Genomic DNA, 55,570 nt, shown 5'->3' on the forward strand with positions numbered 1-55,570 from the left:
CATGCGGCGACCGTGTGTCGACCGCGCAGACAACCCTGCTCCCGGCGCTGGACAGCTTTGAAGACAACATCGCCCAAACATTCGAATCCCCCTCGCTACGCCGTCCCCAAAAGCGGCGTCGATGCCTGATGACAAAACAGCCTTGACTAAGGCAATGCGATTAGACAACCGCTGCACACTTTTGCGCGACATGCTTTAATGCGAGGTCGCCTCGCTCGCCACAACCGGCTCCTCGCGTTTCCGGCCATGGCCGACCGGGATCAGCCAGGTGGTGAAGAAGGTCAGCACGGCGACGACGACCACGCCCCAGAAGCACCAGTGCAGGGCGGCGTCGAAGACCGCGCGGGTCGCCGGATCGGCGGCAAGTTCGGAGAGCCCGGTCGGCTGGTTCAGCGCCTCATGCAGGCCGGCCGCCGCTTCTCCGGTCGTATAATGGCTGATGCCGGCGTTCAGGATCGCGCCGAGCACGGTGGCGCCGAGCGTATTGCCGAGGCTGCGGGCGAAGATGATCGAGGCGGTGGCGCTGCCGCGCATCGACCATTCCACACTGTCCTGCACCAGCACGATGCTGGTGAGGCTGATGAGGCCCATGCCGAAGCCCATGAAGAAGGAGCCGGCGCCGGCAAGAACAGGAGAGCTTTCCGGCGTCAGGAACAGCAGGAAACAGGCGCCGAAGGGAAACAGCAGGCTGCCGGCGCGCAAGGTGCGGCGAATGCCGAATGCCCTGTAGAAGCGGCTGGAGAGCATCACCGCCATCGGCCAGCCGACGACGAGCATGGTGAGCGTGAAGCCCGCGACGAGCGGCGAGCGGCCAAGCACGCCCTGCACATAGAGCGGCAGAATTGTCGAAAGCCCGATCAGCGCCATGCCGGCCAGCAGCGTCATCACATTGCTGGTGGCGATCAGCCGGCGGCTCCAGAGCGCGATCGAAATGATCGGCTCCGGCGCCCGCTTCTCCTGGCCGAGAAACAGAAGCCCCGCGACCACGAAGACGGCGAAAAGCGAGAGCAGGATCCAGGCGCTCGCATCCGTTTCGGTCAGCATGATGAGCAGCGCGACGATCGAGATCGAAAACAGCACGGCGCCGAGATAATCGATCTCAGCCTGCTTGTGCGCCACGTCCTCCTTCAGGAACACCATGAAGGCGAAGATGGAGACGATGCCGATCGGCAGGTTGATCCAGAAGATCCAGGCCCAGGAGATGTTGTCGACGATGATGCCGCCGGCGAGCGGCCCGACGACGGCCGAGGTCGCCCAGACGGTTGCCATGAAGCCCTGCACCCGCCCGCGCTCTTCGAGCGTGAAGAGATCGCCGATAATGGTCATCGTCACCGGCTGGATCGCGCCGGCGCCGAGCCCCTGCAGCAGCCGGAAAAGCACCAGCGACATCATCGACCAGGCAAAGCCGCAAAGAGCCGAGCCGACGAGGAAGATCAGGATGCCGCCGATCAGCACCGGCTTGCGTCCGAAAATATCGGAAAGCTTGCCGTAGATGACGGTCGTCGTCGACTGCGCCAGCAGGAAGGCGGAAAACACCCAGCTGTAATAGGAAAAACCGCCGAGCTGCCCGACGATGCGCGGCATGGCGGTCGCCACGATCGTCGCCTCGATGGCCACCATGAAGGTCGCCAGCATGATGGTGGCGACGACAAGCACGCGGTTGGAGCGATGCGCTGCATTCGACATGACGATCCTCTTCGGGTGCTCCGCAGGGCCGGAAAATATCGGCAGGCTGGCTGGATGGGCGGCGATGCGCCGTTTGCGGAGGGGTGCTGTTCTTTTACGGCCTGGGCGCCGGTCGGTAAAGCAGTTCTCGCGGCAGTCGTTGATTTTGGCCGGGATGGCCGCCGAAGCAAAGGCCCGGCGCCATTCTGCTCCGGGCCTTCATTCGGCCAGAAGACGGGCCGTCGCCCATCCTCACTGCTGGCATGCCTCGCTGAGCGAACCAGTCCCCGCGGTGCAGCCCGGCACCTGCTGGAGATCCGGATTGACCCCGCCGGGATTGATGGTGCTGCGGCCGCTGTCGAGATTGACGCCGCCATTGCCGGTCGTGCTGCCGGTGGTGCCGGGATCGGTGCCGATGGACCCGGTGCCTGACGCCCCCGTACCGCCCGCGCCGACTGAACCTGAGCCAGAAGTCCCCGAGCCGCCAATAACAGGCGCCACCGAAAGCCGCCCGCTGGAATTCGCACCACCCGACGTCTGCGCCAGCGCCGGGCCGGCAAGGCCGATGGAAAAGAGGGAAATAACGATGAGTTTACAGGACATGATGTTCTCCACGCTTGTTGTCTCAAGGGGAGAACCTGTTCGGCGGCGGCATTGTTCCTGTTGTGGACGTGGTTTTCACAGGTTTGGTCGAGCCAAAAGCTGGGCTCAGGCTAGAAGCGCGACGATCGTTTTCCGTTCGGCAACCGCCTCGACCTTCAAATGCTGAACGCCCATCATTGTCACGTCTCTTGAGGAGTTCCTGTTACAGGAGTGGGGATAGATCGCTAGATCGAAAAAGTGAAGTAACCGGATGCACCGTAATCATAGATCTCGGCCTCTGATCCGTTAACCGTACACTCAAAATGCGAACCGGTGCCGTAGTCATAGCCTTCATATCGACCTGATCGGACCCGTCTCATTTCGATGTGTGCGCTTTCACCATAATGGTACAAGTCGGGGAAATTGCCTTCAATAGCCCCGCCTTTCGAATAATCCCACGCCTTGATCTGGTTTCCGTAGGTTTCAGCTTCAATATTGACGTGTCCCTCGCCAGAATAAGAGTAAACGCCGGAAACTTTTCGACCATGGCTATCTGCCAGGGCAATGGCCGCTATCGATGCGCGAACATGGGTTTTCAAGTTTTTCTCTCCCCAACCGTTTAGACTATATAAGTGCAAGATTTCCGGCTGCAAGGCTAGATTGAATGGATGGGGCTGTGCCATGAGTAGCAAGCATTAATACAATTATATGAAAGTATGCTTGCTATTTTTTGCAAGCATGTTCATATGTGCTCAGCAAGCAAGGAGATTCGCTATGGACGAAATAGACAATGAATCCCCGCAGAGTCTGGGCGGGAAAAAGCGTGCTGAGAATCTTTCCGCCGGCCAACGTCATGAGATAGCAAGTCGAGCTGCAAAGGTGCGCTGGGCAGAAGCCTCGACCCTTCCCAAGGCGACTCACATCGGGAGTTTAAAGATTGGGAATTCTGATATTCCATGTGCGGTTTTATCCGACGGCACGCGGCTTCTCACGCAGGCTGGGTTTCTGGGAGCCCTTGGACGGTCGACAAAACCCAAAGGCAAATCCCAAGTCGCCACCGACGGTTTGCCGCCTTTCTTGGCAACGAAGAGCATTATCCCACTGATAACGCGTGAGATTTTCGATGCGACAGTTCCCATTTCTTTTGTAACATCAAGCGGAGGCAAAGCGCATGGCTACCGCGCCGACTTGCTGCCGATGGTATGCGATCTTTTTCTTGAGGCACGTTCGCAGGGATTGTTAACTGCGCAGCAAGCTCAGATCGCGGAAAAGAGTGAGGTGCTCATGCGAGCGCTCGCAAAGGTCGGCATCGTTGCCTTGGTTGACGAAGCGACTGGCTTTCAGCAAGAGCGTGATCGGGATGAATTGCATCGTTTGCTTTCGGTGTACCTGTCGGAAGAGCGGCTGGCATGGGCAAAGCGCTTTCCTGATGAATTCTACAAGCAAATTTACCGGTTGAAAGGCTGGGCGTGGCCGGTTGGGAAAGGGAAAACGCCATTACTCGGACACATCACCAACGACGTCGTATATGAGCGGCTTCCAACTGGCGTGATAGAGAAGCTCCGAGAACTGAATCCCACCGTTGAGGAAACAAAGCGTCGTAAACACAAGCACCATCAGTTTTTGTCAGCAGAAGTTGGTCAGCCTGATCTTCGTGACCATATTCTGCAGATCATTCCGATAATGAAGATTTCCAAGGACTGGAATGCATTCAAACGTCACCTCGACGTCGCGTTTCCGAAGGTAGGAACGCAGTTTGACATGTTGCCAGAACAATAGGCGTCTTAGGCGGCGCGCGTACTGCGACCATTCCGTTGGCTCTATTGCCCGAGATTGGAGTACGCCACCGTATTGGCTGGAACTTCCGCGAAATGTTTGAAAAAATGGTGCCGCTTACGTGACTCGAACACGTGACCCCATCATTACGAATGATGTGCTCTACCGACTGAGCTAAAGCGGCATTTGGCGGCCGAAGCGTGCGGCCTGCGATTTGCATGGCGCTGATACAGGCATTGTTTGAAGATTTCAAGCACCCTGTCATGCCTTTGGCAAAAAAGAGGGAAGGGCGGTCCGTCTCAGAGCGACAGCCGCGCGCGGGCGGCCTTGTATTCGGCCTCCAGCCGGTCGACGAGGTTTGCGACCGGTTCGACGGCCTTGATGGCGCCGATGCCCTGGCCGCTGCCCCAGATATCCTTCCAGGCCTTGGCGCCGCCGGTCGCCTGTTCGAAATCCATCTTGGAGGGATCGGCCGCGGGCAGGTTGTCGGGGTCCATGCCGGCGGCCACGATAGAGGGCTTGAGATAGTTGCCGTGCACGCCGGTGAAATAGTTGGAATAGACGATGTCGGCGGCGGCTCCCTCGACGATCGCCTGCTTGTAGGCCTCGCTGGCGCGCGCCTCTTCGGTGGCGATGAAGGGCGTGCCGATATAGGCCATGTCGGCGCCCATCGCCTGTGCGGCGAGGATCGCGCCGCCGGTGGAGATCGCCCCGGCAAGCAGCAGCGGACCGTCGAACCATTCGCGGATTTCCTGGATCAGCGCGAAGGGCGAAAGCGTGCCGGCATGGCCGCCGGCGCCGGCCGCCACCGCAATCAGCCCGTCCGCGCCCTTGCGGATCGCCGAATGGGCGTGGCGGTTGTTGATAATGTCGTGGAGCACGATGCCGCCATAGGAATGCACGGCGGCGTTGACCTCCGGCACGGCGCCGAGCGAGGAGATGACGATCGGCACCTTGTATTTGACGCAGAGCGAGAGGTCGTGCTCCAGCCGCTTGTTCGACATGTGCACGATCTGGTTGACGGCAAAGGGCGCGGCCGGCCGATCCGGATGAGCAGCGTCGTGGCGGGCAAGCTCTTCGGTGATCTCGGCCAGCCATTCGTCCAGCTGGCTCTCCGGTCGGGCGTTCAGCGCCGGGAAGGCGCCGACGACGCCCGCCTTGCATTGCGCCAGCGTCAGCGCGGGGTGCGAGACGATGAAGAGCGGTGAGCCGATGACCGGCAGTCTCAGTTTGTCCTTGAGAATTGGGGGCAGGGTCATGGTTCACCGCTTGATTGACGTTTACGAAAACGTCAATCTCATAACAGAGATGAAAAGGCGATTAAAGAGCGGCTGCCACGCCTTCGTCGATTTCAGCCCGAATATATATTTGCGAGACGACGAAGAAAGCGAGGCCCGCAAGCCGTGAAAGCTGTCCATTATCCCGGCCGATCGATCGCGGCCCAGCCTGCAAGGCTTGCGGTTTGCCGCACTTGCCGTTACCGAATTTTGACAGGCAAAGGCAGAGATTACAGTCGGATGCCGGCTTCAAGGTGAAGGACTTGATGTGAGCGGATTAGAAACGGCCATCAGAACGGCGCTCGAGAACTCCGAGCGCGACAATCCGGAGGTTCGAGCGCGGATCTATCAGTCCGCCCGCCAGGCGCTCGAAGCCGGCCTGCGCAAGCAGGACATTACCGATGCCGAGGTCGTCGCCCATCACCGTCATCGCCTGGAAAGCACCATCCACGCCATCGAAAGCGAGGAGCGCGACCGCCTTCACCCCCGGCAGAGACCGCCTGAGGTGCCGGTGCCGCCGGTCGTGGAAATGCCGGCGCCTCCGGTTCACAGAGGTGATGTGGCCGATATCGACAGCCTCATCGACAGTCCTGTGGCCGCGGGCGAGGTGCGCGCCCCCGAGGTCGTCATGCGCCGCGCCGACGAAGCGAGCCTCGACGGCGTGCATGCCGGCAATGCCGATCATCTCTCCGCCGCCCCCGCCGCAGAGGAGCGCCTTGGCCGCGGCGAGCGCGCCACCGAGATGGATTTCCGGCCGGAACGGGCCGCGGGCCGGCGCAAGCCGCGCAAGTTCTTTTCGAGGCTCCTCGTCTGGTGCGTGCTGCTGGCCTTCATCGGCATCGGCGCCTGGTGGGCCTATACGTCAGGCCTGCTGTTGACGGCGGCCGAGCGCGACACCAGCGTCGCCAATCCGCCGGCAAGCACCCAGCCCGAGGATTTCACCGGCAATGACGAGAGCGCGGGGAACGGCATGGCCTCCCACACGGATCAGCCGGTGACCATCGATCCGCAGAACAGTTTTTCGGCGGATTGGATCGAGGTGTTCAAGCCCGCCGATGCTGACAAGATCCAAAGCGGCTCCCGGGCACGCACGGAAAACATCACCGAGAACGATGGTCCCGCCATCCGCCTGATTTCCGAAAGCGGTGCCGCCGACGGCAATGTCACGATCAGCGTGCCTGCCTCCGTGCTGCAGCAGCTTGCCGGCAAATCCTCGACGATCGCCCTGACGCTGCAATCCACCACCGACGAGCCGACCCAGGTCAGCGTCGAGTGCAATTTCCAGACGCTCGGCAATTGCGCCCGCCACCGCTTCACCGTCACCCGGGAAAAATCGGATGCGCTGCTGCAGGTGCGGTTCGACCGCTCGCTCGCGCCGAATTCACCGGGAACGCTTGTTATCAACAGCGATCTCGACGGCAAGGCGCGCGGCATCAATCTCTTCGCCATCCGCATCCTGCCGGGGCAGTGATGCGATCCCCGGCAGGGCGCCGGCCTATTTCGGAAAGCCCTATTTCAGAAATCCGTGCCCGGAGCCGATGATCTCCTTGTCGACCTCGCCGAGCGCTTTTTTGTCCTTGCCGTCGTAGTCCATCCTGTTCAGCATGTGGCGGATCAGCTCCAGGCGCGCCCGCCGCTTGTCATTGGCGCGGATCACCGTCCAGGGCGCGAAATCCGTATGGGTTTCCTTCAGCATGCGGTCGCGCTTCTCGCTGTAGTCGTCCCATTTCGTCAGCGCCGCGATATCCATCGAAGACAGTTTCCAGACCTTCAGCGGATCGTGGCGGCGGTCGTGGAAGCGGTTGAGCTGCATCTCGCGGCCGATGTCGAGATAGAATTTGAAGAAGAAGATGCCCTCATGGGCAATGATCTTTTCGAGCTGCGGCGCCTGCTTAAGGAAATCCTCATATTGCTGCGGCGTGCAGAAGCCCATGACCGGTTCGACGCCGGCGCGGTTGTACCAGGAGCGGTCGAAGAGCACGAATTCGCCCGCTGTCGGAAACTGCGCGACATAGCGCTGGAAATACCACTGTCCCTGTTCGCGCTCCGTCGGCTTGGTCAGCGCCACGACCCGCGCAAGGCGTGGGTTCATATTCTCCGAGGAAGCCGAGATCGCCCCGCCCTTGCCGGCCGCGTCGCGTCCCTCGAAAAGCGCCATCACCCGCTTGCCGGTCGCCTGCAGCCAGAATTGCACCTTGACGAGTTCCACCTGCAGCTTTTCCAGCTGCTCCACATAGTCCTCTTCTTTGAGCTTCTTCTTGTAGGGAAAGTCGCCTGATTCAAGCGCGTGTTCCTCAACCCAGTCCGGCAGAGCGGGATCGTCGACATCGAAGATGCGTTTCGTTCCCCGGATATTCAGCTCCACGGCCCTGTTTTCGACGTCCTCGTCCATTTGTTCCTCCTGCGCCTGATCGTTTCCCTTGCTGCAGGCGAACATATTTGCCGTTGGAAATCAAATCTTTCGCCGCGGACGTCATTTCCCGCGGTTTTCGGCTGCGGTCTTGGCATCGGAGAGGCCGGTTGAAAATTTCTGTCATGATTTGCCGCTATCAGGCAGAGTTCAATATAAAGACAACGAATCGACGCCGCGAGGGCCCTTGCAAGACGAAACATCGTGGACAACGAGCCTGTTGGCGCGCATCCGGCGCGAACGGCCGGTGCTGCTTGCGGCAATCCTCAGCGCTCTCGTCGCCATCGCCGCCGGCATGAACAAATGGGCCGTGCTCGTCCTGCTTCTCGCCATGATCCTGACCGCGCTCTTCAACGAGGCGCCGGTGATCAAGGCCGAGCCCGTCGAGCCTTTGGAAATCGAGCCGGAAGCGCCGGCGAGCCATTTGCCTGATGTTTCCGCCACGCTCGCCAGCCTCGATATCCCTGTCATGGTGCTGTCGGGCGACGCCTCGGTGCTCTTCCAGAACCGCGCCGCCGAAAAGGCTTTCGGCGAGGTGGCGCTCGGCGCTCATATATCGGCCCGCCTGCGCTCGCCCGGCGTGCTCGACATGGTGCGCGAAACCATCGCCACCAATGCGCCGAACCAGATAGAGCATTCCGAGCGGCTGCCTTCCGAGCGTGTCTATATCGTGCGCAGCGCCCCCGTCGAATTCGGGGCCGAGGAGGAGACGCGCGAGCGCTATTTCATCCTGTCTTTTCGCGATATTTCAGAAGTCCGCCGCATCGACCGCATGCGGTCGGATTTCGTCGCCAATGCCAGCCACGAGCTGCGCACGCCGCTCGCTTCGCTGCGCGGCTTCATCGAGACCATCCAGGGACCGGCGAAGAACGATCAGAAGGCGCAGGCGCGCTTCCTCAACATCATGCTCGATCAGGCGACGCGGATGAGCCGGCTGGTCGACGACCTGCTGTCGCTCTCCCGCCTGGAGCTGAAATCGCACATCGCGCCTGACGAGAAGGTCGATCTGGTGCCGCTCCTCGGCCATGTCAGGGATTCGCTGGTGCCGCTCGCAAGGGAGGTCGGCGTCGAGATTAACCTGCACCTGCCCGATGGCAAGGTCGAGGTGCTGGGTGATCGCGACGAGCTCGTCCAGGTCTTCGAGAACCTGATGGAGAATGCCTGCAAATACGGCCAGGAGGGCGAAATCGTCGATGTCTGGCTGAAGAACGGCGCCGGCCAGCCGGTGGAGGTCAGCATCGTCGACAAAGGGCCGGGTATTCCGGCCGAGCATGTGCCGCGCCTGACGGAACGCTTCTATCGCGTCAGCATCGAGGACAGCCGATCGAAGAAAGGCACCGGCCTCGGCCTCGCCATCGTCAAGCATATCCTCACCCGCCACCGCGCCCGGCTGATCGTCAAGTCGGAGGTGGGCAAGGGCACGGATTTTACGGTGCGGTTCTGATATGGCCTATGAGAGGTCTGCGAGGAACGGAGAGGCTGCCGCATAGTCCCTTCTCCCCAGCGGGGGTCCGAAGGACGGGTCGAGAGGTCGCGGCATGTCTCTTTGCCCCGTTCGCGAGCGTCCGGCAACCTGAGGACTGTTTATATCCAATTTGCAATGCCAGGTCGAGAGGCGATCCAAATGTTGCGGTTCGCAGACATGTTTAAGCGGATCCCGTAAAATTTATCATTAAAAAACAAATATTTAACATGTCACAAATGTTTCACCGATCTGACATAAAAGGACAGTGCTTACAGCGCTAGGAGAGTCTCGCCGATGAACAAAGGCACTGCGAGGGCCTCTCTAAAGGCCGCACTCACACAAGCCCAATGCGGGAGATTTCTAATGAACACCTTCAAGCTCACCGTTGCCGCGCTCGCTGCAACCGCCGCTTTCGCTGGCGCTGCCGTCGCCCGCGACCAGATTCAGGTTGCTGGTTCGTCCACCGTCCTGCCTTACGCAAAGATCGTAGCCGAGTCCTTTGGCGAGACCTTCACCAACTTCAAGACGCCGGTCGTCGAATCCGGCGGCACGGGCGCTGGTCTGAAGGAATTCTGCAAGGGCGTTGGCGAAGACACCATCGACATTGCAAACGCTTCGCGTCCGATCAACAAGAATGAAGCCGAAGCCTGCAAGGCAGCCGGCGTAACGGACATCCAGGAAGTCAAGATCGGTTATGACGGCATCGTCTTCGCAACCGACTCTTCCAACCCCGACGTCGCTTACGTCCCGGCTGACATCTACAAGGCGCTGGCTGCTCAGGTCGTCGTCGACGGCAAGCTCGTTGCCAACCCCTACAAGAAGTGGTCGGAAGTCAACCCGAAGCTCCCGGCTGTTGATATCGCTGCCTACATCCCGGGCGAAAAGCACGGCACCCGCGAAGTCTTCGAACAGAACGTCCTGGCTGCCGGCTGCAAGGCTTCAGGCGCCGTCGACGTGATCGCCAAGGAAATCTCCGACAAGGCCGCCCAGGGCAAGGCTTGCGTCGCAGTCCGCAAGGACGGCGCTGCAGTCGACATCGACGGCGACTATCCGGAAACGCTGGCTCGCATCGCCGCCAACAAGACCGGCGTCGGCGTATTCGGCCTTTCCTTCTATGAAAACAACGCCGACAAGCTCAAGGTCGCAACCGTGAACGGCATCGTTCCGTCCACCGAGACGATCTCCAACGGCACCTACCCGGTTTCCCGCCCGCTGTTCTTCTACGTCAAGAAGGCACATCTCGGCGCCGTTCCGGGCCTGAAGGAATATGTCAACTTCTTCGTATCCGACCAGATGATCGGCCCCGAGGGTCCGCTCGCCGAATACGGCCTGGTTGCCGCTCCGGATGCCGAGCGCGAAGCGATCCGCAAGGACGTCGAAGCCGGTAAGGCCATGTAATGACTTTGCCGGCGCGGTGCTTCAAGCCCGCGCCGGCATTGCCTTGCGCCCCGGAGTGCCGGGAGGCGCAAGTTGGAATTCCTTCTCCAATGATTGGAAGCCGAAGGCAGGCTGATGTAGCCGCCGGGCTTTTTTGGGGGCTTTGGGCCTGGGGACGTAAAGAATGAGCACATCCGTCATACTTTTGTGCCTTGTGGTGATCGGTGCCGCCGCCTATCTGGTCGCGCGCAGCCGTGCCACGGCGCTTGCCGGAGGCAGGTCCTCCGCATTGCATTCACGGCCGGCCTATTACGGCGCCTATGCCGCGATCTGGGCCGTTCTTCCCGCCCTCATCGTTCTCTGCGTCTGGCTCTCCGTCAGCCCCGGCATCATCCAGTCCTCGGTTCGCGGCGCTTTCCCTGATGACGTCAAGGCGCAAGCCTCGGTCGAACAGGATCTGAGCTATTCGATGGTGGCGACGGTCGCACGCGGCCTGACGATGCTGACCTCCGATGAGGTCGCGGCAACCGCCAGCGATCCGGCCGCCCTGCAGGCCAAGCTCAGCGAAAAGGGCGTGCCGCTCGCCGGTCAGCCGCAGCCTTACATGGTCGAAGCCGCCAAGACGCTCAATTCCATGAGCGCGACGAGCCGCATCGCCATGACCGCGGTGGTCTTCGTTCTCGCCGTTGCCGGCGCGTTTTACGCTCTCCGCGCCATCGCGCCCCGCTTCCGCGCCCGCAACCGGGTCGAGCGCGTCATGTTGTGGGGCCTGTTGCTCGCCTCCTCGATCGCCATCCTGACGACGATCGGCATCGTATTGTCCATGCTCTCCGAAGCAGCGCGCTTCTTTGCGGTCATTCCCGCCGGCGAATTCTTCTTCGGCACCGTCTGGGATCCGCGCTTTGCCGGCGCCGGCAGCTCGTCCTTCGGCCAGTTCGGCCTCATCCCGCTGCTGCTCGGCACGCTCTATATCGGCCTGGTGGCCATGCTCGTCGCCGTGCCGGTCGGCCTTTTCGCCGCCATCTACATGGCCGAATACGCCTCGCCGAAGCTGCGCGGGGTCGCCAAGCCGCTTCTCGAAGTGCTCGCCGGCATTCCGACGATCGTCTACGGTTTCTTCGCGCTCGTCACTGTCGGCCCATTCCTGCGCGATTTCTCCGCGCAGATCAGCGGCCTGCTCTCCGGCAACTACACCAACTTCATCCAGGCGCAGAGCGTTCTGACGGCCGGCATCGTCATGGGCATCATGCTGATCCCCTACGTGTCCTCGCTGTCGGACGACATCATCACCGCCGTGCCGCGGGCGCTGCGTGACGGTTCGCTCGGTCTTGGTGCCACACGCTCCGAAACCATCAAGAAGGTGGTGCTGCCGGCTGCTCTTCCCGGCATCGTCGGCGCGCTGCTGATGACCGCCTCGCGCGCCATCGGCGAAACCATGATCGTCGTCTTGGCCGCCGGTGTCGCCGCCCGCATCCAGATCAATCCCTTCGAGCCGATGACGACCGTGACCGTCAAGATCGTCAATCAGCTGACTGGCGACCTCGAGTTCACCTCGCCGCAGACACTGGTTGCCTTCGCCCTCGGCATCACGCTGTTCTGCATCACGCTTTGCCTCAACATCTATGCGCTCTACATCGTGCGCAAATACCGGGAGCAGTACGAATGACGAATATTGTTTCTCCCGTCGCAGGAACCGTCTCCAGGGCTACCGCCCGCCGCGATATCGGCATCAAGCGCCGCTACGCCGCCGAGCGCCGGTTCCAGGCCTATGGCATCGCCGCCATCGCTTTCGGTCTGATCTTCCTCTTCATCCTGCTCTGGACGGTGATCGGCAAAGGCTACACTGCCTTCCAGCAGACGGCGATCACCCTGCCGATCGAATTCGCCGAGAAGACGATCGACCCGAACAACAAGCGTGCGACCGACCCGTCGGTGCTGGTCGCCGCCAACTATCCGGTTCTTCTGCGCGACGCGATCGTCAAGCAGCTGAACATCAACGCATCGAGCCGCCCCGACGTGCGCGATGCAACGGCCATGCTCTCCAAGGGCGCGCCGATCCAGCTGCGCGACATGGTCGTCGCCGATCCGTCGATCATCGGCAAAACGGTCAATGTCACCGTGCTCGCCGACGCCAATGTCGACAGCGCCAACAAGGGCCAGATCGATCTTTCGGTCGACGAGAAGAACCGCAAGGTCAACGACAAGCAGGTCGGCTGGATGAACGAGCTGAAGGCGAGCGGGGCTCTGTCCAAGCAGTTCAACACCGGCCTCTTCGTCAACGGCAATTCCAGCCGTCCGGAGGCCGCAGGCCTTGGCGTCGCCCTCATCGGCTCGCTCTACCTGATGCTGATCGTCCTGGTGCTCTCCCTGCCGATCGGCGTTGCCGCCTCGATCTATCTCGAGGAGTTCGCGCCGAAGAACAAGCTGACGGACCTGATCGAGGTCAACATCAATAACCTCGCCGCCGTTCCCTCGATCGTCTACGGTCTGCTCGGTCTTTCCGTCTTCATCAACTTCATCGGCCTGCCGCGCTCGGCCTCTCTGGTCGGCGGCCTGGTTCTGACGCTGATGACCCTGCCGACGATCATCATCGCGACGCGCGCAGCACTCCGCGCCGTGCCGCCGTCGATCCGCGCCGCAGCCCTCGGCCTCGGCGCCTCGAAGATGCAGATGGTGTTCCACCATGTCCTGCCGCTCGCCATGCCCGGCATCCTCACGGGCACGATCATCGGCCTGGCGCACGCGCTCGGCGAAACCGCGCCGCTGCTGCTCATCGGCATGGTCGCCTTCGTCGCCAATGCGCCTGCCACACCGCTCGATCCCTCGACGGCCCTGCCCGTGCAGGTCTATATGTGGGCGAACGAGGCGGAACGCGCCTTCGTGGAGCGTACTTCGGGTGCCATCATCGTCCTGCTCCTGTTCCTGATCGTCATGAACATGGGCGCCATCCTCTTGCGTCGTCGCTTCGAGCGCCGCTGGTAAACGGAGTTAAACATCATGAACATGTTGACGGAAGCTGCAGTTGAAAAGGCGCTGGATCAGAAGATGAGCAACGTCCCGTATAAGATGATCGGACAGGATGTTTCGGTTTACTACGGCGAGAAGCGCGCGCTTTTCGATGTGAACCTGAACATTCGCGAAAACACCGTAACAGCCCTGATCGGCCCCTCCGGCTGCGGCAAGTCGACCTTCCTGCGGAGCCTCAACCGCATGAACGATACGATCGACGGCTGCCGCGTCACCGGCAAGATCACGCTCGACAGCGACGATATCTATGATCCCGATATCGACGTCGTCGAACTTCGCGCCCGCGTCGGCATGGTTTTCCAGAAGCCGAACCCGTTCCCGAAGTCGATCTATGAAAACGTCTCCTACGGCCCGCGCATCCACGGTCTTGCCAAGTCGAAGGCCGATCTCGACCAGATCGTCGAAACCAGCCTGCAGCGTGCCGGCCTCTGGAACGAGGTCAAGGACCGCGTGCATGAATCCGGCACCGGCCTTTCCGGCGGTCAGCAGCAGCGTCTTTGCATCGCCCGCGCCGTCGCCGTCAGCCCCGAAGTCATCCTGATGGACGAGCCCTGCTCGGCGCTCGACCCGATCGCCACCGCCAAGGTCGAGGAGCTGATCCACGAGCTGCGCGAGAACTACACGATCGTCATCGTCACCCACTCCATGCAGCAGGCCGCTCGCGTTTCGCAGCGCACCGCCATGTTCCACCTCGGCAACCTCGTCGAGGAGAACGATACCGACAAGATGTTCACCAATCCGGACGATCCGCGCACCCAGGACTACATCATGGGCCGTTTCGGCTGATTCTGGCGACATCGCGTCTTCCCGTTATTCGAGGATAAAGCCCATGGCATCGACACATATTTTTTCTGCCTATGATGATGATCTGAAGTTCCTGTCCAGGCGGATTTCCGAAATGGGCGGGCTGGCCGAGCAGATGGTCAGCGAATCCGTTCGCGCGCTCGTCAACGGCGATACCGCGCTCGCGCAGAAGGTCATCTCGGACGACGTGATCCTCGATCACATGGAACGCGAGATCGGTGACAAGGCGATCGTCACCATCGCCCGCCGTCAGCCGATGGCCTCGGACCTGCGCGAGATCATGGGTTCGATCCGGATCGCCGGCGATCTCGAACGCGTCGGTGACCTCGGCAAGAACACCGCCAAGCGCGTCATCGCCGTCCAGGCGACGGGCGTTCCCCGCAAGCTCGCCCGCGGCCTCGAGCATCTGTCGGAACTCGCGCTCGTCCAGCTCAAGGAAGTGCTCGACGTCTACACGACGCGCGCTGCCGACAAGGCGAAGTCGATCCGCGAACGCGACAACGAGATCGACGCCATGTACACCTCGCTGTTCCGCGAACTCCTGACCTACATGATGGAAGACCCGCGCAACATCACCAGCTGCACGCATCTTCTCTTCTGCGCCAAGAACATCGAGCGTATCGGCGACCACGCCACGAACATCGCCGAGACGATCTACTACATGGCGACAGGCGCACAGCCGGAAGGCGACCGTCCGAAGGACGACAGCGCCAACACCGTCGGCGCGGTGACGGAATAACCGTCCCGGACCGCCATTTGCGCGCCCGCAGGGGCGCGCAAAGAGGTCGCAGCCACATCTGAATTTGCGCAGGATCCTGCTTAAATCGCCCCCGGTTTAAGGATCATGCGCGAGGAGACCGAGACGCATGATCCCGAGAGTTGCAGTTGTTGAAGATGAAGAAGCCCTCAGCGTGCTTCTTCGTTATAACCTCGAAGCGGAAGGTTTCGAGGTCGATACCATCCTTCGCGGTGACGAGGCCGAAATCAGGCTTCAGGAGCGCACGCCCGATCTTCTCATCCTCGACTGGATGTTGCCCGGCGTCTCCGGCATCGAGCTTTGCCGGCGCCTGCGCATGCGCCCGGAAACCGAGCGCCTGCCGATCATCATGCTGACGGCGCGCGGCGAAGAGAGCGAGCGCGTCCGCGGGCTCTCGACAGGCGCCGACGATTACGTCGTCAAGCCCTTCTCGACCCCCGAGCTCGTCGCCCGCGTCAAGGCGATGCTGCGCCGCGCCCGCCCGGAGGTTCTGTCCACGGTGCTGAAATGCGGCGATATCGAGCTTGATCGCGAAACCCATCGCGTCCATCGCAAGAGCCGCGAAGTCCGCCTCGGCCCCACCGAATTCCGCCTGCTGGAATTCCTGATGTCGTCGCCGGGCCGGGTCTTCTCCCGCTCGCAGCTTCTCGACGGCGTCTGGGGCCACGATATCTACGTCGACGAGCGCACCGTCGACGTCCATGTCGGCCGCCTGCGCAAGGCGCTGAATTTCTCCAACATGCAGGACGTCATCCGCACCGTCCGCGGCGCGGGTTATTCGATGGAAGCCTGAGCCCCGTAAGCGGGGTAAGGGGATTTCCCGGCAACAACCCGGATGCCCAAGCGCCTCAATCCAATGAATAAAAAAACGGGCCGTTCGGCCCGTTTCTCATATCTAGCAATGCCAGTCTGCTCAGCTGACCCGTGCGGTCGCCCTGCGGCGCTCGTTGATCGGCTGATAGGCGAGCTTCTGGTGATAGCTGCAATAGGGCGAATTGTCGGGGGATTCGCAACCGCAGAAGTGGAAGTCTTCCTTCAGCGGGTCGCCGACCGGCCACTTGCAGGTGCGTTCGGTCAGTTCCGTCAGGCCGAGACGGCGGGAAATCGGCACCACCACGTTGCCCTTCGGCACGTATTCCATTTCCTCGACCGCTTCGATCTCGATCTCTTCCTTCAGCATCGTCGCGCCCTGCTGGCGGGTGACGGTGCGGGTGGTGATCCGCGAGGCGTAGTTCGGGGCGCGCGGCGCCGACGTATTGCGCTTCGGCGTACGCGCCGCGGTGGCCGTGCCGCCCGCTTTGGCGCGGCCCGGAAGGCTCAGCCGATGCACCTTGCCGATGACGGCATTTCTGCTGACCCCGCCAAGCTGCGCCGCGATCTGGCTGGCGCTCAGTCCTTCGGACCATAGCTTCTTGAGTTTCTCGACCCGCTCGTCTGTCCAGTTCATGCCCTGTCTCCACCTTTTGCGTTGGTGATGGCAGAATCCCTCACCGTTGTCCCGGAAGCCTCCGAAACAAGAAACGCCTGATCAATTTTGGTGACTAGTTCCGCCGCATGCAGTCTAGTAATTGAACTTTAACCTAGTGTGAGGCTGACTCCCTGACAAGAGTCGCGGGAATCCGGATGAATCGAATTCGGAGTTTTCCCCAACTTGCTTCCCCCGCGTGTCATTTCTGCAATAATGCCTGTTGAAGGTCGAAAATGCCGCTGTACAAGCTTGCTGCATGCGCTAAGGCCGCAGTTTTGTTGACATTGCAGCGCGAAAAGGAAATAGTACCGCTCGCCGCCGAAAGGCGGCATTTTTGATTTTTCGGGCCTGGTTTTCTTAGCCGGAGTCCGAGGCTCTGTAATTGTGAACGGGAGACCCGCGCCATGGCTGAAGCCGCGCCGCTTTATGACACCTATTCTCGTGCCCCGCTGCGGTTCGAGCGAGGCGAGGGCGTGTGGCTGATCACCGAAAGCGGCGAGCGTTATCTCGATTTCGGCGCCGGCGTCGCCGTCACCTCCGTCGGCCACGGCAATCCCCATGTTGTGGGCGCGCTGAAGGAGCAGGCCGACAAAGTCTGGCACCTCTCCAACATCTATGAAATTCCGGGCCAGGAACGCCTGGCAAAACGCCTGACTGACGTAACCTTCGCGGAGAAGGTGTTCTTCACCAATTCAGGCGCGGAGGCGCTCGAATGCGCCATCAAGACGGCGCGCCGCTACCAGTTTTCCAAGGGTCATCCCGAGCGCTTCCATATCATCACCTTCGAAGGCGCCTTCCACGGCCGCACGATCGCGACGATCGCCGCCGGCGGCCAGGAGAAATATCTCGAAGGCTTCGGCCCCAAGGCGCCCGGTTTCGATCAGGTGGCTTTCGGCGATATCGAGGCGGTCCGCGCCGCCATCACCGATGCGACGGCCGCAATCCTCATCGAGCCGGTACAGGGCGAGGGCGGTGTGCGTCCGGCCACTCCTGAGTTCATGAAGGCGCTTCGCCAGATCTGCGATGAAAACGGCCTGCTGCTGATCCTCGACGAGGTCCAGACCGGCGTCGGCCGCACCGGCAGGCTCTTCGCCCATGAATGGTCCGGCGTGACGCCCGATATCATGGCCGTTGCCAAGGGCATCGGCGGCGGCTTCCCGCTCGGCGCCTGCCTTGCCACCGCCGAAGCCGCTTCCGGCATGAAGGCCGGTACGCACGGTTCGACCTATGGCGGCAACCCGCTTGCCATGGCCGTCGGCAGCGCCGTGCTCGACGTCATTCTCGCCGATGGCTTCCTCCAGCAGGTGCGCGACGTGGCGCTCGTCTTCCGCCAGGGGCTGGCTTCCCTCAAGGATCGTTATCCCGATGTGATCGAGGATATCAGAGGTGAGGGGCTTTTGCTCGGCATCAAGGCTGCCGTTCCCTCCGCCGAACTGCTGCAGGCGATCCGGGAAGCGCATCTGCTTGGCGTCCCCGCCGGCGACAACGTCATCCGCCTTATTCCTCCTCTCGTCGTCACCGCCGAGGAGGCCCGCGAGGGCCTTGCACGCATCGAGCGCGCCGCCGAAAGCGTTCGCGCTTCCAAGGTGAAGAAGACGGCTTGAAGGGATTGCCGCCTCCGGGCGCACGACAGGTAAGAACACGATATGGCTCCTAAACATTTCCTCGATCTTTCGGCGGTCACTACAGCCGATCTCAGAACCATCATGAACGATGCGCTCGCCCGCAAGCAGGCCTTCAAGGCCGGCAAGGGCGACAAGCCGCTCGCCGGCAAGATGCTGGCGATGATCTTTGAAAAGCCGTCGACCCGCACCCGCGTCTCCTTCGATGTCGGCATGCGCCAGCTCGGCGGCGAGACGCTGTTCCTCTCCGGCACCGAAATGCAGCTCGGCCGCGCCGAGACGATCGGCGATACCGCCAAGGTGCTGTCGCGTTATGTCGATGCGATCATGATCCGCACCACCGAGCATTCGCGCCTGCTGGAGCTTGCCGAACATGCGACCGTGCCTGTCATCAATGCGCTGACGGACGACACCCATCCCTGCCAGATCATGGCCGATATCATGACCTTTGAAGAGCACCGCGGGCCGATCAAGGGCAAGACCATCGCCTGGACCGGCGACGGCAACAATGTGCTGCATTCGCTGGTCGAAGGGGCCGCGCGTTTCGGCTATCGCATGAACATGGCCGTACCCCTTGGTTCGGAGCCCAAGGATCACTATCTGAACTGGGCCCGCAATGAGGGCGCCGAAATCATGCTCTGCCATGATGCCGACCGTGCGGTCGCCGGCGTCGATTGCGTGGTGACCGATACCTGGGTCTCCATGAATCAGGAACATCGGGCCCGGGGTCACAATGTCTTCCAGCCTTATCAGGTCAATGCGGCCTTGATGGCGAAGGCCGGCAATGATGCATTGTTCATGCATTGCCTGCCCGCCCATCGCGGCGAGGAAGTGACGGATGACGTGATCGACGGCCCGCAATCCGTGGTCTTCGATGAGGCGGAAAACCGTCTTCATGCACAGAAATCGATTCTTGCTTGGTGCCTGGGCGCGATCTGAACCATAATCGGATGTCGTGAGTCAAAAGCTCGCGACCGCGCGAGCGCCGGGCACTCTGGCCGTCGCTCTGAAAATAAGGAGTGAAAGCCATGGCAGAAGCTGCAGCCGTTCTTGGCCAGTTTGATTTCGCCGGCGATGATCATGTCGTCCCCTTCCAGGTCGAGGGTCTGGATGTGCGCGGCCGCGCCGTCCAGCTCGGCCCGATGCTCGATGCCATCCTCGAGCGCCATCATTATCCCGCACCCGTCGCCCGGCTGCTGGCTGAAGTCGTCGTGCTGACGGTGCTGCTCGGCACCTCGCTGAAATTCGAGGGCAAATTCACGGTGCAGACCAAGGGCGATGGCCCGGTCGATCTTCTCGTCGCCGATTTCTCGACGCCGGAAAATGTCCGCGCTTATGCCCGCTTCGATCAGGCCCTGCTCAACAAGGCGATTGCCGCGGGCGAAACCGAGCCGGAGCAGTTGCTCGGCAAGGGCGTGCTCGCTTTCACCATCGACCAGGGCAAATTCGGCCAGCCCTACCAGGGCATCGTCGCGCTCGACGGTACCTCGCTCGAGGATATCGCCGGCGTCTATTTTCGCCAGTCGGAGCAGATCCCGACGCGCGTGCGCCTTGCGGCGGCCGAGCTTTTCGATCGTGACGATGCCGGCAAGCCGCGCCATCGCTGGCGGGCAGGGGGGCTTGTCGCCCAATTCCTGCCGGAGGCCCCGGAACGCATGCGCCAGCCGGATCTCCACGGCGGCGACGGCGATCCCGGCGACCGTCCGCACGGCGAGGATGACGCCTGGGCCGAAGCCCGCTCGCTGGTCGAGACGATCGACGCCGATGAACTCACCGATCCCCAGGTCGGGACCGAGCGGCTCTTGTTCCGCCTGTTCCACGAGCGCGGCGTGCGTGTCTACGAACCCCGCGCCGTCTTCGACCGCTGCAGCTGTTCGCGCGAAAAGATCGGCGGCGTGCTGAAGGGCTTTTCGGCCGAGGAGATCGAGGCAAGCCAGGAAAACGGCGAAATCGCGGTAACCTGCGAATTCTGCTCGACCACCTATCGCTACCCTGTGGATGAGGTTGCGCCGCAGCTCGGTTAACATTGTTAAGTTGAGACGCAGAATGTGTAATAGAAGAAAGTAGCGACGATACTGCACGGTGATTCGATTTTTAGTAGTCACCGTGCGCCTATATTTCAGGTGCTGGCCTATGAAAGCGGGATGGGCATATATGAAGTTTTTATGTTTCGCACTCGTATTGGTGGCTGCGATACCGCAAATAAGCTTAGCCGATGATGACATATTTCAATGGAAGAAAGTAGGTGGCTGGAGCGTGGCCGTTGATAGGACGGTGGGCAACGGTTGCTTTGTTGTGACTAGCTTTGAGGATGGTACGGTCTTTCGCCTTGGCTTTAGTTTTACTAAGAAGGAAAATCCTTTTTACATCTTAATTGGAAATGCAAACTGGAAGTCCCTGGAGAGCGGCAAGCAATATCCTGTTGAATTTTCTTTGGATCGGTCCGAATGGACGGCTGATGCGACCGCCGTAGAGTATAAAGACTTTAAGGGGTTGTGGATCGATTTTGACGATGTCGGCTTGGTCGATGAATTCGCTCGTAAATTGAATTTTCGCGCTACTTTTAACGGTAAAGAGATCGCTGCTTTTAGGCTGAAGAATTCTGTCGCAGCTGCGGACGAGATGCTCGCCTGCCAAAAGGCGGTAAACGCTACAATTGCTAAACGGCCAGAGCCGCCAAAATCAAAAGATCCGTTTGAAGGAAAGCCAGATACTAAAGCGAAGTCGGATCCCTTTGAGCTTTAGAAATTGCTGATGGGTGATGACTTCCGGAACCCCACACGCCCCGACAGGATGCGCCAAGAATGCTATATTACTTTGGCTATGGCTCAGTTGAGGACGCGTAACAGCCCCGGCGAATCCAGCGAGAAGGCGGGTATGTCGACATCGAACACCTCGCCTTCATCCGTTTCCATCTGATAATGGCCGAACATCAGGCCTGAGGGCGTGTCGAGCGGGCAGCCGGAGGAATATTCGTAGGTGTCGCCGGGGCTGAGCCGCGGCTGCTCGCCGACGACCCCGGGACCGGTCACTTCGTCCACCTGGCCGTTCTGATCGGTGATGTTCCAGTAGCGGTTGACCAGGCGAACGGCGACGCCGGAATTGTTGCTGATGACAATCCGGTAACCCCAGACATAGCGATCGTCTTCCGGATCGGATTGCTCCTCCAGATAGAACGGTTCGACCACGACTTCGATATCTCTTGTGAGGGCGCGATACATGCCTTGCACCATAGTCAAGATATGTTACCCGTATCTTATAAGAGGCCCCTTCCGTCAAGAAACGGAACGTTGATCAGCGATGAAACAGCTATGATCGAATGGTTTTCGATCGTTAAGCCTAACTGTCGGTGTTAATTTTACTTCGCAACGTCACCGAGGGCGAACTTGTTCCCCGGCGTTGCGGCCGAACCTGGGTGAGGCCCGGCCGCGATGTCGTCGGTTAGAGCATGTCGCGCAAAAGTGTGGGGCGGTTTTGCGATAACGACATGCTTAAAAACAAAGACCGAAAGCGCAAGGAGCGAATCTGAAAGATCGCGACGCGCTTTAGCCCGAGACCTTAGAAAGCGCCCGCGCGAAATCCTCGATCAGATCGTCGGTATCCTCAATGCCGGCCGAAAGGCGGACCGTGCCCGGAGAAATGCCGAGTTCGGCACGCGCTTCCTCCGTCAGATTCTTGTGCGTCGTCGTTGCCGGATGCGTGATCAGGCTCTTGCTGTCGCCGAGATTGTTGGAGATCTTGACGATCTCAAGCGCGTTCTGCAGCGCGAAGGCCGCTTCCTTGCCGCCTTTCAGCTCGAAGCAGACGAGCGTCGAGCCGCCCGTCATCTGCTTGGCGATGATATCGGCCTGCGGATGGTCCTTGCGGCCGGGATAGATCACCTTGGCGACCTTGCCCTGCTCCGCCAGGAAGTCGGCGATCTTCGCCGCATTCTGGGTCTGCTGCTTCACGCGCAGCGGCAGCGTCTCGATGCCCTTCAGCAGTGTCCAGGCATTGAACGGCGACATGGCCGGGCCGGTATGGCGGAAATAGTCGTGCAGGTTCTCGTCGATCCATTCTTTGTCCGACAGCACGACGCCGCCGAGGCACCGGCCCTGGCCGTCGATATGTTTCGTGGCGGAATAGACGACGATATGGGCGCCGAGTTCCAACGGCTTCTGGAAGAGCGGCGTCGCGAAGACATTGTCGACGACGACCTTGGCGCCGACCTGGTTGGCGAGCTTGGCGACACCAGCGATATCGACCACCTCGAGGGTCGGGTTGGTCGGGCTTTCCAGGAAGAACACCTTGGTCTTCGCAGTGATCGCCTTTTCCCAATTTTCGAGATAACGGCCGTCGACCAGCGTGCACTCGATGCCGTATTTCGGCGCCAGAGTCTCGACCACCCAGCGGCAGGAACCGAAGAGGGCGCGCGCGGCGACGATATGATCGCCAGCCTTCAGCTGGCAGAGGATGGCGGCGGTGACGGCGGCCATGCCGGAGGCGGTGGCGCGGGCGTCTTCGGCGCCTTCCAGCGCGCACATGCGCTTTTCGAACATGTCGTTGGTGGGGCTGCCGTAGCGGGCGTAGATGAAACCGTCCGTCTCGCCCTTGAAGCGGGCTTCGGCCGCTTCCGACGTGTCATAGACGAAACCCTGCGTGAGATAGATTGCCTCGGAGGTCTCGCCATATTGCGAACGCAACGTTCCGCCGTGAACGAGTTGGGTTGCCGGGCGCCAGGTCTTGCTCATGCCATCACCTTCACATAACAAAAAAACCGGCCGCAAAAGCAGACCGGTTTCACACCCGGTCTTTTTAGCCACTTGTTTAACGTGGCTGCAAGCCGACCGGCCAAATCACCACGGGATAATTCTGCAATACTGCTGTTAGCTGCTTGCGTCAATTCCCCGAGTTTGGTTTTGTCGGCGCAAAAGATGGATGGGGCATGATGGCTCGCGAAACGGGAATTCTGGCTGACCGCGCAATTTCGGCGCTGTTCGAAACGGGGCGTCTTATCTCCGAGCGGGAGCTGGACCGCGACCAGATCCAGCCGGCAAGTCTCGATCTGCGCTTGGGCGCCAAGGCCTTTCGCGTGCGCGCCAGCTTCATGCCTGGGCCTTCGCATCTGGTCTCGGACAAGCTCGACCGGCTGAGCCTGCATGTGATCGACCTTTCCGAAGGCGCGGTGCTCGAAACCGGCTGCGTCTACATCGTGCCGCTGATGGAGAGCTTGGCGTTGCCGGCCGACATGTCGGCCTCGGCCAACCCGAAGAGCTCGACCGGCCGGCTCGATATCTTCACGCGCGTCATCACCGACTACGCCCAGGAATTCGACAAGATCCCGGCCGGCTATTCCGGCCCGCTCTATCTCGAAATCAGCCCGCGCACCTTCCCGATCGTCGTGCGCCGCGGCTCGCGCCTGTCGCAGATCCGTTTCCGCGTCGGCCATTCCCTGCTCGGCGAGCCGGAACTTTTGAAGCTCCACGAAAGCGAGACGCTGGTGGCGAGCAAGCAGCCCAACGTCTCCGGCGGCGGCATCGCGCTGTCGATCGATCTCACCGGCGACAAGGACGGCCTGATCGGCTACCGCGGCAAGCACCACACCGCCGTCGTCGACGTCGACAAGAAAGATCAGCACGATATCTTCGATTTCTGGGAACCGCTCTATAGCCGCGGCCGCAACGAGCTGATCCTCGATCCCGACGAGTTCTATATCCTCGTCTCGCGCGAGGCCGTGCATGTGCCGCCGGATTATGCCGCCGAGATGACCCCCTTCGATCCGCTGGTCGGCGAATTCCGCGTTCATTATGCCGGCTTCTTCGATCCGGGCTTCGGCCACGCGCCGGCCGGCGGGCGCGGCAGCCGGGCCGTGCTCGAAGTGCGCAGCCACGAAGTCCCCTTCATTCTCGAAGACGGCCAGATCGTCGGCCGCTTGGTCTACGAGCACATGCAGGAAAAACCGGCCAGCCTCTACGGCTCCGGCCTCGGCTCCAACTATCAGGCCCAGGGCCTCAAGCTCTCGAAGCACTTCCGCATCTGAAGCGCTTTCCCCGAGACGACTTGACAGCGGCCCCCATCTGTTGGAAATCTCGCCTCATTGCGGGTGTAGCTCAATGGTAGAGCAGCAGCTTCCCAAGCTGAATACGAGGGTTCGATTCCCTTCACCCGCTCCAGTTATTTCAATAACTTAGATATGCAGCGTGTCGGTCGCGGGCTGGCGAGCGCATCAATTGAGGCCCGACTGAGTTTTGTTGACGAGCTGATCGTTCCGGAAAGTGGCTTCCAAATTTCCTGAATAGTTATGACCGCTCCATCTATACGTCTCCGTCTTGGCGCCTGTCGTCTCGCTGCTGCTCACTTTCTCGCCCGAGCAGCCTATTATGCTGACGGCGGATCCATAGGATATTCCGCTTCCCAAGTAGCCATAGGCTTTCATGGTTGCCACGCATGAAGATCCCGCCATAGAGATGCCTGGAATGAGTGCGGAGACTGCACAGATTATCAATGCCTTGGCTATTTTCATTTCCTGCTCCCTCTTATGGTGGAATTACTTAGTTGGCACACGGCATGCCTGCAATGGGAGGGAGCAACTCTTTTTGACCTAATCGTCGAAAAGCCAGATCGGCCTGTAACGGCGATGCGCAATGATCAGGCTCTTGTCGGGCTGGATGATGTAGGTTTCCTCCACCTGCCGGCCGTATTGATCGATGAAATCATGCGGAAAGGCGGAACCGGGTGGCGATTTGGTGAGCTTGGTGCGCGGCTGGCCGTTATAGGTGATGCTGCCCGGTATGGGCTCGAGCCCGGGGCCGCTGTAGTTGGCAGCGGCGGTGTTGCACCCGGTAAGAGCCAGAGTGCCGATGAGGCCGATGATTGCGGGTTTCATATCCATCCCCCGATGCGCCGAACGATGCAATCATACTCCCTATAGCGCCTCGTGCATCAAGCAAACGGTATGTCGCTCTCAATCTTTGGTGCGTCCCGTCCCGAGCGCCTTGATCGGGAATCGGCCGGCCGCCGGTTGCGCGAAAGCGAGGGTGGCCGCAGCCGCCCCTCGGCATGCTGTTTTCGTTGGGCTCAGAATTCCGTCCAATCGGCATCCTGACTTTTCGGTGTGCTGCTGCCTGCGCCGAAGGCGTTGGCGAGATGTTGGCCGAGCGCGCGGGCGGGCGATGCCGCCGGGCGGGCGGTTCCTTCCTTGGCGATACGGATCGGTGCCTTCGAAGCCGGGCGCGCGGTCGCGCGCGGTGCTGCGGCCGGCGGCCGGGCCGCGGCGATCGGTGCCGCGGCGGCGAAGCTGCCGGTGCCCGTCAGCCGGAACTGGCCGAGCAGATTGTTGAGCGCGGCCGCTTCCGTGGCGAGGTTGTGGCTGGCGGCCGTCGACTGCTCGACCATTGCCGCATTCTGCTGGGTGCCCTGGTCCATCGTGTTGACGGCGGTGTTGATCTCCTGCAGCCCGATCGACTGTTCGCGGGAGGCTTCGGCGATCGCGTGGACGTGCTGGTTGATCTCCTGCACCTCCTGGACGATCGAATCGAGCGCCTTGCCGGTTTCGCCGACGAGCGAAACGCCGGTCTGGACATGCGTGCCGGATGTGGTGATCAACGACTTGATCTCCCTGGCGGCATTGGCCGAACGCTGTGCAAGCTCGCGCACCTCCTGGGCGACGACCGCAAAACCCTTGCCGGCTTCGCCGGCACGGGCCGCTTCGACGCCGGCGTTTAAGGCCAGCAGATTGGTCTGGAAGGCGATGTCGTCGATGACGCCGATGATGTTGCCGATCTCGACCGAGGACTTCTCGATCTGCTGCATGGCGGAAACGGCCTTGCGGACGATCTCGCCGGATTTTTCGGCGCCGAGACGGGTGCGGGCGACGAGCTGGCTCGCCTCCTCGGCACGCTTGGCGGCGTCGCGCACGGTCGTGGTGATCTCTTCGAGCGCCGCCGCCGTCTCTTCGACGGAGGCGGACTGCTGTTCCGTCCGCTTGGAAAGCTCGTCGGCGGAAGAACGGATCTCGTTGGCGCCGGCGCCGATCGCCCGGGCATTGGCGCCGACCGCCTGCATGGTCTCGTTGAGCTTCTCGACCGAATTGTTGAAGTCCTGGCGCAGCGCATCGAGGTGGGCGATGAAGGGTTGGCCGATAGACGAGGCGAGGTCGCCGGAGGCAAGGCGGCGGAGGCCGTCGCCGAGAGCTGCGACGGCACCTTCGAGTTCGGAGGCTTCGCGGGCCTTCTGTGCCTCGCGTTCGCGGCGCTCGCCATCACTGACGCTGCGGTCGGCTTCGGCGCGCGCCTCGATGTGACGACGCTCGATGGCGTTGTCGCGGAAGACGGAAACGGCCTGGGCCATCTGGCCGACTTCATCGCGGCGGTCGAGGCCGGCGATCTCGCTGTCGGTATCGCCCTCGGCAAGTCGCGTCATGCGCAGGCGCAGCTCAGCCATCGGGCCGGCAATGCCCTTCTGCGCCACGACTATGCCGAGGCCGATCGCGACGAGAGCGGCGATGCCGATCAGAACGGCGCTGAGGGCCATCCGTCCGTCGACGGAAGCCGAGAGCGCATCGCCGCCGTCGTTGAGGAGTGCCATCATCGCGTCGTTGTTGGCGATCATCTTCGGCGTCAGCGCATCGAGCTTGGCATTGATCAGGGCGACATTCGCGAGGGCACCGGCGCTGTCCTTGCCCTTGCTCTGTTCGATGATCTTGTTCGCCAGAGCTTCGATTTCATCGATGCCGGCCTGGATTTCGTCGATTGCCGCCTTGCGGCTCGGCACCAGGGCGAGCGCCTGTTTCATCCGGTCGCGCGCCTGCGGCAGCCTGCTCGGTGTGGCAAGCGCGGTCTGATATGCCGGCGTGTCGGGTTTCATCTCGGCAACAAGGGTGACCTGCAGCACCGAGGCCACGACCGAGGCGCTGGCGCGTGCACTCAGCATCGAGGCGGTCGCTTCATGATCGATGAAGGCGCTATAGGCGGCGTCGGCCCGGCGGAACTCGGAGATGACGTAGACGAGCCCCGCCATCATGATCAGCCCCAGCAGCGCTACGACCGATATGATCTTCGTGCGGATTTTCAGATGCTTCAGCATGGAAATATCACCCGATTGGCCGGGCGTTTCGCGCCCGGCGCTTTGAAATCAATTGTTGCAAACAGAGCGTTGCTGACGCGTGCATCATGCGATCGGCTGGCGGGGTCCGATGTCGTCGGTGGAAATAAACGGCGCTATTCTTTAATGCCGCCCTAACGCGGGACGCCGGACGCCCACAATTTCCAAGGTTCGGATCGTTATCCCCGGCATATTGCGAAAACTGCAATCGCCGCGACGTATCGGCGCATCGGCATTTCGTCTTTTCGCTGTGGCGGCAGATGCTCGGATGCGACGGCGAGGGGACGGAAGCCTCGCGATGTATATTCCCCGCCGGCCGTGACTCTGATACATCTCGGCGATGCCTAAAGCGCGTCGCGATCTTTCAGATTCGCTCCTTGCGCTTTGGTCTTTGTTTTTACGCATGTCGTTATCGCAAAACCGCCCCACACTTTTGCGCGACATGCTCTAGCGCTTAACCCGAGACCGGATCACGATGATGCAATCCAAGCTGACATCCCTGATTTTGAAGGGATTTTTTGCGGCCGGGCTGTTTCTCGGGGCATTGCTTTCGAGTTTTGCGGTATCCGCTCAGGAGGGCGCGCCTTCGCTGCCGCTGCTCTTCGATGCGCGCGAACGCCTGGCCAAACCGGATCTTTCCTCGCTGGTGCGCCTGCGGTTCCTGACATCGGTCGACTTTCCGCCCTTCAATTTTACCGATCAGAACGGCAAGCTTTCCGGTTTCGACGTCGATCTCGCCCGCGAAATCTGCAGCGAGCTGGAGATTTCGGACAAGTGCCAGATCCAGGCGGTTCCCTTCGCCGATCTCAAGGGGGCGCTCGCCGCCTCGCAAGGAGATGCCGTCATTGCCGGCCTTGCCGTGACCCCGGACCTGCGCCGGCAATTTCTCTTCTCACGGCCCTATCTGATGCTGCCGGCTCGTTTCGTGCGCAATCTCGCTGCACCGCTGGACGGAAAAACGGCGGCGGCACTTTCCGGCCATCCGGTCGGCGTCGTCAAAGGTACGGTGCATGAAGCCATGCTGGCCGCCTTCTTTCCGGCGATCAAGGCCCAGGCCTTCGACACCAAGGAGGCTCTGCTGGCGGCTCTTAGGGATCGCAAGGTCGATGCCGCCTTCGCGGACGCATTGCAGCTTTCCTTCTGGGTCTCGTCGCCCGCTTCGGCCAAATGCTGCGCGCTCTTCGACGGCCCCTACCTTTCCGAACATTTCCTCGGCGAGGGCATGACGATCATGCTGCGGCAAAAGGACGGCGTGCTGACATCGGCCATCGACCATGCGCTCGCGGCGCTGTCGCGCAACGGCCGCCTGCAGGAAATCTATCTGCGCTATTTTCCCTATGGGCTTTATTGAAGAAAAACGTTAGCCCTTGCGGAAGCGGGCAATCGCGCTGCGTTCGATCGCCGCGCAAGTGAGTTTGTCGAGGCCGAGCCGGTCGCGCAGCAGGCTGAGCAGCCGCAGTTCCTCCGCCTTGACCGAGAGATCGGCGGAGGCCACTTCGACGGCGAGCGCATAGGCGGTGTCATAGAGCTTTGCGGGCAGGGTATCGCGCACGGTTTCGAGAACGACGTCGAGGCCTTCCGGCCCGGCCAGAAGCGAGGCGCAGTCGCGCGCAATCGAAATCAGCTTGTCGTCATCGAAATCCTTGAAGACCGGCAGGAACCCGATCAATTGGCCGATTCTCGTCATCTCCCTGTCGTTCATCGTGCTGTCGACGGCGGATGCCATCACCATCACGTAGATCAGGGCGTCGTGGGCGGAAAGCGGCTTGTTCATCTCTGATTCCTTTTTCAATCAGCCCAGATTAGGAATTGGCGGCGGCCATTACAAGGGATCGGTCAGCTCTCGCGGCGACCGATCCTGCCGAGCTCCGCCAGTCATTTCCGGCGCGGATCGCCGCCATAGATGCCTTTCCCCGCCTGCCTGGCCTTCTCGGAGACGGCCGCAAGCGGGGAGGCCGCCGCTGCTTCAGCCCAGCCGTTTTCGGCGAGCCACGCGCCGAGATCCTGGGTGCCGAGCCGGCAGGCAGCCGTCGCCGTTCCCTGCCATTCGGCCGTGTCGAGATCGCAGGTGACGCTGCGGTTGCGCAGCAGTTGGCGCAGCGCCGTCTTCGCCATCATGCCGCAGGGCCATTGCCGGCCTGCCGGCCCGCATATCCTATCGGCGGGTGTGGGGACGATGCCGGCAAGCTGGAGTCTGCGCTCGCCGAAGAAAAGATTACCAGCATTTTCGACCATCGGCCTCGGCAGCTCCATCGCCTTCGTCGCGGCGGGACTTGCCGTTCCGCCGTCGGCCGGCGCCGCTTGCTGCGGGATATCGGCGGGTTTGGGAGCCGTGCCGTCACGCGCCGCCGGAGAGGGCGGAGCAGCCGGTTCCCCCGAGCGGGCGATCATTTCGGCACGTTCGTCGGATATCGTCGCTGCCGGTTCGGCGGCCTCGGGGGCAGCATTCGGCACTGCGGTCGCGGTCCCCTCTGCGGATGGGTTTTCTTCCCCTGCCGTGCCACCGCGAAACCTTGCTTCGCCCGCCATCAGCAGACCGGCCACCACCGCCATCCCTGTGATACCTGTGAAGACGGCAGCAGGGCGCATGGAATATCTTCCTATTGACTGGCCCAGATGATGCGGGCGATCCAATCGACATCGGAAAGATCGAGAGTGCGGTTGGGGTGCTCTGGATTGAGCGACATCAGCTCGATCGAGCGCGGGCTCTGACGCAGCAGCACCTTGGCCATCACCTCGCCCTCGCGTGTGCGCACCACGACGCGGTCGTTGCGGCGCACCTGCGCGCCCGGCTCGACGATCAGCACGTCGCCGTCGCGATAGAACGGCATCATGCTCTCGCCCTGCACTTCCAGCGCATAGACGCCGGCCTTTTGCGATGGGGCTGTCGGAAATTCCACCACGTCCCAGCCCTGGCCGGCCGGAAAACCACCATCATCGAAGAAGCCGCCGGCGCCCGCCTGCGCGAAGCCGAGCAGCGGAATGGAGCTGCCCGGAGGCTGAAACGCTGCTTCCGGCAGCCCGGAAGGGTTGGCGCTCGGCCGCATGAAGGCAAGAAACTGCTCCATGCTCGCCCCTGTCGCCTCGAGCACCTTGGCGATCGATTCCGTCGAGGGCCAGCGCAGCCGTCCGTCGGCGGAAAGCCGTTTCGATTTGTTGAAGGAGGTCGGGTCGAGCCCGGCGCGCCGAGCAAGGCCTGACGGCGTCAGGTCATGCCGTTCGGCAAGCCTGTCGATCGCTCCCCAGATTTGCTCATGTGACAGCATGTGCGCCCGATCCCGTGCGGCTCATCCAACGCCGCGCTTCAACCGAGCGGAATATTAACCGACCGTATTGTCCGAGTAAAGACAAGAAAGGAATAAAATCCTCTTGGTGCGCAGCACTCAGGCGACCATCGCCATGTTGATCTTGCCGAGCTGGATGACAGCCTGCGTCCGGCTGTCGACATCGAGTTTCAAGAGGATCGCCGAGACATGCGCCTTGATCGTCGCCTCGGAGACGCCGAGCTCATAGGCGATCTGCTTGTTCAGCAGCCCTTCGGCCAGCATGGTCAGCACCCGGCTCTGCTGCGGCGTCAACGTGTGCAGGCGGCGGATCAGGTCGGCGACGTCGGGATCCTGCTCCTGCCCGTCGCGATAGCTCTCGGGCGTCGCAATGTCGCCGGCAAGCACCGTCTGGATGCTGCGGCGAATGTCCTCGATGCCGGAGGACTTGGAGATGAAGCCGGAAGCGCCGAGTTCCAGCGCCCGGCGGATCGTCGTCGCGTCGTCGCTTGCCGAGACGATGACGATCGGCAGGCTGGCGAATTCGGCGCGCAGCGCCATCAAGCCGGAAAAGCCGCTGACGCCTGGCATGGCGAGGTCGAGCAGAATCAGATCGGCATCCGCATTTGCGCCCGCAGCCGCGCGGGCGGCGGCGAAATCGCCGGCCTCGACGATGGTCTGCCGACCTTCCATGCCGCTCACCGCCTGGCGCAGCGCATCCCGGAAAAGCGGATGGTCGTCCGCGATGATGATGGTCTGTTCCTGCATCGAAAACTCCCTCCCAAGAGTCCGATCATGCCTGCATGCGTCGCCATCCCCTCCGCGTCGCATGCGCATTTGCTCGAATGACTATATCAGATCAGGTCTTCTGCGGAAGGGGACTGGTGTTTTCCTCGGTCTGGAACTCCTTCACCATCCCCATGAAACTCTTCATCATCCGCTCCATGATGCTGATCGAGCGGTCGATCTCCGCATCGCTCGGCAGCGCCCGTTGAACCAGGCCGCCTTGTTCCAGCTTCGTCACCCGCTCTGAAAGCCGGTCGAGCTCGTCTTCATAGGCCGCCCGCTCGTCGGCCGCCATCCGGCAGACCAGGGCGCCATCCTTGTCCTGGCAGATCGACATCGCGCCGGTCTGCCGGTCGAGCCGGACGAAATGGTCGCCGCTCCTTTCGAGCTGGAAGCGGCTTGCATCGGGTTCGGCCGCCGCCGCCGCAAGCGGCAGCAGAACGGCGCCAAGCGTGAGAACCAAAACCTTCATCGTCTCATCCTCCGGATTTTTCCCGTGGCCATCCCCTTTTACGCGCCGGGGCGTGGACATCGCCGCGTCTTTCCGGCAAAGCGCTCATGATCGAGGACCAGCATATCGTGAGGCCATGATGACCGTGACACCGACCCTTTACAAGATCGTGACGGAAGCGCTCTGGCAGGAAGCCAGACAAACCGGCATTTTTCATGGCGCCGACATCGATCTCAACGACGGTTTCATCCATTTATCGACTGCTGCCCAGGTCAAACAGACCGCCGCGCTGCATTTTACCGGCCAGTCGGGCCTGTTGCTCATTGCCGTCGATGGCGCCGCCTTCGGTGACAAGCTCGTCTTCGAGCCCTCGCGCGGCGGCGATCTCTTCCCGCATCTCTATGCCGATCTGCCGCTGGCCGCCGTGCTCTGGGAGGCGGCGCTGCCGCTCGATGAGAGTGGCGCCCATGTCTTCCCGGAGCTTACGCCATGATCGATCCCTTCCAGCGTTTCGCCCGCAAGGGTCTTTTCCTGTTCGATCCGGAAACGGCGCACGGCATGTCGATCGCCGCGCTGAAATCCGGCCTCGTGCCGGCCTGCCGGATCGCTCCCGATCCGCGCCTCAGCCAAACCGTCGCCGGCCTCGTCTTCGAAAACCCGATCGGCATGGCCGCGGGTTATGACAAGAATGCCGAGGTGCCGGAGGCGCTGCTGAAGCTGGGTTTCGGCTTTACCGAGATCGGCACGGTGACGCCGAAGCCGCAATCCGGCAATCCGCGCCCGCGCATCTTTCGCCTGATCGAGGATGAAGGCGTCATCAACCGCCTCGGCTTCAACAATGAAGGCCATGACGCCGCCTTTACGCGTCTGGCGGCGCTGACCGGCGGCGGCATGATCGGCGTCAATATCGGCGCCAACAAGGATAGCGAGGATCGCATCGCCGACTATGTCGCGGGCATCCGCCGCTTTTATTCCGTCGCCCGTTATTTCACCGCCAATATCTCCTCGCCGAACACGCCGGGCCTGCGCGACCTGCAGGCGCGCGAAAGCCTCGCGGCGCTGCTTTCGGCCGTGCTGAGGGCGCGCGACGAGATGGCCGAGGCATCCGGCCGCAAGATCCCGGTATTTCTGAAGATCGCCCCTGATCTGACGGAAGAGGGTATGGATGACATCGCGGCGGAAGCGCTCTCGCATGCGCTCGACGGACTGATCGTCTCCAACACCACGCTGTCGCGCGAAGGGCTCAAGGATCAGCGCCAGGCGAAGGAGACGGGCGGTCTTTCCGGCGTGCCGCTGTTTGAAAAATCGACGGCGGTGCTTGCCGGGATGCGCAAGCGCGTCGGCCCCGATCTGCCGATCATCGGCGTCGGCGGCGTCTCCTCGGCCGAAACCGCATTGGAGAAGATCAGGGCGGGCGCCGATCTCGTCCAGCTCTATTCCTGCATGGTCTATGAAGGTCCCGGCCTGCCCGGCAATATCGTCCGCGGCCTCTCGGCGCTGATGGACCGCGAAAAGGCCGGCTCGATCCGCGAGCTGCGCGACAGCAGGCTGGACTACTGGGCGGCTCGGAAGGTCTGATCGGCGCGTGGCCGCACCAGCATCGCCAGGAAGAAGCCGCGGAAGAGCAGGAAGGCGTTCATGGCAAGCCACAGGCCATGATTGCCGAAGAGCGGCACGAAGACGGCGAGCATCAAGAGATAACCGGCAAAGGACATCAGCATCCGGTTGCGCATGTCGACCGACCATGTCGCGCCGATGAAGACCCCGTCCATCAGGAAGGCCAGCGCGCCCGTCAGCCCCGTAACGGCGGCCCAGGGCAGGTAGATGCCGGCTGCCTGCCGCACCTCCGGCGAAGTGGTCAGCACCGAGATCAGCCATGGCCCGGCGAGAAAGAAGAAAGCGGAAACGATTGCCGCCAGCCCGAAGGACCATAATGTCGTGAGCTTCAGCCCACGGTCGAAGGCCGGCCGGTAGCGCGCCCCGATCGCCCGGCCGGTGATCTGCTCGGCGGCGTTCGCAAGCCCATCGAGATAGTAGCCCGACAGCAGGAAGAAGTTCATCAGCACGGCGTTGGCGGCAAGTGTCACCGCCCCGAAGCCGGTGCCGATCCGCGTCATGATCGTGAAGGCGCCGATCAGCACGAAAGTGCGGATCAGGATGTCGCGGTTGAGCGCAAAAAGCTCCGCCAGGCGATGCCGGGAAAAGATCTCGGTCCACGCCGGCCGCTCTGCCTTGTTAAAGCCGCTGAGCACGATGAAGAGCCCGGCGATCGCCCCGGCCGTCTCGCCGGCCATGGTTGCCCAGGCGACCCCGGCCACGCCCCAGCCGAGCGACAGGCCGAGATAAATGGAAAGCACGATGTTGATGCCGTTGATCAGTGCCTGCAGCAGCAGGCCGACATTGCCCTGTCCGCGCCCGAGCACGAACCCGAGAATGGCGTAATTCGCCAGCGCCGCCGGTGCCGCCAGCATGCGGATCGCGAAATAGGTGCCGGTCGCTTCGGCGATCGCCCCTTCCGCGCCCATCAGCTTCAATCCCGCCGCCATCAAGAGCGGCGAAAGACAGAGCAGCGCCAGCCCGCAGCCGAGCGCGGAAATCAAAGCCCGCCAGAAAACGGCCTGCTGCTCGTGCTGGTCCCGCCGGCCATAGGCCTGCGCCGTCAGTCCTGTCGTCGAGGCGCGCAGGAAGTTGAAGCTGCCGAGGATGAGATCGAAGAGCATCGCGCCGATCGCCAGCCCCGCCAGCGCTTCCGCATCGCCCATGCGGCCGACGACGGCGGTGCTCGTCAGCCCGAGCAGCGGTGTCGTCATGAAGCCGAGCGTCATCGGAATGGCGATCGACAGCACCAGCCGGTGCGTCACGTCGAAGGCAAGAGAGTGGCTGTTGCTGCGCGTATCCATGACCTGCCTCATATTGAGGCGGAATCGCCTCGGCTGGAAAGCACCATGGCCCAATAGGGCAGGTTCCTGGAAGATGCATTATGCGCGACGGCGACGCCGAGGCCGTCATAACGCCCGAGCATGTTTTCCAGGTGATGCGGCGAATTGATCCAGGCCATCACCACGGCATCGACGCTCTGCTGGCCCGACGCAATGTTTTCCGCTGCCGGCAGCCGCACGCCGCTCGCCTTGACGCGTGCGCCGAAACTATCGGTCATGCCGATCAGATGCGCCATCTTGCCGGCGCTCGCCATACGTTTTGCCTGGAAGAGGGCGGCAGTCTGGGCCGCCGGATCGACCTCGAGCGGCGGCAGGCCGTTCTTCGCCCGAAGCTGGTTGACGAGCGGCAATACGCTCACCGTCTCGTCCTCGCCGTTCGAGGGCGTACCGGCAATTCGCGGGGTCGTGGTGCAGCCGGCGATGCCGGCGGCGAGCGCAAGTCCGGAAAGACGCAGCAGGCCGCGCCTGGAAAGATCGATGGATGTCATGTTACCGGCGATAGCTGAAAAGGCGAAGGATGACGAAGAGCGGGATGACGATCGTCGCCCCGAGGAGGAGATAGTCGCCGACGCGCCCAAGTGCCGAAAAGCCCCGGTGCCAGATCTCCAGGATGAAGTCGCGGAACCCATAGATGATATTCCACGGCGTCAGGCCGAATACGGTCATGACGAAACCGACGATCAGCGACACCACGACGAGTTTTATCAATGTGCGGCCGAGCGAATCGCCGAGGAATCTGTTCACCTGATCGGACATGCGCCATCTCCTGTTTGCCCATGGGAATAAGGTTGCGGAGCGCCGCCCGCAAGCCCTTTCCTGGATTGGCCGTTCCGCCTCTGAAATAGGACTTGAGTTTTTTTGTGGCCGCCGCCAAATGCGGGCAAAAGAACGGGTGCATGATGCAATCTCATCAGCTTTCCTCAGGCGACGTCATCGCCGACCGCCGCGCCGATTATGCCAGAATGCTCGAAGAGGGCGGCGAGCCGGCGGCGGCGGCCGAGTTGATGGAACAGGCGCTCGAACTCGTGCCCGCCTGGGCCGCCGGCTGGTATCGCCTTGCCACCTATCTGGAAAAGGCGGGCAGTGGGGAAGCTGCGATCGAGGCCTATCGCCGGACGATCGCCCTCGATCCCGAGGACATATTCGGCGCCACCCTCAAGCTCGCCCTTCTCGGCGACACTACGATCCCCGACCGGCCGCCGAGCCGCTATGTCAAGCGCCTTTTCGACGATTACGCCGACCGTTTCGAAACCGCCCTCGTCGACAAACTCGATTACAGCGTCCCGCAGAAACTTGCCGCCCTCGTCGCCTCCACCGGCAGGCGTTACGAATGCGCCGTCGATCTCGGCTGCGGCACCGGCCTGCTCGGCCCGGAAATCCGTGGCCGTATCGGCCGTCTCGAAGGCTTCGACCTCTCGCAGAACATGCTGGGGAAGGCACAGGAGAAACAGGTCTACGATCACCTCGCCCAGGCCGATCTCTCGCTCGAGCCCGATCTTTCCGGCCTCTTTGCGGATGCGGCGCGCGATCGCGCCGATCTCGTGACGGCAGCCGACGTGCTGATGTATCTCGGCAATCTCGAAAGCGTTTTTGCCATCATAGGAGAGCTAGCGACATCAGGTGCCGACATTGCCTTTTCCGTCGAGGATGGAGGGGAGGGCGGGAGCTTCCATCTCGCCCCGTCGCTGCGTTATGCCCATTCGGAGGCCTATGTCAGGCTGCTGCTCGCCCGTCACGGCCTCGAAATCCTCAAGGTCGTCAAGACGGTCATTCGCAAAGATGGCGGAAACTCGGTTTCCGGCATTCTGTTCCTTGCGCGCAAACCGGCGTGAACGAATGTTTCTTGCGATTTTTTAATAGATCAGCATTGCTTACCTATATCGCTTGATCGAGATGCCAAAATGCTGATATTGCATGGATATCCGCAGCGCGCGCGGCGATAAAACGTCGAGGGTGCCAGCTCATTTCATATTGAGAAATTCCATCGTGCCGGGGCCTCGCCTCCGGCGCGCTCCCGAACTCGTTTGCTGTTGGAGACCGGCGACATGACACAGCGCATCAATGCCCTCGGCGTCTGGAATACCAGTGCGACGCGCCATACGCCGATCGAGGACGTACAGGGCATCTTCTCCGGCAGCCTCGTCGCAGCGCTCGGCCTTTATGTGCTTGCCAGCGCCGGCCTTCTGACGGGCAGCACCGCCGGCGTGGCCTTCCTCCTACATTATGCCTTCGGCGTCAATTTCGGGCTTGCCTTCTTCCTCCTCAACCTGCCGTTCTTCTATCTCTCGTGGAAGCGCCTCGGCATGGCCTTCACGCTCAAAACCTTCATCGCCATCGGCCTGACCTCGGTGCTATCAGACGTGCAGTCGCGCTTCTTTTCGATTTCGAGCATCCACCCGGCCTGGGCGGCGCTTCTCGGCGGCCTGCTGCTCGGCTTCGGCCTGCTGGCGCTCTATCGCCACCGCGCCAGCCTCGGCGGCGTCGGCATTCTCGGCATCTACCTGCAGGAGCGTTTCGGCATCCGCGCCGGCCTCGTCCAGCTCGCCATCGACATGTGCGTGCTCGCCGCCGCCTTCTTCGTCACCACGCCGCCCGTCGTCTTCTATTCGGTCCTCGGCGCCATCGTCCTCAACCTCTTCGTCGCCATCAACCACCGCGCCGACCGCTATATCGCGCTGTAAGGTGACGGCTTTTCTTGGCACGCCACGGCCAGACTCAAACCTTAAAAATCCGTAACCCATTCTAAACAAATCGTAACTTGCCTCTGATCGACCCCGGCGCGACACTCCTCCTCGCGCCGGATTTGATGAGGTGAACTATGTCAGATTTGGAAAAGCTTGTGAGACGCCGCATGCAGGAAGAATACGCCAAGGGCGCTTCCGCAGAGGAAATTACTAAGGTCGTCCGCGACATATTCAACAGCACCGACCTTTCGGACCATCGGGTTGACGCCGGTGCCGCACGGGCCGCCAGGGCTCGTGAGTGATTAGATATTCGACCGACCCGAGTTCTTCGGGTCGGTTGCTAAACTATTGATTACGCTGCCTTTGTCGCGGCATCGATCGGATGCTGCGAGCGGAAGCCGACGGCGAGCCGGTTCCAGATATTGATCGCACCGATCGCCACAGTAATCTTCGTCATCTCCTCTTCGGAAAAATGCGCCTTCAGCGCTTCGTAGTCGGCATCCGGCGCGCCTGTCTTTGCGAGATTCGTGACGGCGTCGACCCAACCGAGCAGGGCGCGTTCGCGGGCGTCGTAAATCGGCGATTCCCGCCAGACGCACATCAGGTTGATCCATTGTTCGCTGAGCCCGTCATGGCGGGCTTCCTTCACATGCATGTCGACGCAATAGGCGCAGCCGTTGATCTGCGAGGCGCGCAGCTTGATCAGGTGGATGAAGCGGCGCTCCAGCCCGGAAGACTGGACATATTGTTCGAGTGCGGCGACCGCCTTGTAGGCATCGGGAGCGGCTTTGGCGAAATTGAAACGTGGTTGCATGGTCATTCTCCGTGTTGGGGCTCAACGAGCCGTCTTGCGTTCATGAATTTCAAGGAAAGCGCAGCCTCGGGCTGCGATCGATCCGTCGTCGAGGGCATTCAGTTCGATGCCGATATCGGCAATGCTGGTCTTGGCGAGCTCGGCGCGATAGACCCGTTCGGCCCGGAGCATCGCCGCGCTGATGTTGCAGGGCTTGGCGAAGAAGCGGTCGGAGACCGGGTTCGGTCCGCGCTGGCGGATTTCGGCGCAGCGAAAGGCCGGCGCCGGCCCCTCCACGGCAAGCAGGATGTCGAGCAGCGAAATCTCCGCCGGCGCCTTCGCCAGCCGATAGCCGCCCTTCGGCCCCGGCACGGTATCGAGGATGCCGGCGCCCGACAGCGCCTGCAGATGCTTCAGCAGGTAGCTCGTCGACACACCATGGAATTCGGCGAGCGCAGCCGCCGAAAGCACGCTGCCTTCGGACAGGCCGGACAGCATGGCGACGCTGTGAATGGCCTGTTCGACCCCATCGCTCATTTTCATACGCGCGGCCTCCTCAATTCGTGGATAAAAAATATCCACGATTATGGCGATTGTCAAGAGGCGCCTTCGCGGCTTGCCTTTATCCCTGCGCTGGATAGAAACGACAAAAGCCGACAGGGGAACATCATGGCATCCAACGCCTTCGCAGGCCTTCTGAATTCCAGCGCCGATCGCCATTCTCTGTTCGACGACGCGCAGGGCATCATCGCCGGCAGCATGCTTGCCGTGCTCGGCGTCTCGCTTCTTTCCGGCGCCGGGCTGCTGGCCGGCGGCACCGCGGGCCTCGCCTTCCTCGCGCATTACGCCACGGGGATCAGTTTCGGCCTCTGCTTCTTTGCCGTGAACCTGCCCTTCTATTATCTCGCTTTCCGCCGACTGGGTGCCGCCTTCACCATCAAGACCTTCCTCGCCATCGGGCTGACTTCGGTCCTGTCGGAATTCGCGCCTGGCTTCATCGGCATGACGCATGTCCATCCCGTTGCCGGTGCGCTCTTCGGCGGCCTCGTCATCGCCGCCGGCATGCTGGCGCTGTTTCGCCATCGCGCCAGCCTCGGCGGCATAGGCATCCTTGCGCTCTATATTCAGGATCGTTTCGGCTGGCGCGCCGGCTTCGTCCAGCTCGGCTTCGACTTCATCGTGCTGGCGCTCTCCTTTTTCGTCGCCAGCCCCTTCATCATCGCCTGTTCGTGCTCGGCGCGGTCGTGCTCAACCTGACGCTCGCCATCAATCACCGCAAGGACCGCTATATCGCGATGTGAGCGGCAGGCGGCTCTTCTTTTTCCTTCCTATTTCACTACTTTCAGGGCGTGGACCAGATCGATTCCGAAGCCCGCGCCCTGCTTCCTGCCGCCTTTGCCCGCTGGTTTGCGGAAAAGGGCTGGCGCCCGCGCGCCCATCAGCTGGAGTTGCTTTCCCGCGCCGAAGCCGGTGAAAGCACGCTGCTGATCGCGCCGACCGGCGCCGGCAAAACACTCGCCGGCTTCCTGCCCTCGCTCACCGATCTCACCCGCCGCGGCAAAATTCCGCCCGGCTCCGCCTTCACCGGCATCCATACGCTCTACGTCTCGCCGCTGAAGGCGCTGGCGATCGATATCGAGCGCAACCTGATGAAGCCGGTCGAAGAGATGGACCTGCCGGTCACGGTCGAAAACCGCACCGGCGATACGCCGAACGCCAAGCGCCAGCGTCAGAAGCTCAATCCGCCGGATATTCTGCTGACGACGCCGGAACAGGTCGCCCTGCTCCTGGCGAACCGGGAGGCCGAGCGCTTCTTCAAGGACCTGAAATATGTGGTCCTCGACGAGCTGCATTCGCTCGTCACCTCCAAGCGCGGCCACATGCTGTCGCTCGGCCTTGCCCGCCTGCGTCGCCTTGCTCCCGACCTGAAGACGATCGGCCTGTCGGCGACCGTCGCCGAGCCGATGGACCTGCAGAAATGGCTGGTCGGCCAAGAGGAGGGGGGCGAGCATCATGCCGGTCTCGTCGTCGTCGAAGGCGGCGCTAAGCCTGACATCGCAATCCTGTCGACCGAGGAGCGCATTCCCTGGTCCGGCCATTCCGCGAAATATGCCATTCCAGATGTCTATCGACAGCTCCTCGAACACAAGACGACGCTGCTCTTCGTCAATACCCGCAGCCAGGCCGAAATGCTCTTCCAGGCGCTGTGGACGGTCAATGACGACAACCTGCCGATCGCGCTCCACCACGGCTCGCTCGATGTCGCCCAGCGCCGCAAGGTCGAGGCGGCGATGGCCGAAAACCGGCTGCGCGCCGTCGTCGCCACATCGACGCTCGATCTCGGCATCGACTGGGGCGATGTCGATCTGGTCATCCATGTCGGCGCGCCGAAGGGCGCCTCGCGTCTGGCCCAGCGCATCGGCCGCGCCAACCACCGCATGGACGAGCCCTCGAAGGCGATCCTCGTGCCGGCCAACCGTTTCGAGGTCATGGAGTGCCAGGCGGCCCTCGACGCCAATTATATCGGCGCGCAGGACACGCCGCCTGTCGGCCGCGGCGCGCTCGACGTGCTCGCCCAGCACGTGCTCGGCATGGCCTGCGCCGAGCCCTTCGACATGCTGGAACTCTACGGCGAAGTCACCAGCGCCTCACCCTATGCCGATCTCAGCTGGGAAACCTTCGAGCGCATCGTCGATTTCGTCGCGACCGGCGGCTATGCGCTGAGGACCTACGAGCGATACGCCCGCATCCGCAAGACCAAGGAGGGCCGCTGGCGCGTGTCCAATCCTGCGGTCGCTCAGCAATATCGCCTCAATCTCGGCACCATCGTCGAAAGCCCGATGCTGAATATCCGCATGGTGAAACGCGGCGAGGGCGGCCGGATCGGCCGCGGCGGTGCCACGCTGGGGAAGGTCGAGGAATATTTCCTCGAGCAATTGTCGCCGGGCGATACTTTCATCTTCTCCGGCAAGGTGCTGCGTTTCGAGGGCATCCGCGAAAACGAATGCCTGGCGTCGCAGGCCTTTTCGCTCGATCCGAAGATCCCGTCCTATGCCGGCGGCAAGTTTCCGCTGTCGACCTACCTCGCCGAGCAGGTGCGGGCGATGATCGCCGATCCCGATCGCTGGCGCCATCTGCCCGATCAGGTGCGCGACTGGCTGTCGCTGCAGAAGGACAAGTCGGTGTTGCCGAAGCGCGACGAATTCCTTGTCGAAACCTTCCCGCGCGGCAGTCGCGGCTATATGGTCGCCTATCCCTTCGAGGGCCGTCTCGCCCACCAGACGCTCGGAATGCTGCTCACCCGCCGGCTGGAGCGGGCGGGCGCCAAGCCGCTCGGTTTCGTCGCCACCGATTATTCCCTTGCCGTCTGGGGCCTCGAGGATATGGGGCTGATGATCGGCAACGGCCGTCTCAGCCTCTCCGACCTCTTCGACGAGGATATGCTCGGCGACGATCTCGAGGCCTGGCTCGACGAATCCTTCCTGCTGAAGCGCACCTTCCGCAATTGCGCCGTGATTGCAGGCTTGATCGAGCGCCGCCATCCGGGCAAAGAAAAGAGCGGCCGCCAGATCACCGTCTCCGCCGATCTGATCTACGACGTGCTGCGCAGTCACGAGCCGGATCACATCCTGCTGCAGGCGACGCGGCAGGATGCGGCGACGGGACTTTTGGATATCGGCCGTCTTGGCGATATGCTGAAGCGAACCAGGGGGCACATCACCCACCGCGCCCTCGACCATATCTCCCCGCTCGCCGTGCCGGTGATGCTGGAGATCGGGCGGGAGCCGGTGCCGGGTGAGGCTCATGATGCGCTGCTCGCCGAGGCGGCGGACGATCTGATCGCCGAAGCCTTGGCCTGACGAATTTGGAAACGACGACAGTGATGAACCGCCTGGCGCTCGCGCGCGACATATCGGGATTGGCTGCGGTGCCGGGCGTCGAGACCGCCGTTCATGGCATAGCCGCCGTCTGCGATCCACTGGGCGCCCTCTACCTGCCGGATGCCGGCCTGCTCGTCGTCTCCGACCTGCATCTGGAAAAAGGCGCAGCTTTCGCGCGCCGCGGCATGATGCTGCCGCCCTATGATACGCTGGCGACGCTGACCGTCCTTGCCGCGGTCATTTCCCGCTATGACCCGAAGCTCGTCGTCTCGCTCGGCGACAATTTCCATGATCGTGTCGGCTCCGCGCATCTGCCGGAAAATTTTCGTGCGCTGATCGTCGGCATGGCGCGCGGCCGCGAATGGATATGGGTCAACGGCAACCACGATCCGGATGGCGTCGTCGATCTGCCCGGCGTTTCCGCCGACGAGATGCACTACGCCGGCCTGACCTTCCGCCACGAGCCAAGGAACGGCTTGCAGAGCGGCGAAATCGCCGGCCATCTCCACCCCTCGGCCACCGTGCGCCGGCGCGAGAGATCCGTCCGCCGCCCGTGTTTCGCCACCGACGGCGCTCGCCTCCTCATGCCCGCCTTCGGCGTCATGAGCGGCGGCCTCGATCTTGGCCACCAGGCGATGAAGGGTCTGTTCGACAAAACGTCGCTGGTGGCGCATCTCCTGGGGCGGGATCGGATCTATTCGGTCAGGTACGGGAATTTGCGGGGGTAGCGTTTGTCCTCGATGGGGGTGCCACACGGCACGCCCTTAAATTCAATTGCACCCCTGCAATTGCTGCTGATACGTCCCCGCCATCCGCGCAAATTTCTGCGCTGTCTGCTGCAACTGCCCGTTCGAGCGCCAGTCGCCGCGCTTATATCCCGTCGGCCCGGAATAATAGGCGAGATAGAGATTATAGGCGTCATTCAGCGGAATGCCGGTCTCGGCGCTGTTCTGATAGTGATACCAGCCGATGAAATCGATGGCGTCGGCGAAGTTCGTGCGCCGCGCCGTCCAGTTCCCCGTCTGCGACTGGTAGTGATCCCATGTTCCGTCGAGCGCTTGCGAATAACCATAGGCCGTCGACGGCCGGGTCCAGGGAATGAAGCCGAACAGCCTGGTGCGCGGCGGCCGCGCATAGGGCTGGAAGCCGGATTCGGTGTACATCGTCGCCATCAGGATCGGCACGGGTACGCCGTATTTCTTCTCCGTCCGCTCGGCCGCACTCTGCCAGCTGGAGAAGAGCCCATCGCGCTGGTCGAAGACGGCGCAAATGTTTCTCGTTTGCTTCGGCGCGGTCGCGCAACCGGCAAGCAGCGCGAGGCCCACGGCCGTCAAAACGATACGAGTACGCATTACAAAACCTCTCGTTTCCGAGAGATTACTAACTCGTAAATGTTAAAAACCGGTTTTTAGTCGAATGCGAACTTTTCTGAAGGTGTCACGGGTGAAGACCCCGCCCCAACCCCTCCCTACAAGGGGGGCTTAACCAAGCCGTTCGCTCCATCGCCCCGCTCACCCGTTTCCATTCGCGGCAATGGGAAGAGAGACGGTAGCTCCGGTTAGTCCCTCCCCCTTGTGGGGAGGGGCTTTGTCCAGGAGTCAGGCAGCATGACCTGCGGCCCGCTACGCCCTGACAGGCGCGGGCGATCGTGCCGCCCTTGCGGTGGATCAGTCCTTGCGGAAGATCAGGCTGGCGCTCCAGCCGGTGATGACCGCGAGCAGTACGGCCGCAAAGCCGTAAAGGATCGGCTGGTCATGCGCCGCATCGGTGATCGTCTGCTCGATGCCGGTCTTGATGACGCGCAGCGGCAGAGACTTTTCGGTGACGAAGTCGCCGCTCTTGAAGAGATAGGCGCGCACCTTATGCACACCGTTCGGGATGTTCGCCGGCAGGCGCAGGCTCGCCTTGAAGAGGTTGGAGGAAACGAACCGGACGCCGCTCGGGTTGCGGTCGTAGAGTGCGCCTGCCTGCTGCAGCCGCAGGAAAGCCTGGCGGAATTCGCCGAGATTGCTGCCGTCGCCGACGAAGCCGACCGGGGTCAGCGGAATGTGATCGATGCCGATCCCCTGATCGGTGAGTTCGAGCGGGGTCGTCAGGTCGTCGATCCCGCGTGAACTCGACATCGAATAGGAGTGCGGCACGGCTTCGAAGGTCATCGAGCGCCTATTCACCCAGATGCCGAAGACGCGTTCCTTCTTGCGCACCGTCGCATCCTCGCGCGGCCCTTCCAGCACGACGACCACGTCATATTGGCCGATGGCGAGCAGCAGCTGGTCGGTGTTCGAAAGCGCGCCGAAGATCGTCAGGTCCGCGCCGTGGAAATCCGAGGTGATGGCAATTTCGCTGGTCGAGGTGCCGATTTCCAGCCCCTCGCGCACCGCTTCCGTGCCCTGGCCCGGCAGCCACTGCGCTTCGGCAATCGCCGGCAGCAGGCAAAGAAAAGCAATGAGGACAGTAAGCAGGCGCATCAGTTGCCTGCCCCCATCACCACCGAGTATACGTCGGCCGGCGTCACTACCAGAGCGACCGCAAGGCGCAGGCCGACGGCGAGCACCAGCAGGCCGAGGAGGGCGCGCAACTGCTCGCCACGCAGTTTCTGGCCGACGCGCACGCCGTATTGCGCCCCGATGACGCCCGCCACCATCAGGATGAAGGCGAGCACGATATCGACGGAGAAGTTCGTCGCCGCCTGCACGATCGTCGTATAGGCGGTCACGAAGATGATCTGGTAGAGCGAGGTGCCGACGACGACATTGGTCGGGATGCGCAACAGGTAGATCATCGCCGGCACCATGATGAAGCCGCCGCCGACACCCATGATCGAGGTGAGGATGCCGATCGCAAAGCCGAGCCCGACGATCGGGATGACGCTGAGATAGATCTTCGATTTCTTGAAGCGCACCTTGAGCGGCAGCTTGTGCACCCAATGCTGGTGGCCGGGCTTGCGCGGCACGGGCGGTTCGTTGCGCGCGGCGCGGCGCATGGCATTGATGCTTTCGAGCAGCATCAGCCCGCCGACGGTGCCGAGGAAGATGACGTACATCAGCGAGATGATGAGATCGAGCTGACCCACCCGGCGCAAAAGCGAAAAGATCCAGATGCCGACCGTGGCGCCCGAGAGACCGCCGACCAGGAGTACCGTGCCGAGCTTGACATCGAGCGTGCCGCGCCGGAAGTGCGTGATCGCACCCGATATCGACGAGGCCACGACCTGGTTGGCGCCTGTGGCGACCGCGACGACGGGAGGAATGTTGTAGAAGATCAGCAGTGGCGTGATGAGAAAGCCGCCGCCGACGCCGAACATTCCTGACAGGAATCCGACGGCCGCCCCCATGCCGAGAATGATGAAGATGTTCACCGACAATTCTGCGATGGGCAGATAGATTGTCACAACCGACCCCGAATGATGGCCGCTCCTGCCGGGCGGCTTCTGTCACGTCCCCGTTCGAATGCGCATCATATTGTGAAATCGTTGCCAGAGGCTTTCGATCGGCCCCTGATCGGCGGTGAGATCGCAGGCAGGGATTCGGCGGATGCGCGGGTCGATATGTCCCGCATAATCCGGCTTTTTTCAGGTTTTGTGACAGGCGGCTGTAAAATTGGAAAAAGCCCCGCGGCGTAACGCCGCCAGGCTCTTTTAGATCGCCTTGGTGCCCTGCTTGTTGTGTTCGAGCAGCGCCTTCACCGTCGCGTCGGTCACTTTGCCGTCCGGCTCCTGGCCGATCGATTTCTGGAAGCTCTTGATCGCGGCAACGGTCTTGGCGCCCATTTCTCCATCCGGAACTCCGGCGTCGAAGCCGTTGTTGTTGAGGATCGCCTGGATGTTGCGGATCGCCTTTTTCATGTCGACGCTTGCCGTCTTCGTGCCCGTGCCCGCCCATTCGTCCGGAACGTCGATGCCGTTGGCGCGATGGTCGAGCGGCTCCGGCTTCCAGAGATCGGCCTTGGCGCGCGCCTTTTCGAGTTGATCGGGCTTCATGGCCTTGGCCACTTCGTCGCGCTTCTGCGCCGCATCCTTGTCGCCGGCCTTGGCGGCGATCGCGAACCACTTGTAGGACTCTTCGAGATCCGCCGGGACCCCGTTTCCGCGGGCACAGAGGATCGCCAGGTTGAACTGGCTGTCGGTGATGCCGAGGTTGGCAGCCTTGGTGAACCACGAGGCGGCCGTTGCATAATCCTGCTGGCCGAGCGCGCCGGAGGCGTAGAGAACGGCGAGATTGTGCATGGCGCTGGCATTGCCCTGGTTTGCCGCCTGCTCGTAGAAGCCCTTCGCCTTGTTGACGTCGCGTTCGACGCCGTTGCCCTTCTCATACATGCTGCCGAGCCGGTATTGCGCCGGCGCGAAGCCTTTATCGGCCGAAAGCTGATACCAGCTTGCCGCCTGCTTCTGATCGACCGCCATGCCGTTGCGGCCGTCCGAATAACGCGCGCCGATTTCGAACAGCGCCAGCGCATCGCCGCCCTGCGCCGCATCGGCCAGCGATTTCGGTTGCACGGTGTCGGGAATGGTGATCGCGGCCTGCGGTGCGGGCGCTGCCGTGGTGGGGGCGGCGGGAACGAAACCCGACGTCTCCTGCGTTGCGCCAGCCGCATCGGGTGCGGCAAGGGTCGCAGCACCTTCGCCGTCGAGCGGCGCCGCGTCGGTCAGATGCTCGCCGGTAACAGGCGCAGCTGCGTCCGGTTGCGCCTGTTCGGCGGCGGGAGGCGTCGCCTCCGCTGTGGGGGCATTTGCTTCGGCAACGCCGGCATCGATCTGTGCGGGCGTCGCTTCGGGCAAGGCCGGCGCCGGATTTTCGGTCGCTCCCGTCAGCGCGGACACCTCTGCCGGCGGCTGCGGCGCGCTCTCGCCGCTCGTCAGCGTGCGGGCAAGCGGAAAGGCCATGATGGCGAGCAGCACGGCGCCGATTGCCAGCAGGATCGGCCGGCGGTAGCGCGAAAAGGCGCTGGTCTTGCCTGTTTTGTCAGTCTTGCCGGCCTTGTCGGCGATCGCGCCCTTCTTTTCTGCCTTGACTGCTGCCTGCTTCGGATTGGCGTCGACCTCCATGGCGGCGGCCTGTGCCGCGCGGCGGGCGGCGGCGATGTAATCGGCGCGGTCGTTTTCGCCGGCAGGTTTGCCGCGCGCGGCACTCTGGCTGGCGCGTACCCGTTCGAGGATCTTCTTGACGTCAGGCGCGCCGGAGCCCGGCTCGAGCAATTCGTTGGCGGCATCAGTCGGAACCACGTCGGCGGGGTCGATCGACGGGGCCGGGTCGATGACTGCCCGTTCGCTGGACTTTGCCTTGACCTCGGCCTTTTTGCCGGGCCGCAGCCGTTTGCCGAGGCTGGCGAGCAGGCTGGCCTTCGCGGGCGCCGGCGTCGCAGCCTCCGGCGAGCGGGTCGCGGCTTCGATGGCGATCGCACTTGCTCCGCTCATGGCCGCAGCCTGCGCCGGGGCGGCAGGCTCCGCCGCGACCTCGGCCGTGCGGATGACGGGAGAGGCCTTCGCCGTCGCGGCAGCGGCCGGAGCCAGGAAAGTTTCGGCCTCTTCCACGACAAGCGCATAGGGATCGACGTCGAAATCGACGTCGGCGACGGGCATCTGGGCGATTGGCCGCCCGCGCTCTTCCATACCGTCGAGGCGGTCGGCGATATGCACCAGCGTCTCGTGCAATGCCTTGAAGGTCTTGTGCGTGCGCTCCTCGCTGTCGCGGGTGATATCTTCGAGATGGCGCAGATCTTCGGCCAGCGCCGTCAGCGCCGACATGTCGGCGGCAGGCACGGCGCCCTGGGCGCCGCCGTTACGCGAATAGGCGTCGACGACGGCTTCCGCCGCCTGCCGGGCGGCCTCGATGATATATTCGTCGCTCGTCGCCATATAGTCTTCGATCGCGCCCATACGGCGGTCGAGATCGGCGGGTATCTGGGCGCTTTCGCGCGGCTCGCTCATCAGTGCCGAAAGATTGGCGATCTGGTCCTCGAGGTTCTTCAGCGCCCTGGGATCGGTCGCCGGCGCTGATGTGCTCTCTTCCAGCCGTGCGGCGATGTCGCTCAGCCGCCCTTCCAGACGCCGGAAGGCGCCGTCCTCGATCGCGGCTGATGGAACCGGCTGCTGATGGGCCATCTCGTCGATGCGCCGGGCGAGATAATCGAGCCGCTGCGCCAGCACGTCGTTGACGGCGCCGTTTTCGAGCGCGTCGATCTTGCGGGAAATGTCGGAAAGCGTGCCGGTGAGGTCGGGCTGCGGGGCGGCCTTCTGCGTCCGTTCCAGGAGATAGGAGAGATGTTCCAGCCGCTCGTCGAGCCGCGACGTCGCTTCCGCCTTCGTCAGTTCCTCGACGCGCGCCGTCAGCGCTTCCAGCCGCATCGCCAGCTCGTCGGCGGGCGCCGTGCGGCTGGCCGCGTCATGGCTCATCACGTCGATCTGGTCGGCAAGCGCCGAAAGCCGGCTTTCCAGCCGCTGCATCAGCGCCGGGTCGTTGGCGGCTGCGGTGCGCCCGCTTGCCGCGATCGCCCGGCTGATCTCGTCGAGCCGCATGTCCATGGCGGCGAACTGCTCGGACATGATCCGGTCGTGCGGCTGGATCATGTTGCCGAACTGCTCCATCGCCGTGGCGATGGCGATGAGCTTGTCTTCCAGCGCCCGTACCGCCGGACTTTCGCCCATGCCGCCGATGTGGCGCTTGATGTCGTCGAGCCGGTAGGCGAGCGAAACGAGTTCTTCCTGCAGCCCTTCGGTATCGAGCGCGGCGAGCCGGCTCTCGAAGCCGTCCCAGCGATTTTCCATGTGACGCAGCGAATCCTCGCGCGCCAGCCCGTCCATCAGCGAGCGCAGTTCTTCGAAGTCTTCGCGCAGGCCGGCTGCCTCCGGCCCGGCGGAACGGCCGGTCAAGTGGGTGATGCTCTGGGCAAGCCGGCTCATGTCGGCGCGGATGTCGTCGGCGAAACGGCCGTCTCCGGCACTCGTTTTGATCTCGCGCAATTCGGCGCGCAGCGCGTTCATCTCGCGGGTGACGCCCTCGGAAATATCGCGCTTCAGGTCTTGGCGCAGGTTGACGAGCGCCTGGGCGATCTCCGTCATCGTGTCATCGCCCGCCCGGAAGGCAGGCTGCGGGGCGGCGGCGCGTGGCATGGGCTCGCGAATCTGGGGTGTTTGTTCTCGTCCATAGGGCCGTTCGCGGCCGGCGTCGAGAGCGCGCTGGCGCTGGCGGATTTCCGCGAGCGGATCCGGCCGCGGCTCGAGCGGCGCTCGTGCGGGATGCGGGGCATGTGAGCTGGCGTAAGGATCACGCTCGGCCGTTGCCGTGCGCGGCCGCTGGTCGCGCCCGCTGCCCATCAGCCCTTCTATCCGCGCCTCCAGCCCCTCGATCGTGCGGTTCAGCGCATCAAGCGAGGTCCTGTCGGACTGCCGGGAAGGATTTGATCGCGATCCGTTCATCTTCTTGCTCGCTTCGACTGCTCGACCTCTCGTCAGAGCTCGATCCGTGGCTTTTCCGTCTTTGGCCCGCGTCTTCACGCCGGCCGGAGCGCACCATTCATCAGAAGATAGTCAATTAGACTTTTCTCAAGCTGAACGATGTAGCGGCATCCTTAGAAACGCGAGACAGGGAAAAGGAATGCGGATCACTACTGCTCAATCCGCACCTTTCATGAAACGTGGTAAACAAGCCGTTAATGTCGCTGAGAATTTTTTAACGCTTATGTTCGAAAGGCCGTTTTTGGCGGCAATTGCCGTTGAATTCGCTACATTGAGCGGCCCCGCGCCGCGCTCAGGCGGGCCGGGGATATTGCAGCTCGATCTTCACGCCCTCTGGGCCATAGACGAAGACCTGGCCGAGATCGGTATCGGGAATATCGTAATATTCGTAGCGATAGCCGCTGGCCTTGATGCGTTCCAGCGCCGGCCCGAATTCGTAAAGGCTGAAGGCGACATGGTTGAAGATGCCGGGCGGAAAATCGGTGCTGCGCGATGTCAGGCTGAGATGGATGACGGGGCGTTCGTCCAGATAGAGCCAGTGGCCGCGTGACGCGAAGGGTGGCCGATAGCCTTCCTTGACGCCGAGCAGGGTCTCCAGAAAGCTGATCATGACAGGCGCGTCGCGCGTCTCAATGGTTACGTGATCCAGTCGCGGCATCGGGTTCCTCCCAGCCAGCTCCGACGATGCGAGCCTAGCCTTTTCGAGTTCACTGCGAAAGCCGTTTAATCAGCGCTGTACTACCTCCGGCCGCAATTTCAGTGCGGTTGCGCCGCATCGATCGAATAGGCGCTGATGCGCGAGAGATGGATGAAGGAAAGGCCGGTCTCCTCGGCCCATTCATTGAAGGCCTGCTGGATCAGCTGCTGGTCCTTTTTCGCCGTGCCGGAGGAGGAGAGCGGCACGCCGGCCGATCTCAAACAGGCAAGCACGTCGACGGTAGCGACGAAGCTGTCGCGGCCGATGCCGCGCAGGAAATATTGTCCGGTCATGCCGCCGAGCCGGCTGCCGCGTTTGCTCAGCAGGTCGAGAAGGCCGATCTGGTCCTCCCTCGGCCAATCGGCGAAGAAGGCGCCGGCGCTGCCATATTCTTTCGCCAACTCCCGGATGAAGGCGGCATTGGCCCGCACCGACATGATCTTCGCGCCGTTGCGGATGATCCGCTCATCCGATGTCAGGTCATGCCAGTAATCATCAGGTTCGATGTTCAGCATGGCCGGATCGAAACCGGAAAACGCCGCCTCGAAGCCGGGCCACTTGTTGTCGATCACCTTCTGGACGAAGCCGCTGTAGAAAATGCGCCGCGTCATATCCGCGAGAATGCGGTCGTCGGCCATGGCGCGCAGCCGGTCGTGGTCCGGCTGGTGCTTATCGAGCATTGCCTGCAGCGCGGCTGCTCCGCCTTTTCGTTCTTCCGCACGCTGCCTTATCGTCTCGAAACTGATCATGCCGGCGGCCTCCTGAAGCATCGCAGCCATTGCGGGTTGAAAGACGCTCGCCCTTATACGCAGGTCTGTATTGGAAGGGGAGATGGCGTCCCCTCAGGCTGATGCCAAACCGTTGCAAAACCCACGACGTCATCCTCGGCCTTGTGCCGAGGATCTGCGAAGGTCGATTAAGTAGCTGAAAATAAACATTTTCCTGCCAAGGAATTGCAGTGGTTAGATGCTCGGCACAAGGCCGAGCATGACGGAGGAGGCTTGGTCAACAAACTGAAGAGATGACATCTTCTCCCGATGTTTCATGCTCGTGGATTCGTGCCGTGGAATTTTTTCACGAAAAGGCGGCCAAGGTGCAAAATTTGACGTTTACGCAAACGTCAATATTTTGTAAGACAGTGCCCAAGGCCGGCGCGACCCGGTCAGTCGAATGGAGGAATTCGCAAGATGCCAGTCTACAAGGCCCCGGTAAACGATACGCTCTTCGTCCTGAACGACGTGCTGGGCCTCGAACGCTACAACAATCTTCCCGGTTTTGCCGATGCGACGCCCGATATGATCGAAGCGATCCTTGGGGAAGCGGCGAAGGTTGCCGAAGAGGCTCTCTTTCCGGTGAACTATTCCGGCGATCAGGAAGGCTGCGCGCGCCATGACGATGCGAGCGTCTCGACGCCGAAGGGCTTCAAGGAGGCTTACAAGTCCTATCGCGAAGGCGGCTGGATCGGCCTTGCGGTGCCCGAGGAATTCGGCGGGCAGGGGCTTCCCTACACGCTGCATGCCGCCGTTGGCGAATATACCTCCGCCGCCAATATGTCGCTGATGATGTATCCGGGCCTGACGCAGGGCGCGATCGCCGCGATCCTCGTCCACGGCACGCAGGAGCAGAAGGAGACTTACCTGCCGAAGATGGTCGACGGCTCCTGGTCCGGCACCATGAACCTGACCGAGCCGCACTGCGGCACCGATCTCGGCATGCTGCGCACCAAGGCGGTGCCGCAGGCTGACGGCAGCTACAAAATATCCGGCCAGAAGATCTTCATCTCCGCCGGTGAGCACGACCTGACCGACAACATCGTCCATCTGGTGCTGGCCCGCATCGAAGGCGCACCCGACGGCACCAAGGGCATCTCGCTCTTCATCGTCCCGAAATTCCTCGTCGGCAAAGACGGTGCTCTTGGCGACCGCAACGCCGTCTCCTGCGGCGCGATCGAGCATAAGATGGGCATCCACGGCAACGCCACCTGCGTCATGAATTACGACGAAGCGACAGGTTTCCTCATCGGCGCCGAAAACCGCGGCCTCAACGCCATGTTCGTGATGATGAACGAGGCCCGGCTCATGGTCGGCCTGCAGGGCATCGGCATTTCCGAGATCGCCTACCAGAATGCCGCGAGCTATGCCCGCGACCGCATCCAGGGCCGCGCGCTCTCCGGCGTCAAGGCGCCGGATAAGAAGGCCGATCCGATCATCGTCCATCCCGATATCCGCCGGGCGCTGATGACCATCCGCGCCTTCAACGAGGCCGGCCGCGCCTTCCTGCTCTGGACTGCGCTGAAGTCCGATATCGCCCACCGCGCCACCGACGAGAAGGAGCGCCAGACCGCCGACGACATTCTCGGCCTCGTCACTCCGATCCTCAAGGGCGTGATGACCGACAAGGGCTTCGATCACGCCGTCATGGCCCAGCAGGTCTTCGGCGGCCACGGCTATATCGAAGAGCACGGCATGAGCCAGTATGTGCGCGATGCCCGCATCGCGATGATCTACGAAGGCGCCAACGGCATCCAGGCGCTCGATCTCGTCGGCCGCAAGCTCGCCCAGAACGGCGGCCGCGCCGCCATGGCCCTCTTCAAGGAGATCGGCGACTTCTGCGAAGAGAATCGCAGCGACGAGAAACTCTCCTTCTTCACCAAGCATCTGAAGAAGGGCTTGAACGACGTCCAGGGCGCGACCATGTGGTTCATGCAGAACGCCATGGCCAAGCCCGACAATGCCGGCGCCGGCTCGACCGACTACATGCATCTCTTCGGCCTCGTCGTTCTCGGCTATATGTGGGCGAAGATGGCGAAGGCCGCCGAGGACGGCCTTGCATCGGGCGGGGGAGACCGCGAGGATTACCTGAAGAACAAGCTGATCACTGCCCGCTTCTTCATGGAGCGCATCATGCCGGAAACGGCGTTGCGCAAGGCCCGGATCGAAACCGGCGCCGACACGATGATGGCGCTGGCCGCGGAAGCGTTTTGAGTTGAATGGACTCCCTCCCCTTGTGGGGAGGGTTGGGGAGGGGCTTCTCTCCTCCTTCCAAGATTCGAGGCAAGATAGATTGCCGCCAGGGAGATGAGACAATGACCGAGGTTTTCATTTACGATCACGTCCGCACGCCGCGCGGCCGCGGCAAGAAGGACGGCGCCCTGCATGAGGTGCCCTCCGTCCGCCTCGCGGCCAAGGCGCTGGAAGCGATCCGCGACCGCAACGGGCTCGACACGACAACCGTCGACGACATCATCATGGGCTGCGTCGATCCGGTCATGGATGCCGGCGCCGTCATCCCGAAGGCCGCCGCCTTCGAAGCCGGTTATTCCACCAGGGCGCCCGGCATGCAGATCTCCCGCTTCTGCGCCTCCGGCCTCGATGCCGTCAATTTCGGCGCCGGCAAGATCGCCCAAGGCGCCGACGATATCGTCATCGCGGGCGGTGTGGAAAGCATGTCGCGCGTCGGCCTCGGCATGTCCGGCGGCGCCTGGTTCATGGACCCCTCGGTGAATTTCCCGGCCTTTTTCATGCCGCAGGGCGTCTCGGCCGATCTCATCGCCACCAAATACGGTTTCAGCCGAACCGATGTCGACGCTTATGCCGTCGAGAGCCAGAGGCGGGCCGCCCATGCCTGGGAACAGGGCTGGTTCGACAAGTCGGTCGTCCCGGTCAAGGATCAGAACGGCCTGACCATCCTGGATAAGGACGAGCATATGCGCCCCGGCACCGATATGCAGGCGCTCGCTTCGCTCAATCCTTCTTTCCAGATGCCCGGCGAGATGGGCGGCTTCGAGGCTGTCGGCATCCAGGCCCATCCCGAGATCGAACGGATCAACTATGTCCACCATGCCGGCAACTCTTCCGGCATCGTCGACGGCGCCGGCGTCGTCCTGCTCGGCTCGAAAGCCGGCGGTGAAAGCATGGGGATCAAGCCGCGTGCCCTCATCAAGGCTTTCGCCAATATCGGCTCCGATCCGGCCCTGATGCTGACCGGGCCTGTCGACGTCACCGAGAAGCTGTTGAAGCGGACGGGCATGAGCCTGTCGGACATCGACCTCTTCGAGTTGAACGAGGCCTTTGCAGCCGTGGTGCTGCGCTACATGCAGGCCTTCGACATCGGCCACGACAGGATCAACGTCAACGGCGGCGCCATCGCCATGGGCCACCCGCTCGGCGCCACCGGCGCCATGATCCTCGGCACCGTGCTGGACGAGCTTGAACGCCGCGACCTCAACACCGCGCTGGTGACGCTTTGTATCGGCGCCGGCATGGGCACGGCAACGGTTATCGAACGCGTTTGACGGGATCTGAACCCTCCCCTTGTGGGAAGGGGCTTCACCGCAGAGAATTCAGGGAGAGGAATTCCCAATGAGCACCTACATCAACTTCACGCTCGAAATCGACGCCGACGGCATCGCTCTCGTCACCTGGGACATGCCCGGCAAATCGATGAACGTTTTTACCGCCGAGGTGATGGAAGAACTCAACGCCATCATCGATGCGACCACTGCTGACGCCGCCGTCAAGGGCGTCGTCTTCACATCGGGCAAATCCTCCTTCTCCGGCGGCGCCGATCTTTCGATGATCAAGTCGATGTTCAGCGCCTACCAGGAGGAGAAGGCCAAGAGCCCGGAAGCAGCAGTGCAGACGCTCTTCGGTCTGGTCGGCCGCATGTCCGGCCTGTTCCGCAAGCTGGAAACCTCCGGCAAGCCCTGGGTGTCAGCGATCAACGGCACCTGCATGGGCGGCGCTTTCGAACTGTCGCTTGCCTGCCATGGCCGCGTCGCCTCTAATGCCAAGAGCGTCAAGATCGCGCTGCCGGAAGTCAAGGTCGGCATCTTCCCCGGCGCTGGCGGCACCCAGCGCGTGTCGCGCCTCGCCAACGCCCAGGACGCGCTGCAGATGATGACGACGGGCCAGTCGCTGAGCGGCTCGCGCGCCAAGGCGATGAATCTCGTGCATCAGGTGGTCGAACCGGATCAGCTGATCCCCGCCGCCAAGCAGATGATCAAGGACGGTCTGAAGCCGGTTGCCCCCTGGGACGAGAAGGGCTTCAAGCTGCCGGGCGGCGGCATCTGGACGCCGGCCTCTGCGCAGCTCTGGCCGGCCGCGCCGGCGATCCTGCGCCGCGAGACGTCGGGCAATTATCCGGCCGCACTCGCCATCCTGAAATGCGTCTATGAAGGCCTGCAGGTGCCGTTCGATACGGGCCTGAAGATCGAGCAGCGTTATTTCACCGAGGTGCTGCAGACCCGCGAAGCCTTCTCGATGATCCGTTCGCTGTTCATCTCCATGCAGGAGCTCGGCAAGGGCGCCCGC

General features: G+C 62.3%; 51 protein-coding genes, 2 tRNA genes, 1 pseudogene and 1 riboswitch (1 of these 55 cut by a window edge). Of the genes and pseudogenes, 26 read left to right on the forward strand and 28 right to left on the reverse strand.

The genetic code is table 11. The features are described 5' to 3' along the window. Positions 1–195 precede the first annotated feature (195 nt). The 3 genes from ATY78_RS00005 to ATY78_RS28050 all read right to left on the reverse strand — a co-directional run bounded on the left by ATY78_RS00005 (position 196) and on the right by ATY78_RS28050 (position 2,846). Positions 196–1,686 carry an MDR family MFS transporter gene (locus ATY78_RS00005; protein WP_088680322.1) on the reverse strand — a complete coding sequence of 497 codons (1,491 nt, stop codon included), beginning with the start codon at positions 1,684–1,686 and terminating at the stop codon, positions 196–198. 231 nt (positions 1,687–1,917) lie between these two features. Then, positions 1,918–2,268: a hypothetical protein gene (locus ATY78_RS00010; RefSeq protein ID WP_088680323.1), complete on the reverse strand. Its 351-nt coding sequence runs from the start codon at positions 2,266–2,268 to the stop codon at positions 1,918–1,920. Positions 2,269–2,492: 224 nt separating this feature from the next. Next, entirely contained in the window at positions 2,493–2,846 is a 354-nt protein-coding gene (locus ATY78_RS28050) for a hypothetical protein (RefSeq protein WP_141105606.1), read from the reverse strand. Between the two features lie 175 nt (positions 2,847–3,021). On the opposite strand from ATY78_RS28050, the gene ATY78_RS00015 reads away from it, so the two are divergent. Then, entirely contained in the window at positions 3,022–4,026 is a 1,005-nt protein-coding gene (locus tag ATY78_RS00015) for a P63C domain-containing protein (RefSeq protein ID WP_088680324.1), read from the forward strand. Positions 4,027–4,131: 105 nt separating this feature from the next. Here the strand turns inward: ATY78_RS00015 and ATY78_RS00020 are convergent. Next, positions 4,132–4,207: transfer RNA gene (locus ATY78_RS00020), tRNA-Thr, on the reverse strand. 115 nt (positions 4,208–4,322) lie between these two features. Beyond that, positions 4,323–5,282 (reverse strand): nitronate monooxygenase family protein, encoded by a 960-nt coding sequence (locus ATY78_RS00025; protein ID WP_088680325.1) that lies wholly within the window; start codon positions 5,280–5,282, stop codon positions 4,323–4,325. 286 nt (positions 5,283–5,568) lie between these two features. On the opposite strand from ATY78_RS00025, the gene ATY78_RS00030 reads away from it, so the two are divergent. Beyond that, positions 5,569–6,771, forward strand: coding sequence for a regulator (locus ATY78_RS00030; RefSeq protein ID WP_088680326.1), 1,203 nt, complete (start codon positions 5,569–5,571; stop codon positions 6,769–6,771). A gap of 39 nt (positions 6,772–6,810) precedes the next feature. Here ATY78_RS00030 and ppk2 read toward each other — a convergent pair whose 3' ends face one another. After that, positions 6,811–7,692, reverse strand: a complete 882-nt coding sequence (gene ppk2, locus ATY78_RS00035) for a polyphosphate kinase 2 (protein WP_088680802.1) — start codon at positions 7,690–7,692, stop codon at positions 6,811–6,813. 238 nt (positions 7,693–7,930) lie between these two features. On the opposite strand from ppk2, the gene phoR reads away from it, so the two are divergent. The 7 genes from phoR (at position 7,931) to phoB (ending at position 15,933) form a co-directional block, all read left to right on the forward strand. After that, on the forward strand, positions 7,931–9,154 hold the full coding sequence (phoR, locus tag ATY78_RS00040; RefSeq protein WP_088680327.1) for a phosphate regulon sensor histidine kinase PhoR: 1,224 nt from the start codon (positions 7,931–7,933) through the stop codon (positions 9,152–9,154). 384 nt (positions 9,155–9,538) lie between these two features. Further along, entirely contained in the window at positions 9,539–10,573 is a 1,035-nt protein-coding gene (locus tag ATY78_RS00045) for a substrate-binding domain-containing protein (RefSeq protein WP_088680328.1), read from the forward strand. A gap of 163 nt (positions 10,574–10,736) precedes the next feature. Then, positions 10,737–12,218: a phosphate ABC transporter permease subunit PstC gene (pstC, locus tag ATY78_RS00050; RefSeq protein ID WP_088680329.1), complete on the forward strand. Its 1,482-nt coding sequence runs from the start codon at positions 10,737–10,739 to the stop codon at positions 12,216–12,218. Next, a complete protein-coding gene (gene pstA, locus ATY78_RS00055; protein WP_088680330.1) occupies positions 12,215–13,534 on the forward strand; it encodes a phosphate ABC transporter permease PstA in 1,320 nt (439 codons plus the stop codon). The genes pstC and pstA overlap by 4 nt, the downstream gene beginning before the upstream one ends. A gap of 15 nt (positions 13,535–13,549) precedes the next feature. Continuing rightward, the gene (pstB, locus tag ATY78_RS00060; protein ID WP_088676713.1) at positions 13,550–14,365 is read left to right on the forward strand and encodes a phosphate ABC transporter ATP-binding protein PstB; all 816 of its coding nucleotides are present in this window, start codon (positions 13,550–13,552) and stop codon (positions 14,363–14,365) included. A 43-nt stretch (positions 14,366–14,408) separates the two neighbouring features. Next, positions 14,409–15,122, forward strand: a complete 714-nt coding sequence (phoU, locus tag ATY78_RS00065) for a phosphate signaling complex protein PhoU (RefSeq protein ID WP_088680331.1) — start codon at positions 14,409–14,411, stop codon at positions 15,120–15,122. 127 nt (positions 15,123–15,249) lie between these two features. Further along, entirely contained in the window at positions 15,250–15,933 is a 684-nt protein-coding gene (phoB, locus tag ATY78_RS00070; RefSeq protein WP_003570612.1) for a phosphate regulon transcriptional regulator PhoB, read from the forward strand. Between the two features lie 120 nt (positions 15,934–16,053). Here the strand turns inward: phoB and ATY78_RS00075 are convergent, their stop codons facing one another. After that, positions 16,054–16,587 (reverse strand): GcrA family cell cycle regulator, encoded by a 534-nt coding sequence (locus ATY78_RS00075; protein ID WP_088680332.1) that lies wholly within the window; start codon positions 16,585–16,587, stop codon positions 16,054–16,056. A gap of 425 nt (positions 16,588–17,012) precedes the next feature. Here ATY78_RS00075 and ATY78_RS00080 point away from each other — a divergent pair, with 425 nt between their 5' ends. The 4 genes from ATY78_RS00080 (at position 17,013) to ATY78_RS00095 (ending at position 20,975) form a co-directional block, all read left to right on the forward strand. Further along, a complete protein-coding gene (locus ATY78_RS00080; RefSeq protein WP_088680333.1) occupies positions 17,013–18,212 on the forward strand; it encodes an aspartate aminotransferase family protein in 1,200 nt (399 codons plus the stop codon). Positions 18,213–18,254: 42 nt separating this feature from the next. Then, positions 18,255–19,169, forward strand: coding sequence for an ornithine carbamoyltransferase (argF, locus tag ATY78_RS00085; protein ID WP_088680334.1), 915 nt, complete (start codon positions 18,255–18,257; stop codon positions 19,167–19,169). Positions 19,170–19,258: 89 nt separating this feature from the next. Then, positions 19,259–20,254 carry an Hsp33 family molecular chaperone gene (locus ATY78_RS00090; protein WP_088680335.1) on the forward strand — a complete coding sequence of 332 codons (996 nt, stop codon included), beginning with the start codon at positions 19,259–19,261 and terminating at the stop codon, positions 20,252–20,254. Between the two features lie 130 nt (positions 20,255–20,384). Beyond that, complete coding sequence (locus tag ATY78_RS00095) at positions 20,385–20,975, forward strand: hypothetical protein (protein WP_088680336.1); 591 nt, start codon at positions 20,385–20,387, stop codon at positions 20,973–20,975. 83 nt (positions 20,976–21,058) lie between these two features. Here the strand turns inward: ATY78_RS00095 and apaG are convergent, their stop codons facing one another. Beyond that, on the reverse strand, positions 21,059–21,451 hold the full coding sequence (apaG, locus tag ATY78_RS00100; RefSeq protein ID WP_088680337.1) for a Co2+/Mg2+ efflux protein ApaG: 393 nt from the start codon (positions 21,449–21,451) through the stop codon (positions 21,059–21,061). Between the two features lie 324 nt (positions 21,452–21,775). Then, entirely contained in the window at positions 21,776–22,960 is a 1,185-nt protein-coding gene (locus tag ATY78_RS00105; RefSeq protein WP_088680338.1) for an O-succinylhomoserine sulfhydrylase, read from the reverse strand. Between the two features lie 43 nt (positions 22,961–23,003). Next, a riboswitch (SAM riboswitch) is annotated at positions 23,004–23,082 on the reverse strand. Between the two features lie 72 nt (positions 23,083–23,154). Between ATY78_RS00105 and ATY78_RS00110 the strand changes: the two genes are divergently transcribed. Next, positions 23,155–24,249, forward strand: a complete 1,095-nt coding sequence (locus ATY78_RS00110) for a 2'-deoxycytidine 5'-triphosphate deaminase (protein WP_190237358.1) — start codon at positions 23,155–23,157, stop codon at positions 24,247–24,249. A gap of 59 nt (positions 24,250–24,308) precedes the next feature. After that, positions 24,309–24,382: transfer RNA gene (locus ATY78_RS00115), tRNA-Gly, on the forward strand. 53 nt (positions 24,383–24,435) lie between these two features. Here ATY78_RS00115 and ATY78_RS28055 read toward each other — a convergent pair. From ATY78_RS28055 to ATY78_RS00125, 3 genes are all read right to left on the reverse strand, one after another. Continuing rightward, entirely contained in the window at positions 24,436–24,732 is a 297-nt protein-coding gene (locus ATY78_RS28055) for a hypothetical protein (RefSeq protein ID WP_141105607.1), read from the reverse strand. A gap of 78 nt (positions 24,733–24,810) precedes the next feature. Continuing rightward, entirely contained in the window at positions 24,811–25,095 is a 285-nt protein-coding gene (locus ATY78_RS00120; RefSeq protein WP_088680804.1) for a hypothetical protein, read from the reverse strand. A 191-nt stretch (positions 25,096–25,286) separates the two neighbouring features. Continuing rightward, positions 25,287–27,293 (reverse strand): HAMP domain-containing methyl-accepting chemotaxis protein, encoded by a 2,007-nt coding sequence (locus tag ATY78_RS00125; protein ID WP_088680339.1) that lies wholly within the window; start codon positions 27,291–27,293, stop codon positions 25,287–25,289. 493 nt (positions 27,294–27,786) lie between these two features. Between ATY78_RS00125 and ATY78_RS00130 the strand changes: the two genes are divergently transcribed. Further along, the gene (locus ATY78_RS00130) at positions 27,787–28,662 is read left to right on the forward strand and encodes a transporter substrate-binding domain-containing protein (protein WP_088680340.1); all 876 of its coding nucleotides are present in this window, start codon (positions 27,787–27,789) and stop codon (positions 28,660–28,662) included. A gap of 9 nt (positions 28,663–28,671) precedes the next feature. On the opposite strand, the gene ATY78_RS00135 is transcribed toward ATY78_RS00130, so the two are convergent. The 5 genes from ATY78_RS00135 to ATY78_RS00155 all read right to left on the reverse strand — a co-directional run bounded on the left by ATY78_RS00135 (position 28,672) and on the right by ATY78_RS00155 (position 31,832). Continuing rightward, positions 28,672–29,085 carry a tellurite resistance TerB family protein gene (locus ATY78_RS00135; protein WP_088676740.1) on the reverse strand — a complete coding sequence of 138 codons (414 nt, stop codon included), beginning with the start codon at positions 29,083–29,085 and terminating at the stop codon, positions 28,672–28,674. 101 nt (positions 29,086–29,186) lie between these two features. Next, positions 29,187–29,900 (reverse strand): thermonuclease family protein, encoded by a 714-nt coding sequence (locus ATY78_RS00140; protein ID WP_088680341.1) that lies wholly within the window; start codon positions 29,898–29,900, stop codon positions 29,187–29,189. An 11-nt stretch (positions 29,901–29,911) separates the two neighbouring features. Continuing rightward, entirely contained in the window at positions 29,912–30,577 is a 666-nt protein-coding gene (locus ATY78_RS00145; protein WP_088680342.1) for a helix-turn-helix transcriptional regulator, read from the reverse strand. Between the two features lie 117 nt (positions 30,578–30,694). Continuing rightward, positions 30,695–31,342, reverse strand: a complete 648-nt coding sequence (locus tag ATY78_RS00150) for a response regulator transcription factor (RefSeq protein WP_088680343.1) — start codon at positions 31,340–31,342, stop codon at positions 30,695–30,697. 91 nt (positions 31,343–31,433) lie between these two features. Further along, on the reverse strand, positions 31,434–31,832 hold the full coding sequence (locus ATY78_RS00155) for a hypothetical protein (RefSeq protein ID WP_088680344.1): 399 nt from the start codon (positions 31,830–31,832) through the stop codon (positions 31,434–31,436). A 118-nt stretch (positions 31,833–31,950) separates the two neighbouring features. Between ATY78_RS00155 and ATY78_RS00160 the strand changes: the two genes are divergently transcribed. Together ATY78_RS00160 and ATY78_RS00165 are read left to right on the forward strand one after the other, a co-directional pair. Further along, positions 31,951–32,304 (forward strand): DUF952 domain-containing protein, encoded by a 354-nt coding sequence (locus tag ATY78_RS00160; protein WP_088680805.1) that lies wholly within the window; start codon positions 31,951–31,953, stop codon positions 32,302–32,304. Continuing rightward, positions 32,301–33,389: a quinone-dependent dihydroorotate dehydrogenase gene (locus tag ATY78_RS00165; protein ID WP_088680345.1), complete on the forward strand. Its 1,089-nt coding sequence runs from the start codon at positions 32,301–32,303 to the stop codon at positions 33,387–33,389. The genes ATY78_RS00160 and ATY78_RS00165 overlap by 4 nt, the downstream gene beginning before the upstream one ends. Here ATY78_RS00165 and ATY78_RS00170 read toward each other — a convergent pair. From ATY78_RS00170 to ATY78_RS00180, 3 genes are read right to left on the reverse strand one after another with little or no spacing between them, the layout of a single operon-like run. Next, positions 33,365–34,711: an MATE family efflux transporter gene (locus tag ATY78_RS00170; RefSeq protein ID WP_088680346.1), complete on the reverse strand. Its 1,347-nt coding sequence runs from the start codon at positions 34,709–34,711 to the stop codon at positions 33,365–33,367. The genes ATY78_RS00165 and ATY78_RS00170 overlap by 25 nt on opposite strands. Before the next feature lie 8 nt (positions 34,712–34,719). Then, positions 34,720–35,238: a CAP domain-containing protein gene (locus ATY78_RS00175; RefSeq protein ID WP_088680347.1), complete on the reverse strand. Its 519-nt coding sequence runs from the start codon at positions 35,236–35,238 to the stop codon at positions 34,720–34,722. Between the two features lies 1 nt (position 35,239). After that, positions 35,240–35,506 carry a DUF6460 domain-containing protein gene (locus tag ATY78_RS00180; protein ID WP_088680348.1) on the reverse strand — a complete coding sequence of 89 codons (267 nt, stop codon included), beginning with the start codon at positions 35,504–35,506 and terminating at the stop codon, positions 35,240–35,242. A 143-nt stretch (positions 35,507–35,649) separates the two neighbouring features. Between ATY78_RS00180 and ATY78_RS00185 the strand changes: the two genes are divergently transcribed. Both ATY78_RS00185 and ATY78_RS00190 read left to right on the forward strand, forming a co-directional pair. Beyond that, positions 35,650–36,582 (forward strand): methyltransferase, encoded by a 933-nt coding sequence (locus ATY78_RS00185; RefSeq protein ID WP_088680806.1) that lies wholly within the window; start codon positions 35,650–35,652, stop codon positions 36,580–36,582. Between the two features lie 213 nt (positions 36,583–36,795). Continuing rightward, positions 36,796–37,431: a YitT family protein gene (locus ATY78_RS00190; RefSeq protein ID WP_088680349.1), complete on the forward strand. Its 636-nt coding sequence runs from the start codon at positions 36,796–36,798 to the stop codon at positions 37,429–37,431. A 355-nt stretch (positions 37,432–37,786) separates the two neighbouring features. Here the strand turns inward: ATY78_RS00190 and ATY78_RS00195 are convergent, their stop codons facing one another. After that, a complete protein-coding gene (locus tag ATY78_RS00195; RefSeq protein ID WP_088680350.1) occupies positions 37,787–38,248 on the reverse strand; it encodes a carboxymuconolactone decarboxylase family protein in 462 nt (153 codons plus the stop codon). A gap of 21 nt (positions 38,249–38,269) precedes the next feature. Continuing rightward, positions 38,270–38,770, reverse strand: coding sequence for an Rrf2 family transcriptional regulator (locus ATY78_RS00200; RefSeq protein ID WP_088680351.1), 501 nt, complete (start codon positions 38,768–38,770; stop codon positions 38,270–38,272). A 126-nt stretch (positions 38,771–38,896) separates the two neighbouring features. Between ATY78_RS00200 and ATY78_RS00205 the strand changes: the two are divergent. The 3 genes and pseudogenes from ATY78_RS00205 to pdeM all read left to right on the forward strand — a co-directional run bounded on the left by ATY78_RS00205 (position 38,897) and on the right by pdeM (position 42,836). Then, positions 38,897–39,528: pseudogene (locus ATY78_RS00205) on the forward strand (YitT family protein). Between the two features lie 48 nt (positions 39,529–39,576). Further along, positions 39,577–42,087: a ligase-associated DNA damage response DEXH box helicase gene (locus ATY78_RS00210; RefSeq protein WP_088680352.1), complete on the forward strand. Its 2,511-nt coding sequence runs from the start codon at positions 39,577–39,579 to the stop codon at positions 42,085–42,087. Between the two features lie 23 nt (positions 42,088–42,110). Further along, a complete protein-coding gene (gene pdeM, locus ATY78_RS00215) occupies positions 42,111–42,836 on the forward strand; it encodes a ligase-associated DNA damage response endonuclease PdeM (protein ID WP_088680353.1) in 726 nt (241 codons plus the stop codon). 42 nt (positions 42,837–42,878) lie between these two features. On the opposite strand, the gene ATY78_RS00220 is transcribed toward pdeM, so the two are convergent. The 6 genes from ATY78_RS00220 to ATY78_RS00245 all read right to left on the reverse strand — a co-directional run bounded on the left by ATY78_RS00220 (position 42,879) and on the right by ATY78_RS00245 (position 51,007). Beyond that, positions 42,879–43,460, reverse strand: a complete 582-nt coding sequence (locus ATY78_RS00220; RefSeq protein ID WP_088680354.1) for a transglycosylase SLT domain-containing protein — start codon at positions 43,458–43,460, stop codon at positions 42,879–42,881. 315 nt (positions 43,461–43,775) lie between these two features. After that, entirely contained in the window at positions 43,776–44,576 is an 801-nt protein-coding gene (locus tag ATY78_RS00225; protein ID WP_088680355.1) for a TIGR02186 family protein, read from the reverse strand. Further along, the gene (locus tag ATY78_RS00230) at positions 44,576–45,499 is read right to left on the reverse strand and encodes a sulfite exporter TauE/SafE family protein (RefSeq protein WP_088680356.1); all 924 of its coding nucleotides are present in this window, start codon (positions 45,497–45,499) and stop codon (positions 44,576–44,578) included. Before ATY78_RS00230 ends, ATY78_RS00225 begins: the two co-directional genes overlap by 1 nt. A 246-nt stretch (positions 45,500–45,745) precedes the next feature. Then, positions 45,746–49,522 carry a peptidoglycan-binding protein gene (locus tag ATY78_RS00235; protein WP_088680357.1) on the reverse strand — a complete coding sequence of 1,259 codons (3,777 nt, stop codon included), beginning with the start codon at positions 49,520–49,522 and terminating at the stop codon, positions 45,746–45,748. A gap of 331 nt (positions 49,523–49,853) precedes the next feature. Beyond that, a complete protein-coding gene (locus tag ATY78_RS00240) occupies positions 49,854–50,219 on the reverse strand; it encodes a VOC family protein (RefSeq protein ID WP_088680358.1) in 366 nt (121 codons plus the stop codon). A gap of 98 nt (positions 50,220–50,317) precedes the next feature. Continuing rightward, positions 50,318–51,007, reverse strand: a complete 690-nt coding sequence (locus ATY78_RS00245) for a DNA-3-methyladenine glycosylase I (RefSeq protein ID WP_088680807.1) — start codon at positions 51,005–51,007, stop codon at positions 50,318–50,320. A 438-nt stretch (positions 51,008–51,445) separates the two neighbouring features. On the opposite strand from ATY78_RS00245, the gene ATY78_RS00250 reads away from it, so the two are divergent. The 3 genes from ATY78_RS00250 to ATY78_RS00260 form a co-directional block, all read left to right on the forward strand. Continuing rightward, positions 51,446–53,242 (forward strand): acyl-CoA dehydrogenase C-terminal domain-containing protein, encoded by a 1,797-nt coding sequence (locus ATY78_RS00250; RefSeq protein WP_088680359.1) that lies wholly within the window; start codon positions 51,446–51,448, stop codon positions 53,240–53,242. Positions 53,243–53,343: 101 nt separating this feature from the next. After that, the gene (locus ATY78_RS00255) at positions 53,344–54,552 is read left to right on the forward strand and encodes an acetyl-CoA C-acetyltransferase (RefSeq protein ID WP_088680360.1); all 1,209 of its coding nucleotides are present in this window, start codon (positions 53,344–53,346) and stop codon (positions 54,550–54,552) included. 67 nt (positions 54,553–54,619) lie between these two features. Then, positions 54,620–55,570 carry the 5' end (the start) of an FAD-dependent oxidoreductase gene (locus tag ATY78_RS00260; protein ID WP_088680361.1) on the forward strand. Its footprint extends 1,263 nt past the window's final position, so only the first 951 of its 2,214 coding nucleotides appear in the window; it begins with the start codon at positions 54,620–54,622; its stop codon lies off the right edge, out of view.

The organism is Rhizobium sp. R635, assembly GCF_002211285.1.
GTDB lineage: Bacteria > Pseudomonadota > Alphaproteobacteria > Rhizobiales > Rhizobiaceae > Rhizobium.

Excerpts from the sequence above, each read along its gene's own strand:
- ppk2 (WP_088680802.1), bottom strand. The coding sequence starts at position 7,692 with ATGGACGAGGACGTCGAAAACAGGGCCGTGGAGCTGAATATCCGGGGA.
- ATY78_RS00125 (WP_088680339.1), bottom strand. The coding sequence starts at position 27,293 with ATGCTGAAGCATCTGAAAATCCGCACGAAGATCATATCGGTCGTAGCG.
- ATY78_RS00045 (WP_088680328.1), top strand. The coding sequence starts at position 9,539 with ATGAACACCTTCAAGCTCACCGTTGCCGCGCTCGCTGCAACCGCCGCT.
- ATY78_RS00095 (WP_088680336.1), top strand. The coding sequence starts at position 20,385 with ATGAAGTTTTTATGTTTCGCACTCGTATTGGTGGCTGCGATACCGCAA.
- ATY78_RS00145 (WP_088680342.1), bottom strand. The coding sequence starts at position 30,577 with ATGCTGTCACATGAGCAAATCTGGGGAGCGATCGACAGGCTTGCCGAA.
- ATY78_RS00225 (WP_088680355.1), bottom strand. The coding sequence starts at position 44,576 with ATGCGCCTGCTTACTGTCCTCATTGCTTTTCTTTGCCTGCTGCCGGCG.
- pdeM (WP_088680353.1), top strand. The coding sequence starts at position 42,111 with ATGAACCGCCTGGCGCTCGCGCGCGACATATCGGGATTGGCTGCGGTG.
- ATY78_RS00075 (WP_088680332.1), bottom strand. The coding sequence starts at position 16,587 with ATGAACTGGACAGACGAGCGGGTCGAGAAACTCAAGAAGCTATGGTCC.
- ATY78_RS00155 (WP_088680344.1), bottom strand. The coding sequence starts at position 31,832 with ATGAAGGTTTTGGTTCTCACGCTTGGCGCCGTTCTGCTGCCGCTTGCG.
- ATY78_RS28055 (WP_141105607.1), bottom strand. The coding sequence starts at position 24,732 with ATGAAAATAGCCAAGGCATTGATAATCTGTGCAGTCTCCGCACTCATT.
- pstC (WP_088680329.1), top strand. The coding sequence starts at position 10,737 with ATGAGCACATCCGTCATACTTTTGTGCCTTGTGGTGATCGGTGCCGCC.
- ATY78_RS00110 (WP_190237358.1), top strand. The coding sequence starts at position 23,155 with ATGATGGCTCGCGAAACGGGAATTCTGGCTGACCGCGCAATTTCGGCG.
- ATY78_RS00170 (WP_088680346.1), bottom strand. The coding sequence starts at position 34,711 with ATGGATACGCGCAGCAACAGCCACTCTCTTGCCTTCGACGTGACGCAC.
- apaG (WP_088680337.1), bottom strand. The coding sequence starts at position 21,451 with ATGTATCGCGCCCTCACAAGAGATATCGAAGTCGTGGTCGAACCGTTC.
- ATY78_RS00090 (WP_088680335.1), top strand. The coding sequence starts at position 19,259 with ATGGCAGAAGCTGCAGCCGTTCTTGGCCAGTTTGATTTCGCCGGCGAT.
- phoU (WP_088680331.1), top strand. The coding sequence starts at position 14,409 with ATGGCATCGACACATATTTTTTCTGCCTATGATGATGATCTGAAGTTC.
- ATY78_RS00130 (WP_088680340.1), top strand. The coding sequence starts at position 27,787 with ATGATGCAATCCAAGCTGACATCCCTGATTTTGAAGGGATTTTTTGCG.
- ATY78_RS00010 (WP_088680323.1), bottom strand. The coding sequence starts at position 2,268 with ATGTCCTGTAAACTCATCGTTATTTCCCTCTTTTCCATCGGCCTTGCC.
- ATY78_RS00240 (WP_088680358.1), bottom strand. The coding sequence starts at position 50,219 with ATGCCGCGACTGGATCACGTAACCATTGAGACGCGCGACGCGCCTGTC.
- ATY78_RS00195 (WP_088680350.1), bottom strand. The coding sequence starts at position 38,248 with ATGCAACCACGTTTCAATTTCGCCAAAGCCGCTCCCGATGCCTACAAG.
- ATY78_RS00220 (WP_088680354.1), bottom strand. The coding sequence starts at position 43,460 with ATGCGTACTCGTATCGTTTTGACGGCCGTGGGCCTCGCGCTGCTTGCC.
- ATY78_RS00140 (WP_088680341.1), bottom strand. The coding sequence starts at position 29,900 with ATGCGCCCTGCTGCCGTCTTCACAGGTATCACAGGGATGGCGGTGGTG.
- ATY78_RS00025 (WP_088680325.1), bottom strand. The coding sequence starts at position 5,282 with ATGACCCTGCCCCCAATTCTCAAGGACAAACTGAGACTGCCGGTCATC.
- ATY78_RS00250 (WP_088680359.1), top strand. The coding sequence starts at position 51,446 with ATGCCAGTCTACAAGGCCCCGGTAAACGATACGCTCTTCGTCCTGAAC.
- pstA (WP_088680330.1), top strand. The coding sequence starts at position 12,215 with ATGACGAATATTGTTTCTCCCGTCGCAGGAACCGTCTCCAGGGCTACC.
- ATY78_RS00120 (WP_088680804.1), bottom strand. The coding sequence starts at position 25,095 with ATGAAACCCGCAATCATCGGCCTCATCGGCACTCTGGCTCTTACCGGG.
- ATY78_RS00015 (WP_088680324.1), top strand. The coding sequence starts at position 3,022 with ATGGACGAAATAGACAATGAATCCCCGCAGAGTCTGGGCGGGAAAAAG.
- ATY78_RS00105 (WP_088680338.1), bottom strand. The coding sequence starts at position 22,960 with ATGAGCAAGACCTGGCGCCCGGCAACCCAACTCGTTCACGGCGGAACG.
- phoB (WP_003570612.1), top strand. The coding sequence starts at position 15,250 with ATGATCCCGAGAGTTGCAGTTGTTGAAGATGAAGAAGCCCTCAGCGTG.
- ATY78_RS00255 (WP_088680360.1), top strand. The coding sequence starts at position 53,344 with ATGACCGAGGTTTTCATTTACGATCACGTCCGCACGCCGCGCGGCCGC.
- ATY78_RS00200 (WP_088680351.1), bottom strand. The coding sequence starts at position 38,770 with ATGAAAATGAGCGATGGGGTCGAACAGGCCATTCACAGCGTCGCCATG.
- ATY78_RS00080 (WP_088680333.1), top strand. The coding sequence starts at position 17,013 with ATGGCTGAAGCCGCGCCGCTTTATGACACCTATTCTCGTGCCCCGCTG.
- ATY78_RS00235 (WP_088680357.1), bottom strand. The coding sequence starts at position 49,522 with ATGAACGGATCGCGATCAAATCCTTCCCGGCAGTCCGACAGGACCTCG.
- ATY78_RS00135 (WP_088676740.1), bottom strand. The coding sequence starts at position 29,085 with ATGAACAAGCCGCTTTCCGCCCACGACGCCCTGATCTACGTGATGGTG.
- ATY78_RS00190 (WP_088680349.1), top strand. The coding sequence starts at position 36,796 with ATGACACAGCGCATCAATGCCCTCGGCGTCTGGAATACCAGTGCGACG.
- ATY78_RS00005 (WP_088680322.1), bottom strand. The coding sequence starts at position 1,686 with ATGTCGAATGCAGCGCATCGCTCCAACCGCGTGCTTGTCGTCGCCACC.
- ATY78_RS00165 (WP_088680345.1), top strand. The coding sequence starts at position 32,301 with ATGATCGATCCCTTCCAGCGTTTCGCCCGCAAGGGTCTTTTCCTGTTC.
- pstB (WP_088676713.1), top strand. The coding sequence starts at position 13,550 with ATGAACATGTTGACGGAAGCTGCAGTTGAAAAGGCGCTGGATCAGAAG.
- ATY78_RS00185 (WP_088680806.1), top strand. The coding sequence starts at position 35,650 with ATGCAATCTCATCAGCTTTCCTCAGGCGACGTCATCGCCGACCGCCGC.
- ATY78_RS00245 (WP_088680807.1), bottom strand. The coding sequence starts at position 51,007 with ATGATCAGTTTCGAGACGATAAGGCAGCGTGCGGAAGAACGAAAAGGC.
- ATY78_RS00180 (WP_088680348.1), bottom strand. The coding sequence starts at position 35,506 with ATGTCCGATCAGGTGAACAGATTCCTCGGCGATTCGCTCGGCCGCACA.
- argF (WP_088680334.1), top strand. The coding sequence starts at position 18,255 with ATGGCTCCTAAACATTTCCTCGATCTTTCGGCGGTCACTACAGCCGAT.
- ATY78_RS00175 (WP_088680347.1), bottom strand. The coding sequence starts at position 35,238 with ATGACATCCATCGATCTTTCCAGGCGCGGCCTGCTGCGTCTTTCCGGA.
- ATY78_RS00160 (WP_088680805.1), top strand. The coding sequence starts at position 31,951 with ATGACCGTGACACCGACCCTTTACAAGATCGTGACGGAAGCGCTCTGG.
- ATY78_RS00150 (WP_088680343.1), bottom strand. The coding sequence starts at position 31,342 with ATGCAGGAACAGACCATCATCATCGCGGACGACCATCCGCTTTTCCGG.